Here is a 56426-nt window from a genome sequence, read left to right on the forward strand (position 1 = left end):
CGTACCCCCCCCCCCCCCCCCCCCCCCCCCCCCCCCCCCCCCCCCCCCCCCCCCCCCCACAAACCCCCCCCCCCCCCCCCCCCCCCCCCCCCCGCGGGCCCCCCCCCCCCCCCCCCGCGACCGGCCACGACGTGCCCGCAGTCGACCACCGACCCTCACCGACCCCAAGAGGCCCTACCCGCCTGCCACATCACCCTCCGGCGGCGCCATCCGCGAACCCGGTCCACGTACAACCCACCGTCAAGGTGATCGCACTCGTGCTGAAGGCACCGGGCGAACCACCCGGTGCCATGGATCCGCACGGGTTCGCCATCCACGGTGACCCCCTCCACCACGGCGTGGTCGTACCGCTCGGTCCCCGCCTCCAGACCCGGCAGCGACAGACACCCCTCGGGCCCCCGCAGCACCAGCCCGTCCGCCTCGACGAGCCGCGGGTTCACCACATGCCCCACATGCCGCCGTTCCTCGTCGTCGGGGCAGTCGTATACGAAGACCCGCAACGGTTCTCCGACCTGATTCGCGGCGAGTCCGACACCCTGCGCCGCATACATCGTCGAGAACATGTTCTCGACCAGCCGCGCCAGTTGGGGCCCGAACTCCGTGACTTCTTCACACCGTGTGTGCAACACGGGGTCGCCGAGCAAAGACAGGGGAAGGACGCGCCCTCGGGCGCCCGGGATCGAGCCGTGTCGCATGGCGGCAAGGGTACGGTCCTCAATGTCGCGCGGGTGCCGCGGTGGTGCCGCGATTCGGGCCGGTGAGTGGATCTCGATAGGCTGAGGGCCACACGTTGCCGGGGGCAGGGCGCGGCGCCGTACGCAAGGAGGATCGGGAACTGATGGCAGGCAACTCGGACCCGCTGTCGCCGCGGGCCAAGCTGGCCGTGACGGCGGGCAAGGCGGTCGCAGCGGCGTCACGCGCCGCGGGCCGTGGCAGCGGATCGGTGATCGGCGGCCGGGTGGCGCTCAAACTCGACCCCGACCTGCTGGCCAGTCTGGCCCAGCACCTGGACGTCATCCTGGTGTCGGCCACCAACGGCAAGACCACCACGACACGTCTGATCGCGGAGGCGCTGCGCGCGGCGGGCCCCGTCGTCTCGAACGCGCTGGGGGCGAACATGCCCGCCGGCATCACGTCCGCGCTGGCCGGCGGCTCGGAATCGCGGTACGCGGTCATCGAGGTGGACGAGAAGTACCTCTCCGGTGTGGCGCGGGACACGGATCCCAAGTGCATCGCCCTGCTCAACCTCTCCCGCGACCAGCTCGACCGCGCGGCCGAGACCCGCATGATGGCCGAGCACTGGCGTGAGGGCCTGGCGGGCTCGAAGGCCGTCGTCGTGGCCAACGCGGACGACCCGCTGGTCGTGTGGGCCGCGTCCTCCTCGCCGAACGTGGTGTGGGTGGCCGCAGGTCAGATGTGGAAGGACGACGCCTGGTCCTGCCCGTCCTGCGGCGGTGTGATGCAGCGCCCCGGCGACGACTGGTTCTGCGGCGACTGCGGTTTCCGCCGTCCCACGCCGAGTTGGGCGCTCTCCGGCGACCACGTCCTCGACCCGCACGGTTCGGCCTGGCCGATCCACCTCCAGCTGCCGGGCCGCGCCAACAAGGCGAACGCCGCGTCGTCTGCCGCCGTCGCCGCCGTCTTCGGCGTGCCTCCGCAGGTCGCCCTGGAACGCATGTACCAGGTGCAGGCGGTGGCCGGCCGCTACGACGTCGTCCAGTTCATGCAGCGCGACCTGCGCCTGCTGCTGGCCAAGAACCCGGCGGGCTGGCTGGAGACGTTCTCCCTGATCGACCCGCCGCCGACCCCCGTGATCCTTTCGGTGAACGCGCGCGGCGCCGACGGCACCGACACCTCCTGGCTGTGGGACGTCGACTACACACAGCTGACCGGTCACCCGATCTTCGTGCTCGGCGACCGCAAGCTGGACCTGGCCGTCCGTCTCGAGGTCGCGGGCCAGCAGTTCCAGGTCTGCGACAACCTCGACCAGGCCGTGCAGATGGCACCGCCCGGACGCATCGAGGTCGTCGCGAACTACACCGCTTTCCAGGACCTGCGGCGTCGTGTCGGCAACTGAACCCCGGAGGACCAAGAGAATGAGTGACAACAGCCTGCGGCTGGTGTGGATCTACCCGGACCTGCTGAGCACGTACGGCGACCAGGGCAACGCCCTCGTCGTCGAGCGCCGGGCCCGGCAGCGCGGTCTGGACGTGGCCCGTCTCGACGTACGCAGCGACCAGGCGATCCCCACCTCCGGTGACATCTATCTCATCGGCGGCGGCGAGGACCGGCCGCAGCGGCTCGCGGCCGAGCGGCTGCGCCGCGACGGCGGTCTGCACCGCGCGGTCGGCAACGGCGCGATCGTCTTCTCGGTCTGCGCCGGCTACCAGATCCTCGGCCACGAGTTCATCAACGACCTCGGTCAGCGCGAGCCGGGTCTCGGCCTGCTCGACGTGCACTCCACCCGCGGCGAGGGCGAGCGGTGCGTCGGTGACGTGCTGGGCGACATCGACGCCCGCCTGGGTCTGCCGCCGCTCACCGGCTTCGAGAACCACCAGGGCATCACGCACCTCGGCCCCACGGCCCGCCCGTTCGCGAACGTGCGGCTCGGCAAGGGCAACGGCACGGGCGACGGCACGGAGGGCGCGTACAACGACACGGTCTTCGGCACGTACATGCACGGGCCTGTCCTCGCCCGCAACCCGCTGATCGCGGACCTGCTGCTGAAGCTGGCCCTCGACGTCAACGCGCTGCCGCCGATCGACGACCGCTGGTACGAGGCGCTGCGCTCGGAGCGCATCGCGGCTGCTCAACAGCCCGCCTGACCTCACCGGCAGGGCCCGTCTGGCGGGGCGTCCGCTCACCTGTGCGGGGACGTCCAGCAGGCGGACGCACGATGCGGACCCGCCCCCTGCCGCCGGTAGGGTGGCGGCGTCCCGCCGGACAGCGTGGTCCGGTTCCCGGCCCACGTTGAGAAGGTATTTCGGGCTATGCGTATTGGTGTCCTCACGTCCGGCGGCGACTGCCCCGGCCTGAACGCCGTCATCCGGTCCGTCGTACACCGTGCCGTCGTCGACCACGGCGACGAGGTCATCGGCTTCCGCGACGGCTGGAAAGGCCTCCTGGAGTGCGACTACCTCAAGCTCGACCTCGACGCGGTGAGCGGCATCCTGGCTCGCGGCGGCACCATCCTCGGTTCCTCCCGCGTCCAGCCGGCGCATCTGCGTGACGGTGTGGAGCGGGCCAAGGGTCATGTCGAGGAGCTCGGGCTCGACGCGATCATCCCGATCGGCGGCGAGGGCACCCTCAAGGCGGCCCGCCTCCTGTCGGACGGCGGCCTGCCGATCGTCGGCGTGCCGAAGACCATCGACAACGACATCGCCGTCACGGACGTCACCTTCGGCTTCGACACGGCCGTCGGTGTCGCGACCGAGGCCCTGGACCGGCTGAAGACCACCGCCGAGTCCCACCAGCGCGTCCTGATCGTCGAGGTCATGGGCCGCCACACCGGCTGGATCGCCCTGCACTCGGGCATGGCCGCGGGCGCGCACGCGATCGTCGTGCCGGAACGGCCATTCGACATCGAGGAGTTGGCCGAGAAGGTCGGCGAGCGGTTCTCGGCCGGGAAGAGGTTCGCGATCGTCGTCGCCGCGGAGGGTGCGAAGCCTCGCGAGGGCACGATGAGCTACGACGAGGGCCGCAAGGACGCCTACGGGCACGAGCGCTTCGCGGGCATCGCCCGGCAGCTCTCCATCGAGCTGGAGGAGCGCCTCGGCAAGGAGGCCCGGCCGGTGATCCTCGGGCATGTGCAGCGCGGGGGGACGCCCACCGCGTACGACCGGGTGCTCGCGACCCGCTTCGGGTGGCATGCGGTGGAGGCCGTGCATCGGGGGGAGTTCGGGAAGATGACGGCGCTTCGGGGGACGGACATCGTGATGGTGTCTCTGGCGGAGGCCGTGGAGACGTTGAAGACGGTTCCGGACGAGCGGTACGCGGAAGCGGAGTGCGTCTTGTAGTGATTGGGCGGCTGCGGGTTCGTCGTGGCTGATCGCGCAGTTCCCCGCGCCCCTGAAATGGTGCCCCCGGTCCTCACAGTGACCGGGGGCAGTTCTAGTCTGGGTGCGGACAGACAGCGCAACTTGTACGAAACAGGAGCCGGCGGATGGATCACAGCGGGCACGGCACGATGATGGATCTGCCGCCGTTCACGCTGGGACGGGGGCTCGCGTGGTCGCCGGACCCGTTCTTCCTCGTGGCCTGCCTCCTGGGGCTCGCGCTGTACGGCTGGGGTGTGGTGCGGCTGGTCCGGCGCGGTGACGCCTGGCCGGTCGGGCGGACCGTGTCGTTCGTGGTCGGTGTCCTGAGCGTCATGCTCGTGCTGTGCACCGGGCTCAACGACTACGGCATGGTCATGTTCAGCGTGCACATGGTGCAGCACATGGTGATCAGCATGCTGTCGCCGATCCTCATCCTGCTCGGAGCGCCCATCACGCTCGCCCTGCGCGCGCTGCCCACGGCCGGCCGTGACCGCAAGGGGCCGCGCGAGCTGCTCCTGATGTTCCTGCACAGTCGGCTCATGAGGGTCGTCACGCATCCGGCGTTCACGATCCCGCTGTTCATCGCGAGCCTGTACGCGCTGTACTTCACGCCGATCTTCGACTTCCTGATGGACTCCAAGACCGGCCACGTCGCGATGATGTGCCACTTCCTCGCCGTCGGCCTGGTGTTCTTCTGGCCGATCATGGGCGTCGATCCCGGTCCGCACCGGCCCGGCTATCTGATGCGGATGCTGGAGCTGTTCGCGGGCATGCCGTTCCACGCGTTCTTCGGCATCGCCCTGATGATGGCGTCCGAACCGATGGTCCAGACGTACAAGAACCCACCCTCCTCGCTCGGCATCGACGCGCTCGCCGACCAGACCGCGGCCGGCGGTATCGCCTGGGCGTTCAGCGAGATCCCGTCCGTGCTTGTGCTGCTCGCGCTGCTCTTCCAGTGGCACCGCTCCGAGGAGCGGCAGGCACGGCGTTCGGACCGGGCCGCCGACCGTGACGGCGACAAGGAACTCGAGGCATACAACGCCTATCTGGCCTCACTCAACGCACGCGGTCGCTGAGCCCCTTTTCCCCTTTCGGTCACTCCGTACACACTGGAAATTCCCCTTGACTGAAAGGCTTTTCCATTCAGTAGCATGATGCGTGACGCCCTGCTTCCGCTCTGCAGGGTTACGGGGGATCCGCTGGGGGGAGCGGTCATGACAATTCACGCATGCTTGCTGAGGACCGGAAAAACCGTGGTCCGAAGGCTTGCCGTGCTGCTTGCCGCTGCGGTGATCCTCAGCGGATGCACGGAACAACGCCTGTTCGCGGTGAAGGCCGTCGCCGCCGGAGTGCCGTCACTCGCACCTTTTTTCGAAGAGGACGGCTCACTCGGCACCGACGAGACGAAGCTCAGGCCGGAGCAGGCGCACAGCGGCCTGCAACAGGGCAACACCCCTGGTCTGTACGGGGGTACGCAGAAACCCAAGGTCTGTGACGTCGACCGTCTCAAGGATTTCCTCACCGATCCCAGGAACCGTCAAAAGGCCCGGGAATGGGCCCGCATCGTGGGCATTACGCCAGATCGGATCGAGGGGTACATCGACGACCTCACACCCGTTCTGCTGCGTCACGACACTCTCGTGAAGAACCACGACTACAAAAAGGGCAAGGCTGTCGCCTTCGACGCATTGCTGGAGGCGGGGATCGCGGTATTGGTGAACGACCAGGGACTTCCGGCCGTGAAGTGCTCGTGCGGAAATCCGTTGCAGTCCTTCGACAAGGATCCCGAGAAGATCTCGGTCAAGTTCGAGGACGGCAACAAAAAGTGGGACGGCTACGAGAAGTCCGAGGTGGTGACCGTCAAGCCCTCGCCTCAGCCGCTGGAGCAGATCGCACTGATCGACGTGGACGACCCGGACCAGGGCCTCAACCGCCCCGTCGGCAGCTCGGGCGAGAACGACGAGCCGTTCGACGCGACGAAGCAGCACGCGGTGCCACGCGTCGCCGGAATGACCTTCGACCAGGCCAGTCAGCGGCTGTCCGAGCTGGGGCTGGCGGCGATGTCCTCCGACGGACTCCCCTCGGGGGACGCGGCGGTGACGGGCTCCGATCCGGGGCCCGGGACCGAGTTGCGGTTCGGGGAGGCGGTGACCCTGAGCGTCGCGGACGACGGCGAGGAGCCGGGTACGCCTCCGAAGTCGAACCCGTCCAACGGGCCGAGCACGGACGGCCCGACATCGGACGAGCCAACGTCAGGTGGGCCGACCACCGATGGACCGACCACGGATGGACCGACCACGGGCGGGCCCACGACGGACGGGCCCACGACAAGCGGTCCGACCACGGACGGACCGACGTCGAGCGGCCCCACCACGGACGGTCCGGACACGGGTGGCCCGACGTCGAGCGAGCCCACCATCGGCGAACCCACGTCGAGCGAACCCACGACGGCCATCCCGACCACCCCCACCACGTCGAGCACGCCGCCCACAGTCGAGCCGACCTCCGCGGAGCCCACGTCCGCGGAGCCGACCTCCGCCGATCCGACGTCCGTCGAGCCCACGCGGAGCAAGCCGGTGACCAGTGAACCCGCGTCGAGCGAACCCGGCTCGTCCGGTGCGCCGGCCTCGGCCGAGCCCGCTGCCGGCCCGGCCTAAGCCCACCCAGAGCCGAACCCGGGGAGTGACCGGATGGCATCAGGATCACCGCAGTCGGGCGTCGGCCGGGTCATCGCCGGCCGCTACCTTCTGCTGAACCAGCTGGGCAGCGGCGGCATGGGACATGTCTGGCTCGCCCACGACCAGCGGCTGGCGTGCGAGGTCGCGCTCAAGGAGATCGTGTTCCGCAACCCGGGCGAGGAGGGCGACCGCTCGGCCAGGGTCGCCCGGGCCCGTGCCGAGGCCCGGCACGCCGCGGGGCTGCGCGGCCACCCGCACGTGGTGACCGTGCACGACGTCCTGGAGCACGAGGGCCTGCCCTGGATCGTCATGGAGTACGTGCCGGGCGCGCTCGACCTGCACGCCCTGGTCACCCAGCGCGGCCCGCTGGCTCCCGCCGAGTGCGCCCGCGTCGGACTCGCCGTGCTGGACGCGCTGACCGCCGGGCACGAGCGGGGTGTGATGCACCGGGACGTGAAGCCCGCCAACATCCTGCTGGCCCCGGACCGCGCCGGATCGCCGTACGCCCGGGTGCTGCTCACGGACTACGGCATCTCCGTGCAGCCCGACGGCGGCGAGACGCGGTACACGCAGACCTCCGTACTGGTGGGCACCGCCGGGTATCTGGCGCCCGAGCGGGCCCAGGGCGGCCCGCCCACAGCCGCCGCCGACCTGTTCTCGCTGGGCTGCACGCTCTACTACGCCGTCGAGGGCTACGGCCCCTTCGACCGCGACTCGGGGCTCGCGGCGCTGACCGCCGTCGTACTGGAGGAGCCGCGTCCGACACTGCGCGCGGGCGCGCTGGAGTCGCTCCTGGCCGCCATGCTCACCAAGAACCCCGTCCACCGGATCACCGCGGAGGAGGCCGAGGGCGCGCTGTCCGAGATCCTGACACCTCAATCGCATCCCCGGACCCGGTTCGACCCCGGCTCGGAGCCGCCCTGGGCGGGCGGGCCCACCCATACGGCCGCACCCCGTGTCCCCGAGCCACCCGGGCCCTCGCAGAGCCACGCGAACGGCTCACAGTGGTACGCGCCGTCGGCCGCCCAGGAGTCCTCGGCGGCGCCCGGGCAGGAGACCCCCGCCACCTGGCCGCCGCCCGGGCAGGGCCCCTCCCCTTGGCCGACCGGGCAGGGTTACGGGTCTCCCCCGGCCACCACCAGCAGGCGCCGCCCGCGCCACCGCGTCCTCAAGGCCGTACTGGCGACCGCGCTGGGGCTGGCACTGGCGGGCGGCGGGGCCTGGTACGCGATGGCCTACCTGCCGGGCAAGGGTGCGGGGAAGCCGTACGGAGAGGCCGTCGGGCTCACCACGCCGCTCCAGGACGGCGACTGCGTGGACGCCGAATGGCCCGGCACGCCGTTCTCGGGCGAGCCCGCGCTCACGGTCGTGGGCTGCGACAGCAGGAACACCGAGGGGCAGGTCCTGGCGGTGTTCGAGACCGGCTCCGCCGAGGAGGCCCGCACCGGAGCAGCCGCCCAGTGCGAGCAGCGCACCGGGGAGACCCGTAAGAAGCTCGCGGACATCCGCCCCTTCGCCGCCGTCCCGACCGCCGACGGCTTCGATACCGCCGACCGTCGCGTCGCCTGTCTGCTGCTGGACGCACATGGCTTTCCCGTGTACGGGCCGCTCGGGGACAATCGCAAGCCGGGCACGCTCTTCAAGGACACCGCGACCATGCAGAGGCGGGACTGCCTCGACAAGGTGTCCGGCAACCGCGCCAAGCTGGTCTCCTGCGACGGTCCTCATGAGCAGGAGGTGCTCGACTTCTTCCGCATGCCTCCGGGTACCAGCCTCGACGACGCACACGACGAAGCACCCGAAACCTGCCAGAAGGAGATCCCGCCGCAGGACTACGGCTACGACCCCAGCGTCTACGAGGCCGCCGCCTGGGTGGGTAACAGCGGGTGGAACTCGGGGACGCGTTTCGTAGTGTGCACTGCAATTCGCCAGGACCGGGGCACCATGGAGAAAGACGAACCATGAGGAGGGTGTTGCGATGCCCGGTTCTACGAAGACCATGGGAGTACTCACCGTAGGCGGACTGGTGGTGGTCACGGCCTACACGGTGGCGCTCGGGAGCAGTGGCTGGCTGTGGTTCGGCTGGGTGGTGCTCGGTCTGATCACGCTGGCCATGGTGGTGTCGCGCCCCACCTGACGCATTCCGCAATCAGTCCCCCGGGCAGCTTCGGCGGTTCTTCGCCTGGGGGGCTCATTCGCGGGGCAGGCGTCCCGCCGAGTGCACGCCCGGCTGGTATTTCGGCAGCCGGGCGGTGATTTTCATGCCCGCGCCGAGTGCGGTCTCGATGACGAGGCCGTAGTCGTCGCCGTACACCTGCCGCAGCCGGTCGTCGACGTTCGACAGGCCGATGCCGCCCGAGGGGCTGACCTCGCCGGACAGGATGCGGCGCAGGCGGTCGGGGTCCATGCCGGGGCCGTCGTCCTCGATGACGACGAGTGCCTCGGCGCCCGCGTCCTGCGCGGTGATGCTGATGCGGCTCTTGTCGACCTTGCCGGTGCCGCCTTCGAGGCCGTGCTTCACGGCGTTCTCGACGAGCGGCTGGAGGCAGAGGAAGGGCAGGGTCACCGGGAGTACCTCGGGGGCGATCTGCAGGGTGACCGAGAGGCGGTCGCCGAAGCGGGCCCTGACCAGTGCCAAGTAGTGGTCGATGGCGTGCAGTTCGTCGGCGAGCGTGGTGAAGTCACCGTGTCTGCGGAACGAGTAGCGGGTGAAGTCGGCGAATTCCAGGAGGAGTTCGCGGGCCCGCTCGGGGTCGGTGCGGACGAACGAGGCGATCACCGCGAGCGAGTTGAAGATGAAGTGCGGGGATATCTGGGCCCGCAGCGCCTTGATCTCGGCCTCGATCAGCCGGGTGCGGGACTGGTCGAGGTCGGCGAGTTCCAGCTGGACCGAGACCCAGCGGGCGACCTCGCCGGTGGCCCGGACGAGCACGGCCGACTCGCGGGGCGCGCAGGCGACGAGCGCCCCGTGCACCCGGTCGTCGACGGTGAGCGGGGCGACGACGGCCCAGCGCAGGGGGCAGTACGGCTCGTCGCAGTCCAGGCGGAAGGCTTCGCCGCGGCCGGTCTCCAGGGGGCCGCCGAGCCGCTCCATGATCTGGTCGCGGTGGTGTTCGCCGACGCCCTCCCAGGCGAGGACCGTGTCCTGGTCGGTGAGGCAGAGCGCGTCGGTGCCGAGCAGGGTGCGCAGCCGCCGGGCCGATTTGCGGGCCGTCTCCCCGGTCAGCCCGGCCCGCAGCGGCGGGGCGGCGAGCGACGCGGTGTGCAGGGTTTCGAAGGTGGCGTGCTCGACGGGGGTGCCGAGGCCGCCGAGGGTCGACGGGCGGGAGGTGCGCCGGCCGAGCCAGAACCCGGCCGCCAGCAGCGGGAGTACGGCCACGCAGAGCCCGGCCAGGAAACCGCTCATGCCTTGACCTCCGCGCGTACCTGGCCGCCGGCCAGTTCCTCCGGCAGATGGAAGCGGGCGAGGATGGCGGCCGTTCCGACCGGCACCCGCCCGGGTGTCGCGAGGGACACCAGCACCATGGTGAGGAAGCCCAGGGGCACCGACCAGAGTGCGGGCCAGGCGAGGAGCGCGTGCAGCGAGCCCGTCCCCGGGAAGCCCGCCATGGTGGCGGCGACCGCGAGCAGTGCCGAGCCGCCGCCGACGATCATCCCGGCCGCCGCGCCCGGCGGGGTGAGCCGGTGCCACCAGATGCCGAGGACGAGCAGCGGGCAGAAGGACGAGGCGGACACCGCGAAGGCGAGCCCCACGGCGTCCGCGACCGGCAGTCCGCCGACGATCGAGCTGGCCGCGAGCGGCACGATCATCGAGAGGACCGTGCCGAGCCGGAAGTGCCGTACGCCGCGCGAGGGCAGTACGTCCTGGGTGAGCACGCCCGCCACCGCCATGGTCAGGCCGGACGCCGTGGACAGGAACGCGGCGAAGGCGCCGCCCGCGACCAGCGCGCCCAGCAGGTCTCCGCCGAGCCCGCCGATGACCCGGTCGGGCAGCAGCAGTACGGCGGCGTCCGCGTCCCCGGTGAGGGTCAGCTCGGGCGCGTACAGGCGCCCCAGCGCTCCGTAGACCGGGGGCAGCAGGTAGAAGGCGCCGATCAGGCCGAGCACGGCGACGGTGGTGCGGCGGGCGGCGACTCCGTGCGGGCTGGTGTAGAAGCGGACGACGACGTGCGGCAGTCCCATGGTGCCGAGAAAGGTGGCGAGGATCAGCCCGTACGTGGCGTACAGCGGGCGTTCCTCGCGGCCGGCGGCGAGGGAGGTGGACATGCCGCCGTTGCCGCCGCGGTCGGCTACGGGGACGGGGTCGCCCTTGGTGAAGGTGAGCCGGGTGCCCTGTTCGATGCGGTGGACTCCGGCCGGGAGCCGGACCCGATCGTCCTCGTACCGCTCGCCGTCGACCGTTCCCGTCGCGGTGACGCTCAGTGGTTCGCCGAGTTTGAGGTCCAGTCCGGCGTCGATGCGGACGACCCGGTGCTCGCGGAACGTGGCCGGTTCGTCGAAGGCCCGGTCCGGGGCGCCGTCGCCCTGCCAGGCGAGGACGAGGAAGAGCGCGGGGACGAGCAGGGCGGTGAGCTTGAGCCAGTACTGGAAGGCCTGCACGAAGGTGATGCTGCGCATGCCGCCCGCGGCGACGGTCGCGACCACGACGACGGCGACGATGATGCCGCCGAGTGGCTTGGACGCTCCGGTCAGGACGTTCAACGTCAGCCCCGCGCCCTGGAGTTGGGGCAGGAGGTAGAGCCAGCCGACGCCGACGACGAAGGCCCCGGCCAGCCGCCGTACGGACTGCGAGGCGAGCCGGGCCTCGGCGAAGTCCGGCAGCGTGTAGGCGCCGGAGCGGCGCAGCGGGGCCGCGACGAAGAGCAGCAGGACCAGATATCCGGCGGTGTAGCCGACCGGGTACCAGAGCATGTCGGGGCCCTGGACGAGGACGAGGCCCGCGATGCCGAGGAAGGAGGCGGCAGAGAGGTACTCGCCGCTGATGGCGGCCGCGTTCAGCCGGGGACCGACCGTACGCGAGGCCACGTAGAAATCCGAGGTGGTACGGGATATGCGCAGGCCGAAGGCGCCGACGAAGACGGTCGCGACGACCACGAGCGCGACCGCGGGGACGGCGTAGTTCTCGTTCACGGCTTGCTCTCGATCACAGGCTGTTCTCGCTCACGCGGTGCTCTCGTTCATGGGCTCAGCGGATCTCGGTCTGGGGCTGGTGCACGGGCTAGCGGTCCTCGACGAGGCGGACGAAGTCCTTCTCGTTGCGGTCGGCGCGGCGCACGTACCAGCGGGCGAGGAGCACCAGCGGCGGATAGACGCAGAACCCGAGCACGATCCACTCCAGGCTCGAACTGTCGCCCATCGACGCGAACACCAGCGGCAGCGGGCCCACGAGGAGGACGAGCACGGCGAACACGGTGAGCGCGGCGCGCAGTTGGGAGCGCATCAGCGAGCGGACGTAGGTGTGCCCGAGCGTGGTCTGCTCGTCGATCTCGGTGCGCGGCCGGGAGCGGCTCAGCGGGCGCGTACGGCGCGGCGGGCCGGTGACGACGACACGGCGGTCGGTGGAGTCCTGGGGCATCTCGGGCCTCCTCAGCTCGCGGTCCGGCGCATCAGCAGGTCACGCAGTTCGCGGGCGTGACGGCGGCTGACCTGCAGTTCGACCGAGTCGACCAGGACGCTGACGGTACCCGCGTCCAGGCGGAGTTCGCTGATGTGGCCGAGGGCGACGAGATGGCGGCGGTGGATGCGGACGAAGCCGCGCGAGCGCCAGCGTTCCTCGAGGGTGGAGAGGGGGATGCGGACGAGGTGGCTGCCCTGGGCGGTGTGCAGCCGCGCGTAGTCCCCGTGGGCCTCGACGTGGGTGATGTCCTCCACGGCGACGAAGCGGGTGACTCCCCCGAGCTCGACGGATATGTGGTCCGGGTCGGGTTCGTGCACGGGTATCAGCGGGGCCGCGTCCATCTGCTCGACGGCCCGGCGGACGGCCTCGGCCAGCCGTTCCCGGCGTACGGGCTTCAGGACGTAGTCGACGGCCTTGAGGTCGAAGGCCTGGACGGCGAAGCCCTCGTGGGCGGTGACGAAGACGACGAGCGGCGGTTTGGCGAACCCGGCGAGCAGCCGTGCCATGTCGAGGCCGTCGAGGCCCGGCATGTGGATGTCGAGGAAGACGACGTCGATGCCCTCGTCGCCGCCTGGGCCGCTCTCCAGGGCGCGGTTGATCCGGCGCAGGGCCGCGGTGGCATCGCTCGCGCCCTCGACGCTGCTCACCCGTGGATCGGCGTCCAGGAGATAGAGCAGCTCTTCGAGGGACGGCGGTTCGTCGTCGACGGCGAGGGCGCGCAGCATGAATCCGGAGTGTAGGAGCAATTCGCACGCCTGCACATGCGGCGGGCCGGGCCGTCGTCGCTGGATACAGTGCCCGCATGACACCCATGTCCGCCCCCTTCGACGATCTCGACCGCAAGATCGTCACGGCTCTGATGGCGAACGCGCGCACGAGCTTCGCCGAGATCGGTGCGGCGGTCGGTCTTTCCGCCACCGCGGTCAAGCGCCGGGTCGACCGGATGCGCGAGACCGGCGTGATCACCGGGTTCTCGGCGACGGTGGAGCCGGCCGCGCTGGGCTGGCGTACGGAGGCGTACGTGGAGGTGTACTGCGAGGGCGCCGCCCCGCCGCGGCGGCTCGCGGAGGTGATGCGCAACCACCCCGAGATCACCGCCGCCATGACGGTGACCGGCGGCGCCGACGCGTTGCTGCATGTGCGGGCCCGGGACGTGGAGCACTTCGAGGAGGTGCTGGAGCGGATCCGGGTGGAGCCGTTCATCCGCAAGACGATCAGCTACATGGTCCTGTCGCATCTGCTGCCGGAGAGCCCGGAGGCGGGGGCGAGCCAGCCCGCTCCGGAGGCGTGAGTCTTCCGCCGCCCGGACAGCGGGAGCATGGCCGTTCTCCGGTCCGGACAGCGGGAGCATGAGCGTTTCTCGGTCCGGACAGCGGGAGTGCGCCCCCTCCGGACCACTCACGCAGCGATCGTGCGTCGACCGGTCGGAACACGCAGCATTCCTGCGGTGACACGCAATCCCCGATTCTTGTCGAGACCGGCCTCCGCTTCCTACCGTTGAGGTATCCCACCCAACACGCAGGAAAGCGGAGGAACCCCTCTGTGCCCATGAGCCGTGTGCCGCGATCGAGGCGATTTCTGGTCTGCGAACCCAGACACTTCGCCGTGCAGTACGCCATCAATCCCTGGATGCATGAGGACACACAGGTCGACGTCGATCTGGCCCGAGGACAGTGGGCGGAGCTGGTCCGCGCCTACCGCGCCCACGGCCACACCGTCGACAGCGTGGAACCGGTCGCCGGTCTGCCCGACATGGTCTTCGCCGCGAACTCGGCGCTGGTCGTGGCCGGCCGGGTCTTCGGCTCGCTCTTCCACGCGCCGCAGCGCCGCCCCGAGTCGACCGCGTACGAGACGTGGTTCAAGAACGCGGGCTTCGACGTCTACCGCCCCGAGGCGGTGTGCGAGGGCGAGGGCGACCTGGTCTTCGCCGGCCGCGTTCTCCTGGCCGGCACCGGATTCCGTACCGAGCGGGCCGCCCACCACGAGGTGCAGGAGTTCTTCGGCGTCCCGACGGTCAGCCTCACGCTGGTGGACCCGCGCTTCTACCACCTGGACACCGCGCTGTTCGTGCTCGACGACGGCCCCGAGGCGAACATCGCGTACTACCCGGAGGCCTTCTCCGCGGGCAGCCGCGAGGTGCTCCGCCTGCTCTTCCCGGACGCGGTGATCGCCACCCGTGAGGACGCCATGGTGTTCGGTCTGAACTCCGTCTCGGACGGCCGCCACGTCTTCATCGCGCCGCGCGCCGAGGCCCTGGCGGGCGAACTCGACCGCCACGGCTATGTTCCCGTCCCCGTCGACCTGTCGGAGTTCCAGAAGGCAGGCGGGGGAATCAAGTGCTGCACCCAGGAGATCCGCTCATGACCATCGCGCCCAGCCGCTCCCTGCGTTCGTCCGCCGAGCTGATCCGCGCCGAGGAGCCCGTCCTCGCGCACAACTACCACCCGCTGCCCGTGGTCGTCGCGCGCGCCGAGGGCGCCTGGGTGGAGGACGTCGAGGGCCGCCGCTACCTCGACATGCTGGCCGGCTACTCGGCCCTCAACTTCGGACACCGCCACCCGGCGCTGATCGAGGCGGCCCACCGGCAGCTCGACCAGCTGACGCTCACCTCGCGAGCCTTCCACAACGACCGGCTCGCCCAGTTCGCCGAGTCCCTGGCCGAGTTGACGGGCCTGGACATGGTGCTGCCGATGAACACGGGCGCCGAGGCGGTGGAGAGCGCCATCAAGGTGGCCCGCAAGTGGGCGTACGAGGTGAAGGGCGTCCCCGCCGACCGGGCGACCATCGTCGTGGCCGCCGACAACTTCCACGGCCGTACGACGACCATCGTCAGCTTCTCCACCGACGAGACGGCCCGCGCGGGCTTCGGCCCCTTCACACCGGGCTTCCGCGTGGTCCCGTACAACGACCTCGCCGCGCTCGAAGCGGCGATCGACGAGACGACCGCGGCCGTCCTGATCGAGCCGATCCAGGGCGAGGCGGGTGTCGTCATCCCCGACGACGGCTATCTGCGCGGCGTCCGCGAACTGACCCGGCGCACCGGCTGCCTGTTCGTCGCGGACGAGATCCAGTCCGGCCTCGGCCGCACGGGACGCACGCTCGCCGTCGAGCACGAGGACGTCGTCCCGGACATGCTGCTGCTCGGCAAGGCGCTCGGCGGAGGCATCGTGCCCGTCTCCGCGGTGGTCGCGCGGCGCGACGTGCTCCAGGTACTGCGGCCGGGCGAGCACGGCTCGACGTTCGGCGGCAACCCGCTGGCCGCGGCCGTCGGCTCGGCCGTGGTGGAACTGCTGGAGACCGGCGAGTACCAGCGCAGGGCAGCGGAGTTGGGCATCGTGCTGAGGGGCGGCCTGGACGCCCTCGTCGGGAAGGGCGTCCAGGGCTTCCGGGCCCGCGGCCTGTGGGCGGGCGTCGACATCGACCCCGCCATCGGCACCGGCCGCGACATCAGCGAACGCCTCATGCGAGAGGGAGTCCTCGTAAAGGACACCCACGGCTCGACAATCCGCCTCGCCCCGCCCCTGACGATCACAGGAGAGGAACTCCAGACGGCCCTGGGTTCCCTGGAAAGGGTCCTGACGGAAGGGGCCTGAGGGCGAGGGGCGCGCCTCCGGGGATGCCGGGGGCGCGCCCCTCCAGGGACTCAGGGGGCGCCCCTCAACCGACTTGAGGGGCCGCCCCTTCGGACACTCGGCGGGAGGGGCGCGCCCCTTTAGGGGCGCGGGGAACTGCGCGACCAGCCCCCACCGGCCCGCGGCCAACGAACGACCGGGGCAGTGGGGCAGGGGGCGAAGCCCCAACGCCCCGGTCCGAGGCACGACGGCTCAGCGGAGAAGCCGGTCGAACCGAAACGGCGCGAGCGCTCCAGGCCTCCGCCCCGTACGGATGTACTCGGCGAGCCACCGCCCCCGCGACCGGCCCCAGCATGACCCCGAGCTGAGCCCGTCGCTCGCCCAGGAGATCGCCGGCCCGCCCGCAGCCCGCCTGCTCGAACCGACCGCCACGGATCTGCGCGCCCAGCAGGGCTGGCCGATGCTCCGCGACACGATCACCGCGTGGCGCGAGAACGGCTTCAACCTCGTGAAGGCGTCCGCGGCCCGGCGGGAGCACCGGGCCACCATGGCACTGCATCTCGCCTGCCTGGCCGACCAGTTGGGCGGCGGCAACGCGGCAGGATCGAGCCAGGTACTGCCCTGACGGGTGGTCCGGAAGAGGGCAGGGAGGCAGCATGAGTGCGTTCGGAGACGGTTACGGAGATCCGCCTCTGCACATACACTGGCGTCCCGCAGCACACCTGTTGACCAGCCAGAACGCGGCGGTTGAGCCGATCCTGTGAAGTGAGGAGCGACCCCTTGTTCTATTACGTTCTCAAGTACGTGATTCTGGGACCGCTGTTGCGGCTGGTCTTCCGCCCCCGGATCGAGGGTCTGGAGCATGTACCGGCGACGGGTGCGGCCATCGTCGCAGGCAATCACCTGTCGTTCTCGGACCACTTTCTGATGCCCGCGATCCTGAAGCGGCGCATCACGTTCCTCGCCAAGGCCGAGTACTTCACGGGCCCGGGCGTCAGAGGCCGGCTGACGGCGGCCTTCTTCCGCAGCGCCGGCCAGATCCCGGTGGACCGCTCCGGCAAGGACGCGGGCCAGGCGGCCATCCGCGAGGGCCTCGGGGTACTGAGCAAGGACGAGCTGCTCGGCATCTACCCGGAGGGCACGCGCTCGCACGACGGCCGCCTCTACAAGGGCAAGGTCGGCGTAGCGGTGATGGCGCTCAAGGCCGGGGTCCCGGTCATCCCGTGCGCGATGATCGGCACCTTCGAGGCCCAGCCCCCGGGCCGGAAGATCCCCAAGATCCACCCCGTGTCGATCCGCTTCGGCAAGCCCCTCGAGTTCTCCCGCTACGCCGGCATGGAGAACGAGAAGGCGATCCTGCGCGCCATCACCGACGAGATCATGTACGCGATCCTCACGCTCTCCGAGCAGGAGTACGTCGACCGGTACGCGGCCGTCGTCAAGGCGGAGGAGGCCGCCGAGAAGGCGGCCCAGGCGAAGCGCAAGTTCCCGCGTATGCCGCTGCGGTGACTGTCGCCGGACCGATGCCCGTCGAGCCGATGTCCACCGAGCCGGGACGATCTGCCCACAGCTAATGCACTGGGATCCCGGCGGCCGGGGCCCTACGGTCGCCCCATGGGACGAGCTGTGGTGATCGGAGCGACGGGACAGATCGGGCGGGTGGCCGTGGGGGCGCTCGCCAGGGACGGCTGGGAGGTGACGGCCCTCTCACGGGGCGGCGGACGGGACGAGTCCTGGCCCGACGGGGTACGGACGGCACGGGCGGACCGCGCGGACGACTCCGCCCTGGCCGCCACCGTCGGCGACGGCTGCGACGTACTGGTGGACATGGTGGCCTACGGACCGGAGCACGCACGGCAGTTGACGAATCTCGCCGGTCGCGTCGGATCGGCCGTGGTGGTCTCCAGCCTGTCGGTGTACGAGGACGACAAGGGCCGCAATTTCGATACGCAGGAGCAGCCCGACGGGTTCCCCGAGTACCCGGTGCCCCTGTCGGAGGACCAGCGGACCATCACGCCCGGCGAAACCTCCTACAGCACCCGCAAGGCGGGGCTCGAACGCGAACTGCTCGCCGCCGCCGACGAGTTGCCGACCACACTGTTGCGCGCGGGCGCGATCCACGGGCCGCACTGCCGTACCCCGCGCGAGCTGTACTTCGTCAAGCGCAACCTGGACGGCCGGCGTCGGCGCGTACTCGCGTACGGCGGGGAGAGCCGGTTCCATCCGGCGAGCGTCCACAACATCGCGGAGCTGGTCCGGCTGGCCGCGCGGCAGCCCGGCGCCCGGGTGCTGAACGCCGTCGATCCCGACGCGCCCACGGTGGCGGAGATCGCCGTCGCCATCGACGCGGTGATGGGTGTCGAGTCCGAGAGCGTCCTGGTCGACGGACCCGCGCCCGCCGATTCCGTGGGCGACACCCCGTGGTCCGTTCCGCACCCGGTGGTCTGCGACATGGCGGCCGCCGAACGGGAGTTGGGGTACCGGGCGGTGGCGCGGTACGCGGAGACGCTGCCGGACACGGTCGCCTGGATCGAGCGTCAACTGAGGGGGCAGGACTGGCGGGAGGCGTACCCGAAGATGTTCCAGAGCTACGGCGACCTCTTCGACTACGCGGCGGAGGACGCCTGGTTGCGGGCATGAACGAGGGGCGGCCGGATTCCCGGACGCCCCTCGTCCTTCCTCGTACTGCTATCGCTCGTGCTCCTGCTACCGCTACGGCTTGGGCGTGGCGTGCGGGGTGCACGTCACGTCGGCCGAGTCGACCTTGCCGGTGAGCAGGTAGGTGTCCACCCGGTCGTTGATGCAGGGGTTGGTCAGACCGGTCACACCGTGCGAGCCCGCGTCCTTCTCGGTGATCAGGCGGGAGCCCTTGAACCGCTTGTGCAGCTCGACGCCACCCTCGTACGGAGTGGCGGCGTCACGCGTGGCCTGCACGATCAGGACGGGCGGCAGACCCTTGCCGGACTTCACGTCGACCGGGGTCTGCTGCTTGGCGGGCCAGGTCGCGCACGGCAGGTTCAGCCAGGCGTTGGCCCACGTCATGAACGGGTAGTTCTTGTGCAGCTCGGTGTTGTCGCGGTCCCACTTCTTCCAGCTGGTGGGCCACTTGGCGTCGGTGCACTCGACGGCCGTGTAGACGGCGTTGCCGTTCTCCGAGGCGATGTTGCCCTCGGTGTCCGACAGGTCGGGGGCCGCGGCGTCGACGAGTGCCTGGGTGTCACCGGCGACGTACTTGCTGAACACGGTCGCGACCGGCACCCACGACGAGTCGTAGTACGGGGCGCTCTGGAAGAAGCCGATGAGTTCGGCCGGACCGACGACCCCGCCGATCGGGTTCTTCTTGGCGGTGGCACGCAGCTTCAGCCACTGCTCCTGGACCTTGGCCCGGGTGTCGCCGAGGTGGAAGGCCGCGTCGTTCTTGGCGACCCAGTCCTGCCAGTCCTTCCAGCGCATCTCGAAGGCGACGTCCTGGTCGAGGTTGGCCTCGTACCAGATCTTCTCGCGCGACGGGTTGACGACACTGTCCGCGATCATGCGGCGGACGTGGGTCGGGTACATCGTGCCGTACACGGCGGCGATGTACGTGCCGTACGAGACGCCCAGGAAGTTGAGCTTCTTCTCGCCGAGCGCGGCCCGGATGACATCCAGGTCACGGACGGTGTTGGGCGTCGTCATGTGCGGCAGCATCTCGCCGCTGCGCTCGGCACAGCCGGCCGCGTACTCGGCGGCGAGCTTGCGCTGGGCGCGCTTGTCGGCCTCGGAGTCCGGCACCGGGTCCATCTTCGGCGCCTTCACGAACTCCTGCGGGTCCGCGCAGGAGATGGGCGCCGAGTGGCCGACGCCGCGCGGGTCGAAGCCCACGAAGTCGTATGCCTTCGACGCCTTCACCCACAGCGGGTTCTTGTTGGTGACCCGGGTCGGGAAGCGCAGTCCGGAACCGCCGGGGCCGCCCGGGTTGTAGACGAGGGCACCCTGGCGCTCCGCCTTCGTGCCCGTGTTGCCGATGCGGTCCACGGCGAGCTTGATCTTCTTGCCGTTGGGCTTCGCGTAGTCGAGCGGGACGGTGACCCAGCCGCACTGGATGGGCTTCGCGATCCCCCAGTCGGCCGGACAGTCCGTCCAGTCGATGCCTGCCTTGGCCGCGCGAGCGGCGGCGATCGCGGCACCGCGCGTCTGGCTGTCCTGGCCGTGGCGGCTTTCCGCGCTGGCCGTCGGGGCCGCGACGGCGCCGGCTATCAGCGTCGCTGTGACGAGCGCTCCGGCCGAGCCGAACGCCGTCGCCCTTCTCAAACCCCTCAAGTGAGTCCTCCCCCTACTGTCTACTGTCGTTGTGGTCAGTAAGAGGGATCCTTTCGGCTGTGAGGTCCCTGAGAACAGAGGTGAAGTGGCTTTTTTGCCAATCCGATAACCGGAACTTCACTGCCCGTTGAGCGGTGCGGTTTGTTTCAGGCGAGTGCGCCGAGCGCCTCGTCGAGGATGCGCCGCAGACGCAGGGCATCGGGCGCGAGCGCGGTCACAAGGGCTCCGGGACCGGCGAGCGGGGTGAGCGCGGCGTACTCCCCCAGCAACCGCGCCTCGACCGGTTGCCGACCGAACTCCGGTCGTACGACGATGAGTTGCCCGAGCGCGCGATGCCCGGCGAGCACGGCGGGACCGTCCCATCCACCCGGCGCCCCGGGCCCGCAGGAGAGCTCCTGATCGAGCAGCGGCCGCCCGTCGAGCCGCACGGTGAGCCGACTGGCAAGCCGCCCGGACTCCTCGTTCGCCCGCCCGAGCACCTGCTCCTCGCGCAACACCAGCCGCGCACCGGCAGCAAGGTCCACACGCGTACTCACGCACAACTCACTGCCATTGGCGGAGATCAACTGCTCGGGCAGCCACCGCAGTTCGCCGCCTTCGGTCACTGTGAGCCGTACGTCGTAACGTGCCTCGCCCTTGGCCTGCCCCGGCAGCGCGATGGTGGCGGCGGCCGACCCCACGTGCAACCGCGCACCGTCACCGACCTCCGCCTCGACGGTGAAGTGGTCACCGCCCAGGGGCCCGCTCATCGCACCGACCAGCATGACCCGCGCCTCGGAACCACTGGCCCGCGTACGCCGCAGGGCGAGCGGCCCCTGCCCCTCCAACGTGGGCAGCGCGGTACCGCCCCGCCCGTCGGCTCGCGCCCCGATCCGCGCGAGGGCACGCACCCCGGCCACGCCTGCCTCTCCGGCCGTCATACCGTCCACGCGGCGAGCTGCACCCGCACCCAGGCGGCGACGTCCTTCACCCCGTCCTCGCCCCGCAACGACTGGAACACCACCGGCAGTTCGGCCCGCTGCGCCTTGGCGTCAGCGGCCATCCGCCCGAGGTCGGAGCCGACGTACGGAGCGAGGTCGGTCTTGTTGACGACGAGCAGGTCGGCGGTGGTGACCCCGGGCCCACCCTTACGCGGAATATCGTCCCCGCCGGCCACATCGATCACAAAAATCTGAGCGTCGACCAGCCCCTTGCTGAAGGTCGCGGTGAGGTTGTCGCCCCCCGACTCGACCAGGACGAGATCCAACGGCCCGACCTCATCCTCCAGATCCTCGACGGCTTCGAGATTCGCGGAGATGTCGTCCCGAATCGCCGTGTGCGGACAGGCCCCGGTCTCCACGGCGGTGATCCGCTCGGGCGGCAACACGGCCTCCCGCAACAGGAACTCGGCGTCCTCACGCGTATAGATGTCATTGGTGACAACCGCCAACGACAGCTCATCCCGCAGAACCCGGCAGAGCGCCGCCACGGTAGCGGTCTTCCCGGACCCGACGGGCCCCCCGAGCCCGATCCGCAGGGCCCGCCGCCGCCCGTCGGGCCGGTGGGCGTCGGCGCTGACGGCCGGGGGGCCGTCGTGGGTGTGAAGGTGATCGAGGTGCATGGTGGCGGCTCCATTTCTGTGGCTGGGGGAATTCTGTGGCTGGGGGAACTCTCTGAGCCCGGGCCGACAATTTCAGCCCGTCCGGCGTTTGAGGACGAGGCCGTTCAGGCCGACAGGGGGGTTTGGGGGCGCAGCCCCCAAAAGGGACGGGAACGGGTAGGGGCGGCGGGGGCGAAAGAAACCCCTACGAGGCAAACAACCGCACAGCCCAAGCAGCATGCACCTCCGCACTGATCTCCAACACCGGCGCGGAAGCCGCAGGCAACACCCCGACCCCGCCGCCCCCCAAAGCCCCCCGCGCCACCACAGCCGCCTCCCGCGCAACCAGATCAAGCTCAGGAGCCAACCGAGCCAACACCCCAGTCGCATCGAACGGATCAAGACTCAGCAACCGCACCGTCGCACTCGCCGGCCCACTCACACTCTCGTACACAGCGCAGTACGCGGCATCCTCCGCCCCGAGCCCCGCGGCCCGGGCAGCCAGCCCGAGAACGACCGGCTGATGGGCACCCTTGGGGAACTCCCGTGCCAGCGCGTCGAGTTCGGCGGACGGCCACGTCGCCCGAGCGGCCCGCATCAACTGCCGCCCGAGCTTCCGGGCGGCGACCCGCAGGGCGAGGGACGGCGTACGCGCGTCCGCGGCACCGTCCAGTTCCACCGGGTCGAGCCCGAGGGCGGCGGCCGCGGCGAGCGAGGCGGACACCAGCCCGGCCGTGTGCAACCGCCCCCGGCAGAACTCCTCCAGACTCTCCGCACCGGTGATCCGCCCGGCCTTGACCGCCGCCTCGGCGCCACCGGAGTGGGCATGCCCCCCGGCGGGAAACCGGCCGTCGGCCAGCACAAGCAACGCAGCACGCGACATGACGAGCCTCAGAACGCAGAGTCGAAGTCGAAGTTGACGTCGAAGTCGAAGTCGAGGTCAGAATCGAAGTCGAAGTCGGAAGGTCAGAACAGGAAATACCGCTGAGCCATGGGCAGTTCGGCAGCCGGAGTGGCCTCCACCAGCTCCCCGTCGATCGTGACGGCGAAGCTGTCGGGATCGACCTGCACCCGCGGCCGCGCGTCGTTCTCCCGCATGTCCGCCTTGGTCACCCCACGCGTCGACTCGATCGACACGAACCGCTTGCCGAGCCCGAGCCGCTCGGGCAGCCCGTCCTCGATCGCGATCGGCGCAACGAAGTTGAAGGAGTTGGAGGCGGGCGCCCGCCCGATCGCCCCGAACATCGGCCGGGGCAGAATCGGCTGCGGCGTGGGAATGGACGCGTTGGCGTCGCCCATCTGCGCGTACGCGATCTGCCCGCCCTTGACGACGAGATGCGGCTTGACGCCGAAGAACGCGGGCTCCCACAGCACGAGGTCGGCGAGCTTCCCGGTCTCCACGGAGCCGACCTCGCGAGCGAGCCCCTGCGCGAGGGCCGGATTGATTGTGTACTTGGCGACATAGCGACGTACACGGTGGTTGTCCGCACGTCCGTCCCCGGGCAGCGCACCCCTCCGCCGCTTCATGACATGGGCCGTCTGCCAGGTCCGCATGATGACCTCGCCCACGCGCCCCATGGCCTGCGCGTCGGAGGAGATGATCGAGATGGCGCCGAGGTCGTGCAGGATGTCCTCGGCCCCGATGGTGGTGGGCCGGATCCGGGACTCGGCGAAGGCGAGGTCCTCGGGCACGGCCGCGTTGAGGTGGTGGCAGACCATCAGCATGTCGAGGTGTTCCTCGGCGGTGTTGACGGTGTAGGGCCGGGTCGGGTTGGTCGAGCTGGGCAGCACGTGCCCCTCGGAGACGACGGTCATGATGTCCGGCGCGTGCCCGCCGCCGGCACCCTCCGTGTGGTACGCGTGGATGGTGCGCCCCGCGATCGCGGCGAGCGTGTCGGCCACGAACCCGGCCTCGTTGAGGGTGTCGGTGTGGATGGCGATCTGCGCGCCGGTCCGGTCCGCCACCGTGAGCGCCGCGTCGATGACGGCGGGCGTGGAGCCCCAGTCCTCGTGCAGCTTGAGGCCGAGCGCCCCGCCGCGCAGCTGGGAGAGCATCGCCTCGTGGGAGACGGTGTTGCCCTTGCCGAGGAGCCCGAAGTTGAGCGGGTACTCCTCCATCGCCTCCAGCATCCGGGCCAGGTGCCAGGGACCGGGCGTGACGGTGGTCGCCTTGGAACCCTCGGCCGGACCGGTGCCGCCGCCGATGAGCGTGGTGATCCCGGAGGCCAGCGCCTCGTCGGCGATCTGCGGACAGATCAGATGCACATGGGCGTCGATGGCACCGGCCGTCAGGATCCGCCCGTTGCCCGCGATGACCTCGGTCTCCGGGCCGATGACGAGATCCGGGTGCACCCCGTCCATGGTGTCCGGGTTGCCCGCCTTGCCGATCCCCGTGATCCGGCCGTCGCGAATACCGACGTCGGCCTTGATGATCCCCCAGTGGTCGATGATCACCGCACCCGTGATGACGGTGTCCGGGGTGCCGTCTGCGCGCGTAGCACGCGACTGGCCCATGGATTCGCGGATGACCTTGCCACCGCCGAACACGGCCTCGTCACCGGCGCGTCCGGGACCGCCGGAACGATCCTCCTCGATCTCGACGAGCAGATCGGTGTCGGCGAGCCGGATGCGGTCACCGGTGGTGGGGCCGAACAGGTCGGCGTACGCGGCACGCGAGATCTCAGGCATCGAGGGCACCTCCGGTCTCACCGCGCAGGCCGGGCACGACACGGGCGCCGGTGAGCGGAACGAGTTCGACGTCGACGGGGATCCCGGGTTCGAAGCGCACGGCGGTGCCGGCGGCGACGTTGAGCCGCTTCCCGCGCGCAGCGGCGCGGTCGAAGTCCAGACCGGGGTTGGCCTCGGCGAAGTGATAGTGGGAGCCGACCTGGACGGGCCGGTCGGCGGCGTTGAGGACGGTGAGCCGGGTGACCTCAAGGCCTTCGTTGAAGGCGACGGGTCCGTCGGCGAACAGGATCTCTCCGGGAATCATGGCTGCCGCTCCCCCGTCAGACGATCGGGTCGTGGACGGTGACGAGCTTGGTGCCGTCCGGGAAGGTGGCCTCCACCTGGACGTCGTGGATCATCTCGGGGATGCCCTCCATGACGTCCTCGCGGGTGAGGATCTTGCGCCCGGAGGCCATCAGCTCGGCGACGGTACGGCCGTCCCGGGCCCCTTCGAGGATGTGCGAGGTGATCAGGGCGACGGCCTCGGGGTGGTTGAGCTTCAGTCCCCGGGCCCGGCGCTTCTCGGCCACATCGGCGGCCACATGGATGAGCAGCCTCTCCTGCTCGTGCGGCGTCAGTTGCACGGCGTCCACCTCACAGTCCTCGCTCCGGACCGTGCGGGGTCCGGTTGCCGCAGCCACCACGAAGGATTCGGATGCAGTACGCGACTGCGGTACGCGGCCGGAATGCGCGACTCTGCGCGTCCCTGGCTGCGAAAACCCCTGGTGACGTGGTGGTGCAGGCTAGTTGTGCGGGATTTCAGGGACGTTAACCGCCGCGCGGGGATTCGTACGGGGATCACGGCGATCGAGCCGACCGGCCGACCGGATCGTCGGCCTGTGCCGCGCGCTCGGACCGGGTCGGCGTCAGCGGGGCGGCTCCATGCTCATCAGCGCCCGTAGCCCGTCCTGGATCACCTCGGCGGGCGCCGGGCCGAAGAGCGCCTGCTGGGCGGCGAACCCCTGCGCGGTGGCGATCATGGTCCTGGCGACATGGTCGGCGGGAATGTCCGCCCGCATCACGCCGGCCTCCTGATAGCCCTCGACGACCTTCACCCAGGCCGCGCGCACGGTGCCGAAGCCCTCGCGCAGCACCCGCGACAGCTCGCCGTCGCGGAGCGTCTCCGTCCAGACCTGGACCATCAGCCGGGGGAAGGATGCCTCTCCCTCCCAGCTCAGCCCGAGCTTTCCCGCTCCCCCCAGTCCGAGCACCTGGGTCATGACCCGGCCCACGAGCACATCGGGCGGTGGGGGCGGAGCCTGCCGGGCGGCCTCTTCGAAGGCGTCGCGAATACCTCCAAGGACCTCGGTGACGATGGCCGCGATCAGTTCGTCCTTGCCACTGAAGTAGCGGTAGACGGCGCCTGCCGACAGATCCACCTCCTTCAGCACGTCCTGCATCGACGTGGCATGGAACCCGTTGCGGGCGAAGCTGCGGGCCGCGCCGTCGAGGATCTGACGGCGGCGGGCGTCGAGGTGTGCCTGGGATACGCGGGCCATGATTGAACACTAAAACGAACATTCATTCTTGACAAGCGACGACACCAGCAGGACAGTGGCGGAACAAGCAAAACGAACGATCCTTCTCTTTAACGGGACCGCTCACCCCACCCCATCCACATCCACACACCTCAAGGGAGGAGACCATGTCCGCCAAATCCGCTACGCACACCGGGACCGCCGCACCGCGCTCACCGCAGGCGTCACGGCCGTCACAGCCACCGCAGCAGCCGACCTCGTCGTCGCACGGCCGCCATGTCGTGGCCGTCGTCGTACTGGTGCCCGTACTGGTGGCTCTGGCCCTGTGGGCCTTCGCGTGGCCCGCGGCCCGTACCGCGCCGCGCGATCTGCCGCTCGGCGTGGCGGGCCCGGCGACAGCGGCCACCCAGGTCGAGAAGCAGCTCACAGAGCACAAGGGCGCCTTCGAGATCCACCGCTACGCCGACGAGGCCGCCGCCCGGGACGCCATCGAGGACCGGACCGTATACGGCGCGGTCGTCGTCACCGGGCAGGGGCCGAAGCTGCTGACCGCCTCGGCCGCGAGCCCCTTCGTGGCCCAGCTGCTCCAGCAGTCGGTGACCCAGCAGGCGGGCGGCGCCCAGGTGCGGACCGTCGACGTCGTACCAGCCGCCGAGGACGACCCGCGCGGCTCGGCCCTGACGTCGAGCGTGCTGCCACTGACGCTGGCGGGCATCGCCGCCGGAGCCGTCGTGACCCTGCTCGGGCTGCGCGGGCGGCGTTCGGTCGTCGCCCTGGTCGGCGCGTCCGCACTCGTCGGCCTGGTGGCGGCCGCGCTCGCCGGCAGCTGGCTCGGCGTCCTCACCGGGAACTGGTGGGCCCAGGCGGCCGCCCTGAGCCTGGCCACGCTGGCGGTCGGCGCCGCCGTCGCGGGTCTTGCGGCCCTGCTGGGCACCCCGGGCATCGGAGTGGGCGGGCTCGTCGTGATGCTGCTCGGCAACCCGTTCTCCGGCGCCGCCACGGCCCCCGAGATGCTGCCCGACCCGGTAGGGACGATCGGCCAGTGGCTGCCGCCGGGCGCCGGCGTCTCACTGCTCCGCTCGATCTCCTTCTTCGACGGAGCCGCCGCGTCCGGCCCGGCCCTCACCCTGACCTGGTGGGCCGCACTGGGACTCGGCGCGGTCCTCCTCGGCAGCGCACTCAAGCGCCGCAAGGACACCACGCCACCGGCCCTCACCGAACACGAGCCCGCCCCGGCGAACTGACCCACAAAGCCGACCGTGCACCCCTGAAGTAGCGGACAGGGGTGCACGGTCTTACGTGTTTACGGTCCTGCGCGTTTTACGGTCACACGCGTCCGGGGCGCCCGATCTTGCGCATTGGCTTGCCGAGCCTGGCAAGCGCAGCTCAACCCAACCCGCCCAGGGGCGCGGGGAACTGCGCGACAAGCCCCCACCCACCCGCACCCGGCAACGAACCGCAACCACCCACCCCCATAACCCACCTAAGACGCCCCCGGCCCCCGATGCTCCGCCGCGATCCCGAACCGCTGCCGTTCGCGAGGAGCGGAACCCACCTCCCGGACACTCGACACCGAACTGATCACCGGCGACTCCGCCTCCGCCTCGATCGCCGCGTCGAGTTTCTCGAGTCGCTCCAGGTCAGCCGCGGACACGAGAGCGACAAGCGGCTTCCCGTGCCGCGTCACGACGACGCGCTCACCGCCGTACACCACCCGGTTGATCAGGTCGGCGAGCTCAGCCCTGGCTTGCGTCACCGGAATCTCGTAGGCCATGCTCCCCATCATAACGTCATGTACGTCCTGTACATTTTTTACAGGACCTCTCCCGGAGGAGCGTGTGTCATGACCCGACCGTCCGCCCGCTATGTCCTGCCCGAGTTCACCGAACGCACCAGTTCGGGGAGCCGGACCATGGACCCATACTCGAAGCTGCTGGAGGAGCGGATCGTGTTCCTCGGGACGCCGATCGACGATGTGTCGGCGAACGACGTGATGGCCCAGTTCATGCACCTCGAGTACCAGGCGCCCGACAGGGACATCTCGCTCTACATCAATTCGCCCGGTGGCTCGTTCAGCGCGATGACGGCCGTCTACGACACGATGCAGTTCGTCAGCTGCGAGGTGGAGACCATCTGCCTGGGGCAGGCGGCGTCGGCCGCGGCGGTGCTGCTCGCGGCCGGCACACCGGGCAAGCGGTACGCGCTGCCGGGCGCCCGCGTGCTGATCCACCAGCCGTCGTTCTCCGAGCCCGTCCAGGGACAGGCGTCCGACCTGGCCATTCAGGCCGACGAGTTGATGCGTACCCGTGAGCAGTTGGAGGAGATGCTCGCCCGTCATTCGGGCCAGAGCCGGGAGCGGATCGGTGCGGACATCGAGCGGGACAAGATCCTGGACGCGCAGGCGGCACTGGAGTACGGACTGGTCGACCGGATCGTCGCGAGCCGGAAGTCCACCCAGAGTGCACCCGGCGCGAGGTGAGCGGCCGATGCTCCCACCCGAGTTGCCGCCGCTGCCGGCCCTGACGCGTGCCGAGGCCGAGCTGATCGACCGTTACCTCGAAGTGGTGGACCTGCTCGGCCGGATCAACCCGGCCCACTCCGGGGACACCTACCGGGGGTTGCGGGCCGCCCAGGCCCTGGTCGGCAAGGCTGCCGCGCTGCGTGACGCGCTGGCCCTGATGCACCAACGCGGCGAGCACGAGGTGCACGCGCCGACCCTGGCGCGGGCGCTGCGCGTCCTCGACGGTGAGCGCCGAGCGGGCCGGATCGCGCTACCGCCGCGCTCCGACAGCTGACGTACCGCCACCGACCCGGCGTCACGCAGGCATCTGACGGAACGTCCGGTTCAGGGTTCAAACGGACCGAAAGGTGTACCACCGAACAGCGTAGTCAGGGCTGCTTTTACAGGCCCGTGGAGGTTGCGCAACACGCGTAGCCTCCGTACGGAATAAGACGTTCCGGTGCTGGTACGAGGGTCGTCGACCCCCTCGACGCCCTCCCGTGGGAATGGCTGTCCACCCGAACGGGTGAGTGGTGAGTAAGCCCACAAATCGCCGATTCCGCTCGGCTTTTGGGACATCCGTGCGTCAAGATCCCTTCCGACGACAAGCCCCCGCCACAAGCGGCGGGGCGATCCGGGCGGACGCCGAGTCCTGCCGCCGCCCGGATGACCGGTCGACAGAAGTGGATCGGCAGGAGTGGAGGACCCAGGCACGACGGGTCGCCGGAACGGTCACGCCATGACCGGGCCGAGCAGCCCTTGGGGTGAAGCCGCGTCAGCGGCCGGGCAACTTCGCCAGCCCGAATCCGACAGGTCATCCTTCACAGGCGGCTGACGAAGGGTTGCGCATGACTGCGCTCAATCGTGTCCCGTCGCTGTTCAGCAGGGCCGGTACCGCATCGGCTCTCACCATCGCCGCTGTCGGCGGCGGCATCGTGGCCCCCGGATTCACGTCCGGCGCGGAAGCGGCCACACCCGCGACGAAGGCACTCCAGGTAGCAGCCTCGAAGAAGGGCTCCCCGTACAAGTACGGAGCCGTGGGGCCCAAGCGCTTCGACTGCTCCGGCCTCACGCTCTACTCGTTCAAGAAGGCGGGCAAGTCCCTGCCGCGTACGGCCGCCGCGCAGTACAACAAGACGAACCATGTCTCCGCTTCGAACCGCAAGCAGGGAGACCTGGTCTTCTTCCACTCGGGCCGGAACGTGTACCACGTCGGCATCTACGCCGGGAAGGGACGGATCTGGCACTCCCCGAAGACCGGGGAAGTGGTGAAGCTCCAGAAGATCTGGACGAAGAGCGTCTGGTACGGCCGGGTCAGGTGACCCGCCCAGGAGGTGGCCGCGGTGATCGCCGCGGCCACCTTCCGGGGCCCGGTGCGTGATATTCGCCGCAGAGTGGTTACTCCTTCACTTATGGGCGACCTTCATCACCACGAGGAGCGCAACGAGACACGGCTTGAGCGCGCCGACCGCAACTTCAACGAACTGCTCCAGGAACTGCGGGTCACGCAGACCGGGGTGCAGATCCTCTTCGCCTTCCTGCTCACCCTCGCGTTCACCCCGCGCTTCCCCTCCCTGGACTTGTTCCAGCGCACCACGTACGTCGTCACGCTGCTGCTCTCCGTACTGACAGCCGCCCTCTTCACCGCCCCCGCCGCGCTGCATCGCCGGCTCTTCCAGCAGGGCGCCAAGCCTCAGGTCGTGAAGGCGTCCTCGCATCTGGCCGAGATCGGGCTCGGAGTGCTCGCGCTCGCCCTCTCCGGTTCGGTCCTGCTCGTCGTGGACGTGGCGACGAGCCGGGCGGGCGGCATCGCGGCCGGTGCGACCACCCTGGTCGTCTGCGCGGGGCTGTGGGCGCTCATCCCCCACCTGATGCAGGGCTCCGCCGACGAGGACTAGCGGGCACCTTCGCGCCACCGGTGGTACGAGGACGAGCCCGACGCCGAGCAGGGCGAGCGCGGCACCGACCTCGACGGCGCGGGTACGGCGCTCAGTCCGCCGTCACGGGCTGCACCGGCGCCGTCCAGGGCAACATGATCGAGACCGTCTTGCCGCCCTCTCTGGTGGGCCGGACCGTCAGCTTGCCGCCGCACTCGGCCGTCAGCCAGCGGACGATCACCATGCCCCGGCCGTTGTCCTGCTGGACGGCCGCGGGCAAACGTTTCGGGAAGCGCGGGTGGCTGTCGGTCACGCCGATGCGCAGTTGTTCGTCGCGGTCGAGTTCGATGTCCACCGTGAAGGTGGGCGACTGCCCGAACGTGTGCTGTACGGCGTTGGTGGCGAGCTCCGAGACGATGAGCCGGACCGTGTCGGCCGCCTCCGTGTCGGATGGAAGTCCCCATTCGGCCAGCACGTTCATGACGTATGTGCGGGCGGCGTAGACCGAGGCGGGATCGCTCGGCAGAGTGACGGATGCTTCCTGGTGGTCTGCCATGGCGAGGTCGTCCCTTTCCCACGGGACCGGAGTCCGACACGAAGCGGATGACTTCGAGTACGGTCCCGGACTGGTGCTTGCGCCAGAGTGCCACTACCTCGGCGTTCGCGGTGCCGATCCACCGAGATATGCATATATCTGTCGCTCGAAGCGGTGAACTCTGCGACGGCCGACCGTATTTGGGCGGGGGGCCGGTTTGTCCTCTACGGTCGGCGTGACGCCGGACGATATAGCGCCGGCGCGACGGTCGGAAGGAGACGGCCATGCAGTACGGTCCCGCTGTGCGCCGCCGGAAGCTCGGTGCCGAACTGCGTGCCCTGCGTGCCCGTGCGGGCCTCAAGAGTGGCGAGGCGGCCCGGCTCGTCGGCTGGCACCAGTCGAAGGTGAGCCGGATCGAGACCGGCCACAGCGGGGTGAAGCCGGCGGACGTGGAGCTGCTGCTCGACGCCTACGAGGTCCGGGACGCGGAGCTGCGCGAGTTGCTCGTGGTGCTGGCGGGCTCCGACGACAACGGCCGGCACCACTGGTGGCACGCCTACCGGGGCCTTCTGCCGTCCACCTACAGCGACTTCATCAGCCTGGAGTCGCAGGCCAGCGTGATGCGCACGCTGGAGAACTCCGTCGTGCCGGGGCTTCTGCAGACGCCGGAGTACGCCCGCGAGGTGACCCGGGCGGCTGTGGACGGGGCGCCGGACGGCAAGGTCGACGCGTTGGTGGAGGTGCGCCTCGCCCGCCAGGACGTACTGCGTTCGAATCCACCGCTCCGACTGAGTGCGGTTCTCGACGAGGCGGCCCTACGACGAACGGTCGGCGGACCGGGGGTCATGGCACGGCAGTTGGAGCACCTCGGAGAGGCCGCGCAACTCCCTCACGTGCGGATTCAGGTGCTGCCGTTCGGAGTTGGAGCTCATGTCGGCGTGACAGGGCCCTTTGTTATTTTTTCGTTTCCGAGCACATCTGATCTGGATGTGGTTGTTCTAGACCACTTGACGAGTAGCCTCTATCTCGAACGGAAAGAAGACCTCCAGGCCTACAGCGAGGCCTTCGACTCCCTTCAGGTCCACGCCCTTTCGCCCGAGGAAACGTTGGATTTCATCGCCGGTGTAGCTCACGGCGCATAAGGAGGCACCATGCCCGCCCCCCTGCCTCGGTCCGTACCTTCGAGCACCCGTCTGCACGGTGTGCGGTGGCAGCGCAGCAGCCGCAGCACGGGAATGAACAACTGCGTCGAGACGGCCCGTCCGGGCTCCGGCCCATGGGCCGGACTGCTCGCGGTGCGCGACTCGAAGAACACGTCCGGTCCCGCCCTGGCCTTCGCCCCCGCAGCCTGGGAGGGCTTTATCGCCGCGCTTCGATGATCACGCGTACGGCACGGTCGAGTTGCCCGTCGGTGAGGTCCGCGCGGGCGGTGAGCCGCAGCCGTGAGATGCCGTCCGGCACCGACGGGGGACGGAAGCAGCCGACGGCGAGACCGGCCTCGCGGCAGTCCGCGGCCCAGCGCACGGCCCGCTCCGGGGAGGGTGCGCGCACGGAGACGACGGCGGCGTCCGGTCGTACGGCTTCGAGGCCCTCGGCCGTCAGCCGTTCGTGCAGGGTGGTCGCCACGCCACGCGCGCGCGTGGCCCGTTCCGGTTCCCTGCGCAGCAGACGCAGGGCCGCGAGGGCCGCGCCCGCCGCCGCGGGGGCCAGACCGGTGTCGAAGATGAAGGTACGGGCCGCGTTGACCAGATGGTCGATCACGTGGGCCGGTCCGAGGACGGCGCCGCCCTGGCTGCCGAGCGACTTCGACAGCGTGACGGTGGTGACCACGTCCGGCGCGCCCGCGAGGCCCACCGCGTGCGGAGCGCCCCGGCCGCCGTCACCGAGTACGCCGAGACCGTGCGCGTCGTCCACGAGCAGGGCGGCGCCGTACTCCCGGCAGGCGGCGGCGAGTCCGGTGAGCGGGGCCGCGTCGCCGTCGACCGAGAAGACCGTGTCGGAGACGACGACGGCGGGTCCGGCATGCGTGCCCAGCGCCTTGCGGACGGCGTCGGGGTCGGCGTGCGCGACGACCTGGGTGGTGCCGCGCGCGAGACGGCAGCCGTCGATCAGCGAGGCGTGGTTGCCCGCATCGGAGACGACGAGGGAGCCGTGCGGCGCCAGCGCGGTGACCGCGGCGAGGTTGGCCGCGTACCCCGAGGAGAAGACCAGCGCGGACTCGAACCCGCAGAATTCGGCCAGCTCGCGTTCGAGTTCCGCGTGCAGTTCCGTGGAGCCGCTGACGAGCCGGGAGCCGGTCGCTCCGGCGCCCCAGGCCCGCACGGCGCTCGCGGCCGCCTCGGTGACCTCGGGGTGCCTCGCCAGGCCCAGATAGTCGTTGCCCGCGAGATCGAGGAGCGGGGAGTCGGCGGGGCGGGGACGCAGGGTGCGGACGAGTCCGGCCCGGCGGCGCGCCCGCGCCTGCTCGTCGATCCACTCGAAAGGCGATCCCGACATATGTCCTCCGGGCCATGAGGTGAGGGTGTTCCATGGGGCGCCGACACATGACATTTCGCCCGGCCCGTCCCCACCTGCCTTTTGTAGGCAACGCACAGACCCTAGCCGGACCACCAGCCGCCCATGATGTGGCAATACCCACACGTCGAACGGCCTCCGTTGTCCGGTCCCTCCTTGGCCCGGCGCGGTCGGATAGGCCAGGATCGGACCTCATGGACCTGCTGAACACGCTGGTGGACAAGGGGCTTCGGCGAGAGCTGCCGACCCGCGAAGAGGCGCTGGCCGTACTGGCGACCTCAGACGACGAACTCCTCGATGTGGTGGCCGCGGCCGGCAAGGTGCGCCGGCAGTGGTTCGGCCGACGGGTGAAACTCAACTACCTGGTCAACCTGAAGTCGGGCCTGTGCCCGGAGGACTGCTCGTACTGCTCGCAGCGGCTCGGCTCCAAGGCCGGGATCCTGAAGTACACGTGGCTGAAACCCGACCAGGCCTCCGAGGCCGCGGCGGCCGGGCTCGCGGGCGGCGCGAAGCGGGTCTGCCTGGTGGCGAGCGGACGCGGTCCCACCGACCGTGACGTCGACCGGGTCTCGGACACCATCAAGGCCATCAAGGACCAGAACGAGGGCGTCGAGGTGTGCGCCTGCCTCGGGCTGCTCTCCGACGGCCAGGCCGAGCGGCTGCGCGAGGCGGGCGCGGACGCCTACAACCACAACCTCAACACGTCCGAGTCGACGTACGGGGACATCACGACCACCCACACGTACGCCGACCGCGTCGACACGGTCCAGAAGGCGCACGCCGCGGGCCTGTCCGCCTGCTCGGGGCTGATCGCGGGCATGGGCGAGAGCGACGAGGACCTCGTCGACGTCGTCTACTCGCTGCGCGCGCTCGACCCGGACTCGGTGCCGGTCAACTTCCTGATCCCGGTCGAGGGCACCCCGCTCGCCAAGGAGTGGAACCTCACGCCGCAGCGCTGTCTGCGGATCCTCGCGATGGTCCGCTTCGTCTGCCCGGACGTCGAGGTGCGGATCGCGGGCGGCCGCGAGGTCCATCTGCGCACGATGCAGCCCCTCGCCCTGAACCTGGCCAACTCGATCTTCCTCGGCGACTACCTGACCACCGAGGGCCAGGCCGGCAAGGCCGACCTGGAGATGATCGCGGACGCCGGGTTCGAGGTGGAGGGCACGGGCCAGGTGACGCTTCCGGAGCACCGGGTCACCGCGGACACCGGCGCGGGCTGCGGTTCCCACGCCGAGGCCGGGTGCGGCTCCCACGAGGGCGGCGGCTGCGGCCCGTGCGGCTCGACCGCCGACGAGCAGGCGCCCGCGGCGGCACGGGTCCCGGAGGCGGCCCGAGCCTCCGAGGCGCGTACGGACCTGGTCGCGGTACGCCGCCGGGGTGCCGGAACGGACCTCGCGCCCAATGCCTGACCCGCACGTGTCCGGCCTCTCCGTGCCCGAACTGCTGGAGCTCGACCGGCGGCACGTGTGGCACCCGTACGGGCCGATGCCGGGCCGGCAGGAACCGCTCGTCGTGGAGTCGGCGAGCGGGGTGCGGTTGCGGCTGTCCGGCACGGACGGCGAACCGGGTGAACCGGGCGAACTGATCGACGGCATGTCGTCCTGGTGGTCGGCGATCCACGGCTACAACCACCCCGCGCTCAACGAGGCGGCCCGCGACCAGCTCGGGCGGATGAGCCATGTGATGTTCGGCGGGCTCACGCACGAGCCCGCCGTACGACTGGCGAAACGCCTTGTCGACATGTCACCCGAAGGGCTTGAGCATGTCTTCCTGGCCGACTCCGGCTCGGTGTCCGTCGAGGTCGCGGTCAAGATGTGCCTCCAGCACTGGCGTTCCCTCGGCCGCCCGGGCAAGCGGCGCCTGCTGACCTGGCGCGGCGGCTACCACGGCGACACCTGGCAGCCCATGTCCGTGTGCGACCCCGAGGGCGGGATGCACGAGCTGTGGCAGGGCGTACTCCCGCGCCAGGTGTTCGCGGACCCGCCGCCGGTCGCGTACGAGGAGTCGTACGCGGACCAGCTGCGCGAGCTGATCGAGCGGCATGCGGACGAACTGGCCGCGGTGATCGTGGAGCCGGTGGTGCAGGGCGCGGGCGGGATGCGGTTCCACTCCCCCGCGTATCTGCGGGTGCTGCGCGAGGCGTGCGACGCGCACGACGTGCTGCTCGTGTTCGACGAGATCGCGACGGGCTTCGGCCGCACCGGCGCCATGTTCGCGGCGGAGCACGCGGCGGTGACGCCGGACGTGATGTGCGTGGGCAAGGCTCTGACCGGCGGCTATCTGACGATGGCGGCCACGCTCTGCACCGCGCGGGTCGCCGACGGGATCTCGCGGGGCGAGGTGCCGGTCCTCGCCCACGGCCCGACCTTCATGGGCAACCCGCTCGCCGCCGCCGTGGCCTGCGCCTCGATCGACCTGCTCCTCGGCCAGGACTGGCAGACCGAGGTCAAGCGCGTCGAGACCGGGCTGCGGGAGGGACTGGCTCCGGCGGCCGGGCTGCCGGGGGTCCGGGACGTACGCGTGCTCGGTGCCATCGGGGTCGTGCAGCTCGACCACGAGATCGACATGGCCGCGGCGACCCGGGCCGCGGTCCGCGAGGGCGTGTGGCTGCGACCGTTCCGGGACCTCGTCTACACGATGCCGCCGTACGTCACCGGGGACGCGGATCTGGCACGCATCACGGCCGCGGTGTGCGCGGCGGCTCGGGAGGGCTGACATGTCTTCGGTACTGGTGATCACGGGGACGGGCACGGAGGTCGGCAAGACGGTGACGACCGCGGCCGTCGCCGCGGCCGCTCTCGCGGCCGGGCGGTCCGTGGCCGTGCTCAAGCCCGCGCAGACCGGTGTCCTGCCGGGCGAGCGCGGGGACGCCGACGAGGTGGCCCGGCTCGCGGGCCCGGTGACGTCCGTCGAACTCGCCCGCTACCCCGAGCCGTTGGCTCCCGCCACGGCGGCCCGGCGCTCCGGTCTCGCGCCGGTGCGCCCGGCCGAAGTGGCGGAGGCGGCAGGCAAGTTGGCCGCCGAGCACGACCTCGTACTGGTCGAGGGAGCGGGCGGCCTCCTCGTACGGTTCGACGACGAGGGCAGCACACTCGCGGACGCGGCACGACTGCTGGACGCCCCCGTCTTGGTGGTCGCCTCGGCCGGACTCGGCACGCTCAACACGACGGAACTCACCGCCCGAGAACTGCGGACCCGCCGCCTCGACCTGCTGGGCGTCGTACTGGGCATCTGGCCGAACGAGCCGGATCTCGCCTCCCGTTGCAATCTGGCAGACCTTCCGGCGGTCGCCGAGGCACCCCTGTTGGGCGCGCTCCCCGAGGGCTGCAGTGGGCTCCCGGTGGCCGACTTCCGGGCCAAAGCAAGCAGTTGGCTCGCGGCCAGGCTTGGGGGAACGTGGAACGCGGAGACCTTCAGCGCCCCGTAAGGGGCGCGGGGAACTGCGCGACCAGCCACAACCGGCCCGCAGACAAAAAACGACACCCAGCGGAGCTCACTCCTCCGACGAAGCCAACAACCTCACCAACTCGATCCGCGACCGAATACCCAGCCGGTTGAACACCCCGCGCAGATGGTGATCGATCGTGCGCGGGCTGAGCACCAGACGGGACGCGATCTCCCGATTGGTCGCCCCGTCGGCGGCCATCCGGGCAACCGTCAGCTGCTGGGCGGTGAGCAGAGCGGCCAAGTCACGGGCCCCGCCCGGCGGTTGGGCGGGTTCACCCAGGGCACGGAGTTCTCCCCGGGCCTGCGCGGCACACTGCGGCGCGCCGAAGTGCAAGAACGCTTCGAGCGCGCTGTGCAGCCGGTCACGCGCCTCCGTACGGTTCCGCAGCCGACGCAACGCACCGCCGAACAGCAGCTCCGTACGGGCGCGTTCGAAGTCGCGGGTACCGCCGGCGTGCAGGTCGAGGGCGGTCCGGTAGTGCTCGACGGCCTCGGGCCCGGTGGCCAGCAGGGCGCGGCAACGGGCGCTGAGGGCAAGGTCGTCGGGGCTGCGGACGGCGCTCGCCCAGCGGTCGTAGTCGGCGTGGGCGGCCCGCGCGACGCGGGTGTCGCCGGTGCGGACGGCGGCTTCCACATAGTGCGGGGTGGCGAGATGGCGTACGGCCCGGTGCCCGTGCCCCGGGCCGAATCCGGCGAGAGCGCGCAGCCGGGACGCGGACGCCGCGTAACGGCCGGTGCTGAGGTCGAGGAAGGCGAGCGCCCACAGGGCCAGGGCGGCGGCGAGGCCGAGACCGCGCGCCAGGGCGTAGGTACGGGCCGCCTCGGCGCGGGCCCGGCAGACGTCCTCGTCGCCGGTGACGGCGGCGAACATGGCGAGGGCGGCCTGGAGATGGCAGGCCCCGTTGTCCTGCCCGGTGGCATACGCCTGGCGCAGGGCGTCCAGGGTGGCGGCGCCCGCGGCCCGTGGGCGGCCCGTCCAGAACTCGGCGTAGGCCCGGAACTCCATGGCCTGCGGGACGGTCATGGACTCGCCCCTGGCACGGGCGGAGGCGGCGGCGCGTACGGCCGCGGAGGCGGCGAGGGTGTGGTCGCCGAGCATCAGAGCGGCGATCGCGGAGTGGATCAGCGAGGTGGGGTCGCCACCGGGTCCGCAGCGCCCGGCGGCCGCTTTGAGGAGGTCGCGGGCATCCTCGTACCGCCCTTCGAACGCGGCGGCCAGTCCCCCGAGCGTGCCGGGTGACACGATCCCGTACCGGTCGGCGACGGCCGCGGCCTCCAGGCATCGGCGCAGGTCACCGGTGTAGACGGCGGCTTCGGTGGCACGTGCCACCAGATGCGCGGCGACGTCGGGGGCGGCCGGCACGGCAGGGCGTACGCCTCGGACCGCGCCCGCGCCCTCGATGAGCGCGCCGCCGACCGTGCGGTCGCCGTCGGCGCCTCTGCCGGGCTCACCGGCGAGTGCCCGCTCCCCCGACTCCACTCCGCGTACGGCCTCCGCGAGCAGCGCGTCGAAGGACTCCGTGGCGTTCCCCGCGCGTAGAGCGAGCAGTCCGCTCAGCCCGTCGACGTCGCCGTGGGCGGCGAGGCGGCGGGCCCGGTCGGCGTCGCCGGAGCGCCAGGCGTCGGCGGCGGCCCGGGCCAGCAGGCGGGGGCGTTCCCGCGGGTCGGGGGTCAGCACGGCGGCCCGTTCGAGGAGGGCGCAGGCCAGCGCGTGTTCGCCCGCGGCCCGGGCCTCGTGCGCCGACGCGCGCAGTTCCCCCGCGAGCCGTCGGCTGGGCCCGAGTGTGGCGGCGGCGCGGTGCCAGGACCGACGGGGCGCCTCGCCCTCGCCGCGGAGGACGCGGGCGAGCAGCCGATGGGTCTCGCGCCGGTCCAGGGCGGACGCGGTCTCGTAGGCGGCCATACGGGTCCACGGGTCCCGGAACACGACTCCGGCGGACGTCGGATGGGCGAATCCCGCCGCCTCGGCCTCGTCGAGGGGCCCGGTGTCCAGCCGGGCCGCGGTCACCGCGCGCTGGAAGGCGTGGGTGGCGAGGGGGTATTGGTCGGCAGCGGCGATCAGCAGGAGCCGCCGGGTGTCCGGCGGAAGGGCCCTGATCTCGCGCCGCTGGGACCGCAGCAGTCCGGGGGCGATGGCGACGGGCTCGGCCGGAAGCGGTTCCAGACCGGCCAGTTGGTGCTCGCTGAGCACGGCGGCGAGTTCCGCCGCCGCGCGCGGATCGCCGTGCACGGCACGCAGCACCCGGACCCGGACGCCTTCGGACATCGGGGTTCGCGGGTGCGTTCGCGGCGCGCCGCCCGGTTGTTCCGGGGCGTTCATCAGGGGCGGTGGCGAATGCTGCGGGAGAGGCGGGGGGTTCACCGAGGTCACCACACCTCTCACGTTACTGGCGAGTTAAGTGGTGCGTAAAGACCGGCGATTTCACCGATGCGGCGCGCGTAGACCCCACCTGACACTCCTGACGAACCCACCCGCATCAGGAGGCACCATGACCCGCCGCACACGCACTGCCGGCACGGTCTTCGCAGCGGTCCTCGCGTCGCTGCTTCTGTCCCTGCCCGCGTCCCCCGCCCACGCCGCCGCCCGCAATCCCGTCGTCTTCGTGCACGGTCTGAGCAGTTCGTCGAGCAGCTGGGACGACTGGACCGCCGACTTCAAGGCCGACGGCTACGCCGGCTCCGAGCTGTTCGCCTGGTCCTACGACTGGGGCAAGTCGAACGTCACGACCGCCCAGCAGCTGTCCACCAAGATCCAGAGCGTGCTCTCCCAGACCGGCGCGTCCAAGGTCGACCTGGTCGTGCACTCGATGGGCGCCCTCAACTCCCGCTACTACCTCAAGAACCTCGGCGGGACCGCGTACGTCGACGACTTCGTCTCCACGGCCGGGACGAACCACGGGACCACGACCGCCGGCTGGTGCGGCTGGATCTACACGTCCTGTGCGGAGATGTACACCGGCAGTTCGTTCCTGTCCTCGCTCAACTCGGGCGACGAGACACCGGGCAGCGTCTCCTACGCCAGCTACTGGTCGAACTGCGACGAGGCCCTGACCCCCGACACCACCGCGATCCTCAGCGGTGCCACGAACGTCGAGGTCGGGTGCGTCTCGCACACCGACATGAACAACGACCACGGCGTCTACGAGCAGGTGCGCGACTTCATCGCCTGACCCGCCGCCCCCGCCCCCCACCGGCTCGCCCTGTGGTCCCCGCAAGGCCGGGGCCACGGGGCGAGACCGTGCCCGCCGAACGGGACGACGACGTGCCCGCCGAACAGGACGACCCGCGAACGGGTGAGCGAGCCCGTCCCGGGGGACAATCGCGGTAGGCCCCGACCTTCAGGGGAGGTCCCCCATGCGACCGCGTGGCTCCAGCACCGCCAGGACGGGTCAGCCGGCCCCGGCCCAGGTTCACCACCCGCTGTTCGCCCGTTTCTACGCCAAGTGCAGCGTGGCGGCGGAGCCGACGATCGGCGTCCACCGCGAGGAGCTGCTCGCAGGGCTCTCCGGCCGGGTCATCGAGATCGGCGCGGGCAACGGACTGAACTTCGCCCACTACCCGAGCACGGTCTCGGAGGTCGTGGCCATCGAACCGGAGCGCCGCCTGCGGACGTTGGCGGTGACCGCTGCCCTGCGCTCCGACGTGCCGGTCGACGTGGTCCCGGGCGTCGCGGAGGCGCTCCCGGTCAAGAGCGAGGCCTTCGACGCGGCCGTGGTGTCGCTGGTCCTGTGCAGCGTACGAGACCTGCCGCGGGCCCTCACCGAGATCCGCCGTGTCCTGCGCCCGGGCGGTGAGCTGCGGTTCTTCGAGCACGGGAGGGGCGGCGGCCGTGCGATGAACGCCGGTCAGCGCGCCCTGGACCGCACGGTGTGGCCGCTGCTCTTCGGCGGCTGTCATGTAAGCCGTGATCCCGTGGACGCGATCAGGGACGCGGGGTACGAACTGGGCCCGTACCGACGGCTGTTGGTGCCCGCGAAGGGGCCGCGGATGCCGACTTCGTACTGCGTGCTGGGGACCGCGCGCCGGCCCGCGGCCGAGAGCCCGCCCGATTCCTGAGGCCGGGAGCCTGCCCGGCCCCTGAGGCCGGGACCGTCCGGCCTCAGGAGCCGACTCGGGAAGCCGCACCGGGATTCCGGCCCGGGTTCCCGCTCAGGCGTCCGAGGGGCTCACAGACTCCACTGGCGCAGTTCGCGCGCGATGTCGTCCACCGTGGCCTCGCCAGACTTGACCAGACGGGCCAGTTCACGGACCTGCTCGGGCGAGGTGACGACCTTCAGGCCGCTGGCGACCAGGTAGGCGTACGCGACGGCCATGGCGAACATCGCGTTGGAGCGTTCGAGTGCCGGGACGTGCAGCAGGAGCTGGAGCAGTGCAGCGGCACGGGTGTGCGGGGTGTCGTAGACGGGGACGCCGAAGATCTCGGCCTCGTGGCGGCCGACGGCGGCGACAAGGGCGCCGAAGTCGGTGACCTGGGGGTCGCCCGGCGTCTTGTGTTCGGCGACCATGAGGAGCCAGGCGAGGTCGACTCTGATGTTCAGGGGTTCGTTCAAGGGCTCAGCGACGGCCTTCTCGCTCCGCGCCGAACTCCTCGACGAAGACGGACTCGTACTGCTTCATGAAGTCGGCGGCGGCCTCGACGAAGGTGTGGCCGGCTTCCCCGGTGTCCTGTCTGACCAGTTCCTCGATGTAGCGGTTGACGCTCATCCCGCGGGCCAGGGCGCGTTCGCGCGCGGCGCGGGCGGTGTCCTCGTCCACGCGCACGTTCAGCTGGGTCTTAGCCATACCTTCGAAGCTAGCGCCGATGTGCTAGCAGAGGCAAGAGGACCCGAATCACCCCCTCCCCTAAGGGTGCCCCTTACACGGATCCCGGGGGCACCGACCTGCGGCGGAGAGCGACCGGCACTTCGGGGGGATACCAAGTGTGCCGCGCATCACACTAGGCTCGCCCGCGGACACCGGAGTCCCACCTAGGAGGCGGCCTTGTCCACAGCAGCTGCGGAGCACGCCCTCGGGCGCACGGACGCCGAGGGGATCGCGGCCCGCGCCCGCGGCCTCACGAAGGCGTACGGATCGGGTGAGACGACCGTGCTCGCCCTCGACTCGGTCGACGTGGACATCGCGCGCGGCCGCTTCACCGCGGTCATGGGCCCCTCGGGCTCCGGGAAGTCCACGCTGATGCACTGCCTGGCTGGTCTTGACACCGTTTCGGCCGGACAGGTGTGGCTGGGAGACACCGAAATCACGGGATTGAAGGAGCGCGAGCTGACCCAGCTGCGCCGCGACCGGATCGGCTTCATGTTCCAGTCGTTCAACCTGATCCCGACCCTGAACGCGGCCGAGAACATCACGCTGCCCATGGACATCGCGGGCAAGAGGGCCGACGAGAAGTGGCTGAACCAGGTCATCGACCAGCTCGGCCTGCGTGACCGGCTCAAGCACCGGCCGGCGCAGCTCTCCGGCGGGCAGCAGCAGCGCGTCGCCTGCGCCCGCGCCCTCGCCTCGCGCCCCGAGCTGATCTTCGCGGACGAGCCGACGGGCAACCTCGACTCGCGGGCCGGACTCGAAGTGCTCGGCTTCCTGCGGGACGCGGTCGACGAGTTGGGCCAGACCGTCGTCATGGTCACGCACGATCCGGGCGCCGCCGCCCACGCCGACCTGGTGCTCTTCCTCGGGGACGGGCGGATCGTGGACGAGATGGCGCGGCCCACGGCGGAGGCGGTGCTGGAGCGCATGAAGAGGTTCGACACGATTCGCGGGTCGTTCGAGGGCGACGGCGCCGCAGGCCAGGGCACCGCTCCCGGCCAGGACATCGCTCCCGACCAGGGCATCGCCCTCGACAAGGACTGAGGAAGGCTGTCGTGCTGAAGGCGACACTCCGGAGTTTCCTCGCGCACAAGGGCAGACTGCTGCTCTCGGCGCTGGCCGTCGTCCTGTCCGTGGCGTTCGTCGCGGGCAGCCTGATCTTCTCGGACACGGTCACCCGCACCTTCGACCGGCTGTTCGCGTCCACGTCGGCCGACGTGACCGTGACGCCGAAGGAGGATCTCGACTCGCAGATCCCCTCCGGGGCGATCGCGACCGTGCCCACGAGCCTCGTGGCCCGCATCGGCGAGGTCGACGGGGTCACTCGCGCGCGTCCGGACGTGTCCGTCGAGAACATCACCGTCGTCGACAGCGACAACAAGTCGGTCGGCCCGACCACGGGCGCGCCCACCATCGCCGCCGACTGGTACGTCACCGAGCGCAGCCCCGTGGAGCTGACCTCGGGGCACGCCCCGCGCGGCGCCGACGAGGCGCTGCTCGACGCGGACACCGCCGACAAGAAGCACGTCGACATCGGTGACACGCTGACCGTCATCGCGCAGCCCGGGTCGTTCAAGGTGAAGGTCGTCGGGATCGCGACCTTCAAGACCACCAATCCGGGTGCCGCACTGGTCTTCCTCGACCCGGCGGTCGCGCCGGCCGAACTGCTCGGCCGGACGGGCGTCGCCACCAGCATCCAGGTGGACGCGGCGGAAGGCGTGAGCGACGCACAGCTCAAGCAGCGCATCGCCGCCGAGATCGGCTCGGGCGCCTACGAGTTGGAGACCGCCGACGAGCAGGCAGAGACGGCCGCCGCCCAACTGGGCGGATTCCTCGACGTGATCAAGTACGTGATGCTCGGCTTCGCCGGGATCGCGGTACTGGTCGGGGTCTTCCTGATCGTCAACACCTTCTCCATGCTGATCGCCCAACGCACCCGTGAACTGGGCCTGTTGCGCGCCCTCGGGGCCGACCGGCGGCAGGTGCGCCGGTCCGTGCTCCTGGAGGCGACGCTGCTGGGCCTGGTCGGCTCGACGCTCGGCCTGGCCGCGGGCATCGGGCTCGCGATCGGGCTGATCGAGCTCATGGGCCTGTTCGGCATGAACCTGAAGACCGCCGAGATGGTCATCGGATGGGCCACACCCGTCGCGGCATACGTCGTCGGGGTGGGCGTCACCTTCGTCGCGGCGTATCTGCCGGCCCGCCGCGCGGCCGGTGTGTCACCGATGGCCGCACTCGCGGACGCCGAAATCGCCGGCGTGGGACGGCCGTTGCGGGTGCGGGCCGTGGTGGGACTGATCGTCGGTGCGCTGGGCGCCGCCGCGCTCGTGGGGTGCGTGACGTCCACGGAGACCGGATCCGCCGCATCCCTGCTGGGCCTCGGCGTCGTCCTCACCCTCATCGCGACGGTCATCGCCGGGCCGTTGCTCGTCCGGCCGGTGATCCGCGTCCTCGGCGGTTTCTTCCCCGCCGTGTTCGGCCCGGTCGGCCGGATGAGCCAGCGCAACGCACTGCGCAATCCGCGCCGCACCGGCGCCACCGCGGCCGCCCTGATGGTGGGCCTCGCGCTGGTCGGCGGGATGTCCGTGGCGAGCGCGTCCATGTCCAAGTCCTTCGACGACCAGATCGACAAGACGCTGGGCGCCGACTTCGTGGTGCAGAACGCCAACTTCCTGCCGTTCCCGCAGGAGATCACCGAGAAGGTGCAGGACACGGAGGGCGCGGGACTCGTCGTACGGCAGCGGTTCGCGCCGGTCGCCGTCCGGCTGCCGGACGGCAAGCGCGTCGAGACGACCGCGGCGGGCTACGAGTCGCAGCTCGACGAGGTCGCCCGCATCACGTACGCCGAGGGTGACACGGCCGACGCGCTCGCGGACGGGAACATCGCCATGGACGCGGGCTTCGCCAAGGACCACGACGTACGCCTCGGCAGCACGATCCCCGTCGAGTTCGCCGGTGGGCGGAAGACCGAACTGAAGGTGGGGGCGCTGACCGACCAGGACGCCGCCGAGGGCTTCGGCACACAGGGCGGGCTGTTCTTCGGCTTCGGCACGATCGAGAAGTACGTGCCCGGCGGGCAGGACTCCGCGCTGTACGTGAACGCGGCCTCCGGCACCTCCGCCGACACCCTGCGCGCGAACCTCGACAAGACACTCGACCCGTATCCGCAGGTGCAGGTGCGCGACCTGGCCGACTACAAGAAGCTGATCCACGATCAGATCGCTGTGCTCCTCTACCTCGTGTACGCGCTGCTCGGCCTCGCGATCGTCATCGCGGTGCTCGGCGTGGTCAACACCCTTGCCCTGTCGGTCGTCGAGCGCACCCGGGAGATCGGGCTGCTGCGCGCCATCGGGCTCGCCCGGCGGCAGTTGCGGCGGATGATCCGGCTGGAGTCGGTGGTGATCGCCGTGTTCGGCGCGGTCCTCGGGCTCGCGCTCGGACTCGTGTGGGGCGTGTGCGTGCAGCAGGTCCTCGCTCTGCAGGGGATGAAGGCTCTCGCGATCCCGTGGACGACTCTCGTCGCGGTCGTCGTGGGATCGGCCGTCGTGGGCATCGTGGCGGCGTTGCTGCCGGCGTTGCGCGCATCGCGCATGAATGTGCTGGCGGCCATCGCGCACGAGTGATCGACGCGTGGAGTGTGCTCCACGCGCACGGCACGCTCCACGTACCGGCGAGGTCCACGTACGCGGGGCGACGCACACGGCGTACTCAAGTCCCCTTCCGGTGAGGAGAGTTCATGGCCCGCCCGTTCCGTTTCGGTGTCAATCTGATGAGTCCCGCTCCAGCCGACGAATGGCGCGCGAAGTGCCGTCGGGCCGAGGAACTCGGCTACGACGTGATCCTGGCCCCGGACCACCTCGGTATGCCCGCTCCCTTCCCGGCGCTGGTCGCAGCCGCCGAGGCGACCGAGCGTCCACGTCTGGGCACGTTCGTGCTCAACGCCGGGTTCTGGAACCCGGCGTTGCTGGCCCGCGAGGTGGCCACGACGGACGCGCTGACGGGCGGCCGTCTGGAACTCGGGCTGGGCACCGGTTACGTACAGGCGGAGCACGAGACGGCGGGCCTGCCCTGGGGTTCGCCGGGTGAGCGCGTGGACCATCTCCGGCGTACGGTCGAGGAGTTGGAGCGGCTGCTCGAATCCGAGGGCTTTCAGCCACAGCCCGTGCAGCAACGCGTGCCGCTGTTGATCGGCGGCAACGGCGACCGGATGCTGCGGCTGACCGCCGAGCACGCTGACATCGCGGCGTTCACCGCGGCGCGCACCCGGGACGGCGGTTCACCGGAGGCGCTCGCGGCGGAGGAGCTCGACGAACGGGTCGCCCTGTACCGGAAGTTGGCCGCCGGGCGGGCGGAGCCGGCCGAGCTGAACCTGCTGATCCAGATCATCGCCGTCACCGATGATCCCGGTGCCGCGATCCAGCCGTGGCTGTCCCACATCCCCCAACTGACCGAGCAGCAGGTCCTGGAGCTGCCGATCGTCCTCGTGGGGACCCTGGACGACATCGTCGAGCGGGTGCGGGCGCAGCGGGACCGGTTCGGGTTCTCGTATCTGACGGTTCTGGAGCCGAACATGGAGGCGTTCGCTCCCGTGATCGCGCGGCTGCGCGAGGCCTAGACCGAGCGGATCCGGTAGGAACTGGCGGGCAGGACACGGCAGTTCAGGATAGTTCAGGATGCTCGATCGCCGGAAACTGTCAGTGGGTGCCTCTAATCTTTCGCGGACAGTCACAGTGGGGTGGGTCGATTCGGACCGCCGGCCGCGCTGTGCCGGTTTCCGAACGGCGAAAGAGGCAGAGAAGACCCATGGGTTGGCTGGCAGCGGGCGGCACGTATGAGATCGCTCTGGTGGAAGGCCGGGTAGTGGCCCGGTCTTCGTCGGAGACATCCCCGGCAGGGCAGCTGAGAACGCTGCCGGGAGAGTTACGGAACCGTCCCGAAGTGATCGAGCTGCAGCGGTTCGCCGAATGGCTCGACCGGCACGCGGCCCAGTGCGCGGCGCAGGTCGACAACTGGATGGTGTCCTCGCTGCCGGTGCCGACCGGCCTGCTGGCCCGGGTCTGGCCCGACGAGGCGTGGCGGTCGGCACTGCATGACCTGGTCGTCGTCGGCGAGCGCCCCGACGAGGTCGGATTTCTGCGGGACGCCGACGACTCGGGTGAGCTTCGGGTGGTGAACCTGGACGGCGAGACCGTCCGTCTCTCTCCCCGTACGGTGACCATGCCCCACCCGGTCCTGCTCCCGGATCTCGACGAACTCCGCGTGTTCGCGGCCGAGTTGGGCGTGGTGCAGGGCGTCGAACAGATCCACCGCGCCACCTGGCACAAGCCGGATGACCTCGACGGTGACGCCGAGACGGTCGCCGAGTTCTCGGGCGCCGAGTACAGCTCGTGGTTCCACCTCTCCGCCCGCGCCGATTCGCTCGGCTACAAGGTCGCCGACGGCCGCGTCACCAGCCGGATCCGGGACGCCGGGCGGGTCTTCACCGCCTCGGTCGACATCGGCAACCCGTACTACGACGAAGAGGGCCGGACCGGCGATCTGAGCTGGCGCCATGGAGGGGACCCCCGGCTCCGGCTGTCGGAGGTCGGACCCGTGGCGTGGTCCGAGGGCATGCGCATGGCCGCGGCCCTGCATGCCGGCCGCACCGTGGCCGCGGACCACACCGCGTGAGCGACACGGCGGCACGGACGACAGCTCGGACGACGACACGCATCGGGGGCACGGCCGTGGCCGGGGCACCTCAGACGACAGAGACCGACGGGCGCACACGGATGAGCGATGCCCCGGGGACCGGCCGCACGGCGGCGAAAGGCACGGAATCATGAGCGACACGGTGGCCAAGGACGCGGTGGCCCGGGGCGAGACGACGGCGGACGCGGAGGAACTCCTGCGAGCCGGCGCGGTACTGCCCCCGGGGACGACCGGGGGCGGCGACCGGGCCGTGCCCATGTTCACGCAGGCCTACCGGCATCCGGGCCTGGACGACCGGATCGTCGTACGGCTGGTCGCGGCCGAACAGGGAGAGGGCTTAGGCACCGGCTTCCTCGGCCTCGAACCCGAGGGCGGGCCGACGGAGGTCGGTCTGGGACAGCCGCGGGCGCTGGGCTTCCCGGAATGGGTGCTGGTTCATCACCCCTCGGACGGGCACCTGGCCATGTCCCTGGTCGAGGAGATGAACAAGGTGGCGCGGACGGCGAAATCCAGACCGAAGAAGGCGCGGGCCACCTACGAGTCGATCGGCGAACGGCTCGCGGGTTCCGTGCCGCATTTCCTGCCGACCTTCTACGAGCAGGCGGGCCGGGTGTTCCTGGCCGCCGACGAGACGGCGTACGCGTCCCAGATGTTCGTCAACGCGCGCAGGGCCGAGACGGCGCACGCGCTGCCGTTCGACGAGGAGCGCATGGACGCGGTCTTCCTAGAGTTCGCCCTCGCCGAGGCAGTGCCGACGAAGATGCTCTCCAGCTACGCCAAGGGGTTGTCCTCCCGGGTTCCGGCCGCCACGGCGTTCCGGCACCTTCGCGGACTCTTCGTGCGCCTGGCCGCGCACGGGCTGCCTCCGTCGAGTCCGGGCGCGGGTGATCTGCGCAGACTCGCGAAGGCGGCCGCGGGCAGGAACGCGCTCGTGGAGGAGGTCTCCTATCTGCGCGAGATGCTGACGCTGCCCGGCACCGTCAAGGCACCGCCCGGCTGGTGGAAGGCCCATCGGCCGGCCCTGCTGGAGCTGACCCGGCAGGAACCCGCCTTCCGCGGCACCCTGCTGGAGCTGATGCCCTCGACGTGGGAGCGCGAAGAACTCCCCCAGTGGCTGGACCTGTTGGAGAAGTCCGGTGCCACCGCCGGGCTCTGCGACGCCACCCTGCCCGCCGAAGTGCGCCCCGCCGACGGCACCGCCGGATGGACCCACAGATTCCTGGAACTGTGGCGGGCCGACCACCACCTCGCTCCGGCAGAGCTTTATCCACTCGTCGACCGCATGGCCGGCACACTGCGCACCGAACTGGAGGCCTCCGGCCGCCTGTTGACACCCCCTGTCGGCGATGTGAACCTCCTCGACCAGCTGCTGGCCCTGGGCGTACCGGTGGCGGAGCCCGAGGAGCGTCACCGCCTCAACCTGGTGTCGTGGGCAGCCTGTGAACACCGGCGCGATCTCGTCGCCCTGGAAGCCGATCACCGCTTCCACCGGGCGTTCCGGCGCGGCTGCCCCGAGGACGCCCGGACGCAGCATCTGCAGACCGTCGTCACCTTGGCCGGGTCCCCCGGTGGCCGGTCGATGCTCGCCGAATGGGTGGGCGAGATCAGCCGGAAGTACGTCACGGCGGAGCTGCCCGCGTTCGACGGCTACCGCGGCGTTCTCCAGACGCTGAGCTGGCTGCCGGGAGAGGTACTCGCGATTGCCGAGTCGGCGGTTCGAGAAGCGCTGAGCACCGGCATCGCACCGGCCCTCGCCCGCGCCCTGCGGTCCGGACTCCTCGACGAACTGGGCTGGCCCGCCTGGGAAGAGGCGCTCGAAGGGCACGAATCGGGGAATCTGCAGCGGGAGGTCCTCGTCACCGATGCCTGGCCGCACCTGATCGTCCTGGCCGGCCCGCACCTCCGGGTGATCGGTTCGGAGGGCACGATACTCGCGCACGAGCTGTCCGTCCCCGACCAGGCGGCCCGCTACCGCAGGTATGTCGACTATCACTATGTGGACGGCGAGTTGTTCGTCTGGTGGCGTTCGGTCGATGCGAACGGCAGCCAGGGTTACTGGCACCACACCCCCTCCCACTGGGTGACGATCGACGGGTCCGGCTACTCCCGCACCAGCACTGTGGACGGGCGCGACGGGCTGGGCGGGAACATGGCCCCCGTCTCGCTCCCGCTTCCCGGCGGCGGCCGGACCACCGGTCACGGGGTACTGCGCCGCGGGGACACGGTGGTTCCAGGGTCGCGGCAGGTGATCAGCGACGGCACGTCGTACTGGGTGTGGTCGATGGTGGGCACCGACTACAAGCACAAGACCTGGCACGCGTACGACCCGGTCGGCGACACGCTCGGCGAACCCGGACAGCCGGACTGGTTCGACGAGGGCTTGCGCACCGCCCCGGAGGGAAGCACGTTCGAGGCGGGCTGGCTGCTGCCCGCTCCCTCCGTCGCGCCGGGTCCGATGTGCGCCCCGGTGGACGGACTGCTCGGCTGGCGGGTGGTGACACTGCCCGACGGCTCACGGCGGGGTGAGGACCTGGCCGGGCGCTCGGTCGTCGTACCGCCCGGCAGAGGCCGCAGCCGCAGCCCGCGATGGGTGCTGGAGTTCCCCGGCGCCGACCGGCCACTGGCCGTGATCCAGGAGTACGACGGGATCAGGCTGCTCGACGGGAACGGCACGGTGATGGCCGAGATCCCCCGGGACCACACGGCCGGAACCTTCACCGCGGGAACGCGGCTCCTGCCGCCCCTGCGCTACTGGCACCTGCTCCGGCCCCGCGACCCGCAGGGCTCGGCGGCGCTCCGGGAGGTCGACGAGGACACCGCGGCAGCACTTGTGGCGGACCCTGTGACGGAGCGGCCCGAGGACACCGCGGGCCAGGACGGACCGGTGAGGGAGCAGGCCGGAACGGACGGCCGGGACCGGCTGCCCGGGCTGATCCGCGCCCTCCTGCCGGAGGTCGGCCACAAGGCGCTGCTCACAGGCATCACCTCGGTGGTGCGGTACGCCGCCACCCAGCAGCGCGTCCTGGACGCGGCACGCACCCGGCTCGACACGGCGCTCACGGGCGGCGTCCGGAGGGAGCAGCGGCCCGAGCTCAGCGACGGCGCGCTCACCGCGGCACTGCAAGGACTCGGCCTCAACGGCCGCAAGTACCTGGTGCAGGGCAGGGCGTACTACTACCACGGATCGTCCGGCAAGATCGTCCGGCTGCTGCGGGTGCTCGGGAAGGCGCGGCGGGGCCTCAACGAACCGGCCCCGGTGGGCAGTCCGCACCCCGCCCTGCCCGAGCAGAGTGCCTTGAGCGACATGGACTGGCTGACCCTGCCCACACTGCCGTCCCTGCTGGCTCTGCGGTCCGGCTCGACGGCCACCACCGAAGATCACAGGAAGGTGCTGGACACGTTCCTCGCCGAACTGGACGCCCAGGAACTCGCGGTGCTGGACCCCGGTCACTGGCGCCTTGTCCGGCTGCGTCTGGACCGGAGCCTGTTCCAGGGGCCGGGCTCCCTGAGCAGCAATGTGGCGACGGTGCTGCAGTTGGCCGGCGGCGCGTTCCTCGTCTTTCTCAACGAATGGAGCCGAAGCGACGCCGACGGCCAGTTGTTCAGGGCGGTCTTCCACGATCCGGCCGGCCGGTTCGAGGCACCCGCTCCGTACACGCTGTTGTCCGCCGAGCCCTTCGCCCCGGAGCCGGCACGTGCGCCCGGCTGGTTCACGGCCTTCCGCTCCGAGCTCGCGGCGCGTGGTCCGGCGCCATGGTTCCCGGCGGCGGCCGAGGAGTTCGCCCGGCTCACCGGAGTCGCCCCGACCATGGCCCGGCTGATGGTCGCCGGAGTGCCGTTGACCGACGACGCGCGGAGGCCCGTGCCCGCCGAGACGCTGAAGGCCATAGGAGTGAAGTCGGCGGACGTTGCCGTGGCCAGAGAGGCCGTGGGGTGCAAGGACGCCGGCGTCTGGCAGGCCGTCATGGCGGCGCTGCTGCCCGCCGAGCCGTCCGGGCTGTGGACGGACGGGCCGGACGTGGTCGCGGCGGCGGAGGTCTGGAACCGGCGGGTGGGCCGGCGGACGCCCCTCTCCGAAGAGGTGCTCCACGACGCGGTCCGCACCGTGCGGACCACGTCGTGGTGGGCACCGTCCGACGCGCTGCGCGGGTTCGTCGACGGGGCGGCCGAACCGCGGTTGAACCACGACCTGACCTGGACGACCAGAGGCCACTACCTGGGCAGCGTCGAGAACACGCCCGGTTTCGGCACGGGCACCCTGAACGGTGCGGTGGCCCTGGCCGCATGGCTCGCCCACCGCCTCCCGTCCGGCGACCCGATCCGCGCTCTCCTCCCGGGGGTGCTGACGGCAGTACGCGCCCGGCTGGCCCACCCCGACCTGCTGATAAACCTTGGCAGGCGGGTCGATCTGGAGGCCTTCCGCCGGGGTGCCGGGGACCCCTCGGAGACGGGTGACGGCTTCGTCCGCTACGGCGCGGTCGTGCTGAGCACCACGGTCCCCGACCCCGTCGCCGCCGTCCGCCCCGCGCTGCTGGACGCTGCCGGGAACGACCCCCACCTGGCGGCGGTGGTCCCCGGTGCACGGCCGACCGCCGAGGACATCGCCCTCCGGCTGGTCCACGACCGGCGGTTCGCTGAGCTGCTTGCCGATCCCGGGGAACCGGTGGCGGGCGAGCGCGACGCGGACGGTCTGTGGTGGCCGCAGGATCCCGCCCGGTCCGTGCCCGACCTCGTAGGTGAGGTGGCCAAGCGGTACGGCATCGGTGAGGACGCCGCCGTCATCTATCTGATGCTGCTCGCCATGCCGGATCCCACCGACCAGCACACCGCCCGCTGGACCGGCTGGGCGAAACAGCGGGGCGGTACGGCCCGGCTCCGCGCCGCCCGCGCCGAGCTAGCCGCCACCGACCTCGTAATCGAAGGCAGCCGCACCCGGGCGGGACGCTCACTGTTCCTGCCCGGCGGCTGGACCCAGCTCGCGAAGCCGTACGTTCCGCTGGAGCGGTGGAAGGTGCCGATGTACGACCTCCTCCACGGCGAAGAGGCCATCCTGGGCGTCGTCGTGCCGACCGGGCCGGTCGCCGATCTCTATCGGGCGGCCTGGCGGCGGGTGCTGGACGGGGACGAGCCCCGGCTGGAGGAACTTGAGGTACCGGGGCCTCGGAAGGGGCGCCGCTGATCCGTTGGTACGGAGGCGGGGGCGGGGCGGGGCGGGGCGGGGCGGGCTGGGGATCTGGCCCTGGGGCCGGCGCAGGGGCGGTCGTGGCACTGGGCACGACCGTCTCCGCCGGCCGCGTACGGCTTCGGTTGGGGGGCGGCTCCGGTCGGGAACGGCTCCCGGCCGGTTCTCCGGTCGGGGCAGCTCCGATCGGCTCGCTCGGCGGGTACGGGTCCGGCCAGCTCGCTGGGCGGATACGGGTCCGGCCGGTTCGACCGGCGGGTACGACTCCGACCGGTGCGCCGGGCGGGTACGACTCCGGCCGGTTCGCCCGGCGGACCCTGTGTGCGTACGCCGTTCGCCTGCCTGGCCGCTCATGACGGCGGTCCGAGCCGTAACCACTGTCCCGCGCCGCGTCCTTCGGCCCCCTCTTCCCCGCCCGTCGGGCGGGCGCCCTCGTGGAGCACCCCGTTGACTCAGTCCGGCACGATCAACCCACTCCCACCGGTCGCACCTGAGGTGTTCGCCTCCGCGGTGGAGAGTCTGACCACTCGGCTCCGCCGCAGACTGGACGCGGCCGTCGAGGCCCTGGCGGCCGCACCCGTCACCGTCGAGGGCGGGACGTTCGGCATCCGCTGTGGCGAGGACGCCCTGGTGACCCTGGCACCGGATCCGTCCGGCGCGGTCACCGACGCCGAACAGGCTTCTTGCACCTGCCTGTTGGCACCGCGCTGTCTACATCGGGCGGCGGTACTGGGTGCCTGTCCGGTCGCCGTCACGGAACCCGCCCGGCCCGTGGACATCGCCCCGTCCGCGCTCTCCGGGCCCGGCGCAGCCGCTGAACCCGCCGGTGCTGTTCCGCACGCCCGACCGGACCGTACCGGCGGACCGGACGGTACCGGCGGACCGGACGGTACCGGCGGACCGGACGGTTCCGGCGGACCGGACCGTATCGCTGCCCCGGACCGGCCCACCGACGGGATCTGCCCCACCGAGCAGGTCAGTCCCACCGAGCCGGTAGGCCCCTGCGCGCAGGCCGGCCCCACCGAGCGGGTCAGCCCGGCCGGGCGAATCCGGCTCGCGGACCCCGTTCCCGAGCCCGCCCTCGCCGGCCCGGGCGCCCCGGCCGACGCCCCCACGGGACCCACCGCCGCCCAGATCCAAGCGGCCGCCGGCCTCTGGACGGTCGCCGCAGCCGTACTCGCGGCCGGAACGGCCGGTACAGGAGCCGTCCTTCAGGCCGAGCTGCTCCGCGCCGCCCACACGGCACGTCTGACAGGCCTCCATCGCGCCGAGACCGCGGCCCTGAGGGTGGTGCGCTGTCTGCGCACGGCCCGCGACCCGTACAGCCCCGGCCGACTCACCGAGTTGGTGACCGCGCTGCGTGAACTCCTCCTCGTAACTCACCTGTTGAAGGCCGGAGCCCCCGAGCCCGCGCTGATCGGTGCCGTCCGACGCAACCACCGCCCCCACGGGTCCCTGCGGCTCTACGGCATCTGTCGCGAACCGGTGATCGGCGCCGACGACCTCGGCGGGGTGGTCACGCATCTCCTCGACGACGACGGCCGCTGGTACACGCTCCGCGACGTCCAGCCCGGTGGCCCGGCGCGGGCCCGACGGGCCGGTACCGCCCTGGTCGCCATCCGGAGCTTCCTGAGCGACCACTTCCGGGTGTCCCGCGGCGGCCTGATCATGTCGGGAGCGACCGTCTCCCCGGAGGGCCGCCTGCTTGCGGAAAGAGGTGTCCGCGCCACCTTCGCCGCCGGACGGCCCTGGACCGAGGCCGCACCCTCGACGGTGTTCACCCGCCCGCTCGCCGAGTCCGCCGCCGTGCGGTTCGCGGCGTCGCTCGTGTGCGACCCCGCAGGGACCGGTGATCCCGAAGGGGCCGGCGACCCCGGAGCGGCCGGGTACGCCCGTCCCCTGATCGGCTGCGATGTGGAGATCGCGGCGACAGACGGCGAGGATCTGCTGGTCCGTGAACTGCCTTGTGGCGGCGATGCGTTCGCGGACGGTCCGCCCGTCCCCGGTCCCCCGGTCCGGCTGGCCCCCGCCCATGGCCATCCCGCTCTCGCCCACACCGCCAATCTCCGGCAGCTGGGCGCACATCCCGGGCTGCGGATCCGGGTCCTCGGCCGCCTCGACCCCGACCGGGTCACGACCCTCCGCGCGCTCGCCGTCGGTCCCGTACCCGGCACGGAGGCAACTCTGCGCCTCCCGGGCGACTGGCAAGGTCGCGCTGATCTCGGCTACGACCTGCTCCTCAGCGACCACTTCCCGCCGGACGTCCCCTCTCCTTCCCCTCCCACCCCTCCCCCCTCTGCCTCCGTCGACTCGCCGCTCTGGCGCGTCCGGCGTCTCGTCGAACTGGCCGTCACGGGAGGACGCCGGATCGCCGCCGAGTCGACACGCGGCAACGATCACGACGGCCATGCGGCCGTCCTGCGCCGCAGTGGGCTCGTCACCGGCTCGGCCCTGATCACCGCGCTCGGCGCGGTGGCCGGGCGCCGCTCTCTCGACGTCTTCGGACGCCACAGCGGAGCCGACCCGGACCAGTACGCGACCCAGTGGCTTGCGACGGCCGTCTATCTGGCCGCCGCCGAAACGGACCTGAAGCACGGGACATGGCCCGGGCACGAGCCCGCCGCCACCGGCACCAACGCCACCACCGGCGATTCATGATCCGTGGACTTGATCACTCGGTGTGGAAACCGTTCGCCAGGCACGTCGGCGCTCTGCTTGGCTCGCCCCATGAGTGATCTCCACATCCGCTGTGCCACCCTCGCCGACATCGACACCGTGTTGCGTTTCTGGCGCGAAGCCGCGGAAGGAACCAGCATCAGCGACGACCACGCCGGAGTGGCGGCCCTCGTCGAGCGAGACCCCGAAGCCCTGCTCCTCGCGGAGCGCGACGGCACCCTGGCGGGAACCGTGATAGCCGGCTTCGACGGATGGCGATGCTCCGCCTACCGACTGGCCGTGCACCCGGACCACCGTCGGCAGGGCATCGCGAGCGCTCTGCTGGAAGCGGCCGAACAGCGTTTCGCCGCCCTGGGCGGGCGCCGCGTCGACGCCATGGTCCTGGAGGCCAACGAACAGGCACACCACACCTGGGCCGCCACTGGCTACCATCGCGAGGACCACTGGCGACGCTGGGTCAAGCCGCTGGCCGACTGACCGAAGCGCGGGACGTGCTTGATCCTTTGTCCGCGGGGGACCCGGTCGTCCCCAGGAAAGTCGTCTCCCCAGGAAAGGTGTGAGCCTCCGCCCATGGGCGAGCCTCCCGGTACCCGACGGCACGGTGTACGGCACGGCGTTCCGCTGTGCCGTCATCGCCGTCATCGCGCGATTCCCCTGCCCTTGGCCGATCATGGGACGGAGGTGACCCGATGACCGAAGTGCTCCTCCTCGCCGTGGCGGTGCTGCTCTCGCTCGCCTGCGGTGCCTTCGTCGCGGCGGAGTTCTCACTGACCACGGTCGAGCGCAGCGAACTGGAGCGGGCCGTCGAGCGCGGGGAGGTCGGTGCGGCGGGCGCCCTCAAGGCCGTACGGAACCTCACCTTCCAGCTCTCCGGCGCCCAGCTCGGCATCACGGTCACGAACCTGGTCGTCGGCATGCTGGCCGAGCCGTCCGTCGCCAAGCTCATCGCGGGTCCGCTGGAGGCCGCCGGTGTCCCGGAGTCCGCGTCCTCGTCCGTGGCCCTGATCATCGGTACGGCCCTGTCGACGGTCTTCCTGATGGTGGTCGGCGAGCTGGTGCCCAAGAACTGGGCGATCTCCTCACCGCTCGCCGTGGCCAAGCGGGTGGCGACACCGCAGCGCTGGTTCAGCTCGCTGTTCCGGCCGTTCATCAGCCATCTCAACAACACGGCCAACCGTGTCGTGCGCCGCTTCGGTGTCGAGCCCGCCGAG

General features: G+C 71.0%; 52 protein-coding genes and 1 riboswitch (1 of these 53 only partly in view). Of the genes, 33 read left to right on the plus strand and 19 right to left on the minus strand.

The annotated features are described in order from the left end of the window. Positions 1–155: 155 nt before the first annotated feature. Positions 156–695: a peptide deformylase gene (gene def / locus ACIBEI_RS10300; RefSeq protein WP_398887049.1), complete on the minus strand. Its 540-nt coding sequence runs from the start codon at positions 693–695 to the stop codon at positions 156–158. Positions 696–838: 143 nt separating this feature from the next. Between def and ACIBEI_RS10305 the strand changes: the two genes are divergently transcribed. The 7 genes from ACIBEI_RS10305 to ACIBEI_RS10335 all read left to right on the plus strand — a co-directional run bounded on the left by ACIBEI_RS10305 (position 839) and on the right by ACIBEI_RS10335 (position 8852). After that, positions 839–2077: a MurT ligase domain-containing protein gene (locus ACIBEI_RS10305; protein ID WP_398887051.1), complete on the plus strand. Its 1239-nt coding sequence runs from the start codon at positions 839–841 to the stop codon at positions 2075–2077. Positions 2078–2096: 19 nt separating this feature from the next. Continuing rightward, positions 2097–2825 (plus strand): type 1 glutamine amidotransferase, encoded by a 729-nt coding sequence (locus tag ACIBEI_RS10310; RefSeq protein WP_200399773.1) that lies wholly within the window; start codon positions 2097–2099, stop codon positions 2823–2825. 165 nt (positions 2826–2990) lie between these two features. After that, positions 2991–4016 carry a 6-phosphofructokinase gene (locus tag ACIBEI_RS10315; protein ID WP_362068081.1) on the plus strand — a complete coding sequence of 342 codons (1026 nt, stop codon included), beginning with the start codon at positions 2991–2993 and terminating at the stop codon, positions 4014–4016. 146 nt (positions 4017–4162) lie between these two features. Then, the gene (locus ACIBEI_RS10320; protein WP_398887053.1) at positions 4163–5113 is read left to right on the plus strand and encodes a cytochrome c oxidase assembly protein; all 951 of its coding nucleotides are present in this window, start codon (positions 4163–4165) and stop codon (positions 5111–5113) included. A 177-nt stretch (positions 5114–5290) separates the two neighbouring features. Continuing rightward, a complete protein-coding gene (locus ACIBEI_RS10325) occupies positions 5291–6694 on the plus strand; it encodes a DUF6777 domain-containing protein (protein WP_398887055.1) in 1404 nt (467 codons plus the stop codon). A 33-nt stretch (positions 6695–6727) separates the two neighbouring features. Next, the gene (locus ACIBEI_RS10330) at positions 6728–8680 is read left to right on the plus strand and encodes a protein kinase (RefSeq protein ID WP_398887057.1); all 1953 of its coding nucleotides are present in this window, start codon (positions 6728–6730) and stop codon (positions 8678–8680) included. Between the two features lie 13 nt (positions 8681–8693). Next, positions 8694–8852: a hypothetical protein gene (locus ACIBEI_RS10335; RefSeq protein ID WP_107102596.1), complete on the plus strand. Its 159-nt coding sequence runs from the start codon at positions 8694–8696 to the stop codon at positions 8850–8852. 54 nt (positions 8853–8906) lie between these two features. Here ACIBEI_RS10335 and ACIBEI_RS10340 read toward each other — a convergent pair whose 3' ends face one another. The 4 genes from ACIBEI_RS10340 to ACIBEI_RS10355 form a co-directional block, all read right to left on the minus strand. Next, positions 8907–10121 carry a sensor histidine kinase gene (locus tag ACIBEI_RS10340; protein ID WP_269655218.1) on the minus strand — a complete coding sequence of 405 codons (1215 nt, stop codon included), beginning with the start codon at positions 10119–10121 and terminating at the stop codon, positions 8907–8909. Continuing rightward, on the minus strand, positions 10118–11845 hold the full coding sequence (locus ACIBEI_RS10345) for a cation acetate symporter (protein WP_398887060.1): 1728 nt from the start codon (positions 11843–11845) through the stop codon (positions 10118–10120). Before ACIBEI_RS10345 ends, ACIBEI_RS10340 begins: the two co-directional genes overlap by 4 nt. An 88-nt stretch (positions 11846–11933) precedes the next feature. Further along, positions 11934–12290, minus strand: coding sequence for a hypothetical protein (locus ACIBEI_RS10350; RefSeq protein ID WP_398887062.1), 357 nt, complete (start codon positions 12288–12290; stop codon positions 11934–11936). Between the two features lie 11 nt (positions 12291–12301). Next, entirely contained in the window at positions 12302–13057 is a 756-nt protein-coding gene (locus ACIBEI_RS10355) for a LytTR family DNA-binding domain-containing protein (RefSeq protein WP_307527831.1), read from the minus strand. Between the two features lie 77 nt (positions 13058–13134). On the opposite strand from ACIBEI_RS10355, the gene ACIBEI_RS10360 reads away from it, so the two are divergent. The 6 genes from ACIBEI_RS10360 to ACIBEI_RS10385 all read left to right on the plus strand — a co-directional run bounded on the left by ACIBEI_RS10360 (position 13135) and on the right by ACIBEI_RS10385 (position 18544). Next, entirely contained in the window at positions 13135–13623 is a 489-nt protein-coding gene (locus tag ACIBEI_RS10360) for an Lrp/AsnC family transcriptional regulator (RefSeq protein WP_359713010.1), read from the plus strand. Between the two features lie 251 nt (positions 13624–13874). Then, positions 13875–14696, plus strand: a complete 822-nt coding sequence (gene ddaH / locus ACIBEI_RS10365) for a dimethylargininase (protein WP_398887065.1) — start codon at positions 13875–13877, stop codon at positions 14694–14696. Continuing rightward, positions 14693–15925, plus strand: a complete 1233-nt coding sequence (gene rocD, locus ACIBEI_RS10370) for an ornithine--oxo-acid transaminase (RefSeq protein ID WP_398887067.1) — start codon at positions 14693–14695, stop codon at positions 15923–15925. Before ddaH ends, rocD begins: the two co-directional genes overlap by 4 nt. 292 nt (positions 15926–16217) lie before the next feature. Beyond that, a complete protein-coding gene (locus ACIBEI_RS10375; protein WP_398887069.1) occupies positions 16218–16529 on the plus strand; it encodes a hypothetical protein in 312 nt (103 codons plus the stop codon). 155 nt (positions 16530–16684) lie between these two features. Then, positions 16685–17413: a lysophospholipid acyltransferase family protein gene (locus tag ACIBEI_RS10380; RefSeq protein WP_398887071.1), complete on the plus strand. Its 729-nt coding sequence runs from the start codon at positions 16685–16687 to the stop codon at positions 17411–17413. Between the two features lie 105 nt (positions 17414–17518). After that, the gene (locus ACIBEI_RS10385) at positions 17519–18544 is read left to right on the plus strand and encodes an NAD-dependent epimerase/dehydratase family protein (RefSeq protein WP_398887073.1); all 1026 of its coding nucleotides are present in this window, start codon (positions 17519–17521) and stop codon (positions 18542–18544) included. Positions 18545–18616: 72 nt separating this feature from the next. On the opposite strand, the gene ACIBEI_RS10390 is transcribed toward ACIBEI_RS10385, so the two are convergent. From ACIBEI_RS10390 to ACIBEI_RS10425, 8 genes are all read right to left on the minus strand, one after another. Continuing rightward, a complete protein-coding gene (locus ACIBEI_RS10390; protein ID WP_398887075.1) occupies positions 18617–20203 on the minus strand; it encodes an alpha/beta hydrolase in 1587 nt (528 codons plus the stop codon). 146 nt (positions 20204–20349) lie between these two features. After that, a complete protein-coding gene (locus tag ACIBEI_RS10395) occupies positions 20350–21123 on the minus strand; it encodes an urease accessory protein UreD (RefSeq protein ID WP_398887398.1) in 774 nt (257 codons plus the stop codon). Next, positions 21120–21803, minus strand: coding sequence for an urease accessory protein UreG (gene ureG / locus ACIBEI_RS10400; RefSeq protein ID WP_398887077.1), 684 nt, complete (start codon positions 21801–21803; stop codon positions 21120–21122). Before ureG ends, ACIBEI_RS10395 begins: the two co-directional genes overlap by 4 nt. Before the next feature lie 184 nt (positions 21804–21987). After that, a complete protein-coding gene (locus ACIBEI_RS10405; protein ID WP_398887079.1) occupies positions 21988–22665 on the minus strand; it encodes an urease accessory protein UreF in 678 nt (225 codons plus the stop codon). A gap of 83 nt (positions 22666–22748) precedes the next feature. Then, entirely contained in the window at positions 22749–24470 is a 1722-nt protein-coding gene (locus tag ACIBEI_RS10410) for an urease subunit alpha (RefSeq protein ID WP_398887081.1), read from the minus strand. Further along, positions 24463–24774 carry an urease subunit beta gene (locus ACIBEI_RS10415; protein ID WP_143642976.1) on the minus strand — a complete coding sequence of 104 codons (312 nt, stop codon included), beginning with the start codon at positions 24772–24774 and terminating at the stop codon, positions 24463–24465. Before ACIBEI_RS10415 ends, ACIBEI_RS10410 begins: the two co-directional genes overlap by 8 nt. Before the next feature lie 16 nt (positions 24775–24790). Continuing rightward, entirely contained in the window at positions 24791–25093 is a 303-nt protein-coding gene (locus ACIBEI_RS10420; RefSeq protein ID WP_055614092.1) for an urease subunit gamma, read from the minus strand. Between the two features lie 282 nt (positions 25094–25375). Further along, positions 25376–26008: a TetR/AcrR family transcriptional regulator gene (locus tag ACIBEI_RS10425; RefSeq protein ID WP_398887083.1), complete on the minus strand. Its 633-nt coding sequence runs from the start codon at positions 26006–26008 to the stop codon at positions 25376–25378. Positions 26009–26154: 146 nt separating this feature from the next. On the opposite strand from ACIBEI_RS10425, the gene ACIBEI_RS10430 reads away from it, so the two are divergent. Further along, the gene (locus tag ACIBEI_RS10430) at positions 26155–27231 is read left to right on the plus strand and encodes an ABC transporter permease (RefSeq protein WP_398887085.1); all 1077 of its coding nucleotides are present in this window, start codon (positions 26155–26157) and stop codon (positions 27229–27231) included. A gap of 239 nt (positions 27232–27470) precedes the next feature. Here ACIBEI_RS10430 and ACIBEI_RS10435 read toward each other — a convergent pair whose 3' ends face one another. Beyond that, positions 27471–27761, minus strand: a complete 291-nt coding sequence (locus ACIBEI_RS10435) for a type II toxin-antitoxin system Phd/YefM family antitoxin (protein ID WP_398887087.1) — start codon at positions 27759–27761, stop codon at positions 27471–27473. 69 nt (positions 27762–27830) lie between these two features. Here ACIBEI_RS10435 and ACIBEI_RS10440 point away from each other — a divergent pair, with 69 nt between their 5' ends. From ACIBEI_RS10440 to ACIBEI_RS10455, 4 genes are all read left to right on the plus strand, one after another. Continuing rightward, positions 27831–28466 (plus strand): ATP-dependent Clp protease proteolytic subunit, encoded by a 636-nt coding sequence (locus tag ACIBEI_RS10440; RefSeq protein ID WP_398887089.1) that lies wholly within the window; start codon positions 27831–27833, stop codon positions 28464–28466. 7 nt (positions 28467–28473) lie between these two features. Continuing rightward, entirely contained in the window at positions 28474–28782 is a 309-nt protein-coding gene (locus tag ACIBEI_RS10445; protein ID WP_189843834.1) for a hypothetical protein, read from the plus strand. Positions 28783–29120: 338 nt separating this feature from the next. Next, a riboswitch (cyclic di-AMP (ydaO/yuaA leader) is annotated at positions 29121–29332 on the plus strand. A 3-nt stretch (positions 29333–29335) separates the two neighbouring features. Further along, complete coding sequence (locus ACIBEI_RS10450; RefSeq protein ID WP_143643028.1) at positions 29336–29809, plus strand: C40 family peptidase; 474 nt, start codon at positions 29336–29338, stop codon at positions 29807–29809. Positions 29810–29899: 90 nt separating this feature from the next. Beyond that, positions 29900–30385, plus strand: a complete 486-nt coding sequence (locus ACIBEI_RS10455; protein ID WP_398887091.1) for a DUF6328 family protein — start codon at positions 29900–29902, stop codon at positions 30383–30385. 91 nt (positions 30386–30476) lie between these two features. Here the strand turns inward: ACIBEI_RS10455 and ACIBEI_RS10460 are convergent, their stop codons facing one another. After that, positions 30477–30920, minus strand: a complete 444-nt coding sequence (locus ACIBEI_RS10460; RefSeq protein ID WP_359840593.1) for an ATP-binding protein — start codon at positions 30918–30920, stop codon at positions 30477–30479. Between the two features lie 263 nt (positions 30921–31183). On the opposite strand from ACIBEI_RS10460, the gene ACIBEI_RS10465 reads away from it, so the two are divergent. After that, a complete protein-coding gene (locus ACIBEI_RS10465; RefSeq protein ID WP_398887093.1) occupies positions 31184–32041 on the plus strand; it encodes a helix-turn-helix domain-containing protein in 858 nt (285 codons plus the stop codon). A 9-nt stretch (positions 32042–32050) separates the two neighbouring features. Then, the gene (locus ACIBEI_RS10470; RefSeq protein WP_398887095.1) at positions 32051–32278 is read left to right on the plus strand and encodes a DUF397 domain-containing protein; all 228 of its coding nucleotides are present in this window, start codon (positions 32051–32053) and stop codon (positions 32276–32278) included. On the opposite strand, the gene ACIBEI_RS10475 is transcribed toward ACIBEI_RS10470, so the two are convergent. Beyond that, entirely contained in the window at positions 32259–33395 is a 1137-nt protein-coding gene (locus ACIBEI_RS10475; RefSeq protein WP_398887097.1) for an 8-amino-7-oxononanoate synthase, read from the minus strand. The two genes, ACIBEI_RS10470 and ACIBEI_RS10475, sit on opposite strands and share 20 nt — an antisense overlap. 212 nt (positions 33396–33607) lie before the next feature. Here ACIBEI_RS10475 and bioB point away from each other — a divergent pair, with 212 nt between their 5' ends. From bioB to bioD, 3 genes are read left to right on the plus strand one after another with little or no spacing between them, the layout of a single operon-like run. Next, on the plus strand, positions 33608–34825 hold the full coding sequence (bioB, locus tag ACIBEI_RS10480; protein ID WP_398887099.1) for a biotin synthase BioB: 1218 nt from the start codon (positions 33608–33610) through the stop codon (positions 34823–34825). After that, positions 34818–36131, plus strand: a complete 1314-nt coding sequence (locus tag ACIBEI_RS10485; RefSeq protein ID WP_398887101.1) for an adenosylmethionine--8-amino-7-oxononanoate transaminase — start codon at positions 34818–34820, stop codon at positions 36129–36131. Before bioB ends, ACIBEI_RS10485 begins: the two co-directional genes overlap by 8 nt. Position 36132: 1 nt before the next feature. Beyond that, a complete protein-coding gene (bioD, locus tag ACIBEI_RS10490; protein ID WP_398887103.1) occupies positions 36133–36843 on the plus strand; it encodes a dethiobiotin synthase in 711 nt (236 codons plus the stop codon). A gap of 66 nt (positions 36844–36909) precedes the next feature. On the opposite strand, the gene ACIBEI_RS10495 is transcribed toward bioD, so the two are convergent. Further along, positions 36910–39129, minus strand: coding sequence for a LuxR C-terminal-related transcriptional regulator (locus ACIBEI_RS10495; RefSeq protein WP_398887105.1), 2220 nt, complete (start codon positions 39127–39129; stop codon positions 36910–36912). A gap of 223 nt (positions 39130–39352) precedes the next feature. Between ACIBEI_RS10495 and ACIBEI_RS10500 the strand changes: the two genes are divergently transcribed. Together ACIBEI_RS10500 and ACIBEI_RS10505 are read left to right on the plus strand one after the other, a co-directional pair. Then, positions 39353–40033 (plus strand): esterase/lipase family protein, encoded by a 681-nt coding sequence (locus ACIBEI_RS10500; RefSeq protein ID WP_398887107.1) that lies wholly within the window; start codon positions 39353–39355, stop codon positions 40031–40033. Positions 40034–40217: 184 nt separating this feature from the next. Next, positions 40218–40919, plus strand: a complete 702-nt coding sequence (locus ACIBEI_RS10505) for a class I SAM-dependent methyltransferase (RefSeq protein WP_398887109.1) — start codon at positions 40218–40220, stop codon at positions 40917–40919. A gap of 110 nt (positions 40920–41029) precedes the next feature. Here the strand turns inward: ACIBEI_RS10505 and ACIBEI_RS10510 are convergent, their stop codons facing one another. Continuing rightward, on the minus strand, positions 41030–41368 hold the full coding sequence (locus ACIBEI_RS10510; RefSeq protein ID WP_398887400.1) for a fic family toxin-antitoxin system, toxin component: 339 nt from the start codon (positions 41366–41368) through the stop codon (positions 41030–41032). 49 nt (positions 41369–41417) lie between these two features. Next, positions 41418–41645, minus strand: coding sequence for an antitoxin (locus ACIBEI_RS10515; RefSeq protein ID WP_189843846.1), 228 nt, complete (start codon positions 41643–41645; stop codon positions 41418–41420). Between the two features lie 198 nt (positions 41646–41843). Between ACIBEI_RS10515 and ACIBEI_RS10520 the strand changes: the two genes are divergently transcribed. From ACIBEI_RS10520 to ACIBEI_RS10555, 8 genes are all read left to right on the plus strand, one after another. After that, a complete protein-coding gene (locus ACIBEI_RS10520; protein ID WP_398887112.1) occupies positions 41844–42710 on the plus strand; it encodes an ABC transporter ATP-binding protein in 867 nt (288 codons plus the stop codon). Positions 42711–42721: 11 nt separating this feature from the next. After that, entirely contained in the window at positions 42722–45289 is a 2568-nt protein-coding gene (locus ACIBEI_RS10525; RefSeq protein ID WP_398887114.1) for an ABC transporter permease, read from the plus strand. 113 nt (positions 45290–45402) lie between these two features. Beyond that, positions 45403–46281, plus strand: coding sequence for an LLM class F420-dependent oxidoreductase (locus ACIBEI_RS10530; protein WP_398887116.1), 879 nt, complete (start codon positions 45403–45405; stop codon positions 46279–46281). 188 nt (positions 46282–46469) lie between these two features. Continuing rightward, entirely contained in the window at positions 46470–47336 is an 867-nt protein-coding gene (locus ACIBEI_RS10535) for a DUF4132 domain-containing protein (RefSeq protein ID WP_398887118.1), read from the plus strand. A gap of 151 nt (positions 47337–47487) precedes the next feature. Further along, positions 47488–52536, plus strand: coding sequence for a DNA-binding protein (locus ACIBEI_RS10540; RefSeq protein ID WP_398887120.1), 5049 nt, complete (start codon positions 47488–47490; stop codon positions 52534–52536). Between the two features lie 450 nt (positions 52537–52986). Further along, the gene (locus ACIBEI_RS10545; RefSeq protein ID WP_398887122.1) at positions 52987–55197 is read left to right on the plus strand and encodes an SWIM zinc finger family protein; all 2211 of its coding nucleotides are present in this window, start codon (positions 52987–52989) and stop codon (positions 55195–55197) included. Positions 55198–55266: 69 nt separating this feature from the next. Beyond that, the gene (locus tag ACIBEI_RS10550) at positions 55267–55692 is read left to right on the plus strand and encodes a GNAT family N-acetyltransferase (protein ID WP_398887124.1); all 426 of its coding nucleotides are present in this window, start codon (positions 55267–55269) and stop codon (positions 55690–55692) included. Positions 55693–55904: 212 nt separating this feature from the next. Then, positions 55905–56426 carry the start of a hemolysin family protein gene (locus ACIBEI_RS10555; RefSeq protein ID WP_398887126.1) on the plus strand. The gene runs 837 nt beyond the window's last position, so 522 of the gene's 1359 nt are visible here — the first part of the coding sequence; the start codon lies at positions 55905–55907; its stop codon lies beyond the right edge, outside the window.

Source organism: Streptomyces sp. NPDC050988 (assembly GCF_044456225.1).
GTDB lineage: Bacteria > Actinomycetota > Actinomycetes > Streptomycetales > Streptomycetaceae > Streptomyces.

Excerpts from the sequence above, each read along its gene's own strand:
- ACIBEI_RS10405 (WP_398887079.1), bottom strand. The coding sequence starts at position 22,665 with ATGTCGCGTGCTGCGTTGCTTGTGCTGGCCGACGGCCGGTTTCCCGCC.
- ACIBEI_RS10320 (WP_398887053.1), top strand. The coding sequence starts at position 4,163 with ATGGATCACAGCGGGCACGGCACGATGATGGATCTGCCGCCGTTCACG.
- ACIBEI_RS10535 (WP_398887118.1), top strand. The coding sequence starts at position 46,470 with ATGGGTTGGCTGGCAGCGGGCGGCACGTATGAGATCGCTCTGGTGGAA.
- ACIBEI_RS10335 (WP_107102596.1), top strand. The coding sequence starts at position 8,694 with ATGCCCGGTTCTACGAAGACCATGGGAGTACTCACCGTAGGCGGACTG.
- ACIBEI_RS10430 (WP_398887085.1), top strand. The coding sequence starts at position 26,155 with ATGTCCGCCAAATCCGCTACGCACACCGGGACCGCCGCACCGCGCTCA.
- ACIBEI_RS10505 (WP_398887109.1), top strand. The coding sequence starts at position 40,218 with ATGCGACCGCGTGGCTCCAGCACCGCCAGGACGGGTCAGCCGGCCCCG.
- ACIBEI_RS10415 (WP_143642976.1), bottom strand. The coding sequence starts at position 24,774 with ATGATTCCCGGAGAGATCCTGTTCGCCGACGGACCCGTCGCCTTCAAC.
- ACIBEI_RS10350 (WP_398887062.1), bottom strand. The coding sequence starts at position 12,290 with ATGCCCCAGGACTCCACCGACCGCCGTGTCGTCGTCACCGGCCCGCCG.
- ACIBEI_RS10305 (WP_398887051.1), top strand. The coding sequence starts at position 839 with ATGGCAGGCAACTCGGACCCGCTGTCGCCGCGGGCCAAGCTGGCCGTG.
- ACIBEI_RS10310 (WP_200399773.1), top strand. The coding sequence starts at position 2,097 with ATGAGTGACAACAGCCTGCGGCTGGTGTGGATCTACCCGGACCTGCTG.
- ureG (WP_398887077.1), bottom strand. The coding sequence starts at position 21,803 with ATGCACCTCGATCACCTTCACACCCACGACGGCCCCCCGGCCGTCAGC.
- ACIBEI_RS10440 (WP_398887089.1), top strand. The coding sequence starts at position 27,831 with ATGACCCGACCGTCCGCCCGCTATGTCCTGCCCGAGTTCACCGAACGC.
- ACIBEI_RS10485 (WP_398887101.1), top strand. The coding sequence starts at position 34,818 with ATGCCTGACCCGCACGTGTCCGGCCTCTCCGTGCCCGAACTGCTGGAG.
- ACIBEI_RS10460 (WP_359840593.1), bottom strand. The coding sequence starts at position 30,920 with ATGGCAGACCACCAGGAAGCATCCGTCACTCTGCCGAGCGATCCCGCC.
- ACIBEI_RS10375 (WP_398887069.1), top strand. The coding sequence starts at position 16,218 with ATGTACTCGGCGAGCCACCGCCCCCGCGACCGGCCCCAGCATGACCCC.
- ACIBEI_RS10500 (WP_398887107.1), top strand. The coding sequence starts at position 39,353 with ATGACCCGCCGCACACGCACTGCCGGCACGGTCTTCGCAGCGGTCCTC.
- ACIBEI_RS10315 (WP_362068081.1), top strand. The coding sequence starts at position 2,991 with ATGCGTATTGGTGTCCTCACGTCCGGCGGCGACTGCCCCGGCCTGAAC.
- ACIBEI_RS10550 (WP_398887124.1), top strand. The coding sequence starts at position 55,267 with ATGAGTGATCTCCACATCCGCTGTGCCACCCTCGCCGACATCGACACC.
- ACIBEI_RS10540 (WP_398887120.1), top strand. The coding sequence starts at position 47,488 with ATGAGCGACACGGTGGCCAAGGACGCGGTGGCCCGGGGCGAGACGACG.
- ACIBEI_RS10515 (WP_189843846.1), bottom strand. The coding sequence starts at position 41,645 with ATGGCTAAGACCCAGCTGAACGTGCGCGTGGACGAGGACACCGCCCGC.
- ACIBEI_RS10470 (WP_398887095.1), top strand. The coding sequence starts at position 32,051 with ATGCCCGCCCCCCTGCCTCGGTCCGTACCTTCGAGCACCCGTCTGCAC.
- ACIBEI_RS10445 (WP_189843834.1), top strand. The coding sequence starts at position 28,474 with ATGCTCCCACCCGAGTTGCCGCCGCTGCCGGCCCTGACGCGTGCCGAG.
- ACIBEI_RS10355 (WP_307527831.1), bottom strand. The coding sequence starts at position 13,057 with ATGCTGCGCGCCCTCGCCGTCGACGACGAACCGCCGTCCCTCGAAGAG.
- ACIBEI_RS10425 (WP_398887083.1), bottom strand. The coding sequence starts at position 26,008 with ATGGCCCGCGTATCCCAGGCACACCTCGACGCCCGCCGCCGTCAGATC.
- ACIBEI_RS10510 (WP_398887400.1), bottom strand. The coding sequence starts at position 41,368 with ATGGTCGCCGAACACAAGACGCCGGGCGACCCCCAGGTCACCGACTTC.
- bioB (WP_398887099.1), top strand. The coding sequence starts at position 33,608 with ATGGACCTGCTGAACACGCTGGTGGACAAGGGGCTTCGGCGAGAGCTG.
- ACIBEI_RS10340 (WP_269655218.1), bottom strand. The coding sequence starts at position 10,121 with ATGAGCGGTTTCCTGGCCGGGCTCTGCGTGGCCGTACTCCCGCTGCTG.
- ACIBEI_RS10475 (WP_398887097.1), bottom strand. The coding sequence starts at position 33,395 with ATGTCGGGATCGCCTTTCGAGTGGATCGACGAGCAGGCGCGGGCGCGC.
- rocD (WP_398887067.1), top strand. The coding sequence starts at position 14,693 with ATGACCATCGCGCCCAGCCGCTCCCTGCGTTCGTCCGCCGAGCTGATC.
- ACIBEI_RS10530 (WP_398887116.1), top strand. The coding sequence starts at position 45,403 with ATGGCCCGCCCGTTCCGTTTCGGTGTCAATCTGATGAGTCCCGCTCCA.
- ACIBEI_RS10465 (WP_398887093.1), top strand. The coding sequence starts at position 31,184 with ATGCAGTACGGTCCCGCTGTGCGCCGCCGGAAGCTCGGTGCCGAACTG.
- ACIBEI_RS10410 (WP_398887081.1), bottom strand. The coding sequence starts at position 24,470 with ATGCCTGAGATCTCGCGTGCCGCGTACGCCGACCTGTTCGGCCCCACC.
- def (WP_398887049.1), bottom strand. The coding sequence starts at position 695 with ATGCGACACGGCTCGATCCCGGGCGCCCGAGGGCGCGTCCTTCCCCTG.
- ACIBEI_RS10385 (WP_398887073.1), top strand. The coding sequence starts at position 17,519 with ATGGGACGAGCTGTGGTGATCGGAGCGACGGGACAGATCGGGCGGGTG.
- ACIBEI_RS10455 (WP_398887091.1), top strand. The coding sequence starts at position 29,900 with ATGGGCGACCTTCATCACCACGAGGAGCGCAACGAGACACGGCTTGAG.
- ACIBEI_RS10395 (WP_398887398.1), bottom strand. The coding sequence starts at position 21,123 with ATGACGGCCGGAGAGGCAGGCGTGGCCGGGGTGCGTGCCCTCGCGCGG.
- ACIBEI_RS10450 (WP_143643028.1), top strand. The coding sequence starts at position 29,336 with ATGACTGCGCTCAATCGTGTCCCGTCGCTGTTCAGCAGGGCCGGTACC.
- ACIBEI_RS10330 (WP_398887057.1), top strand. The coding sequence starts at position 6,728 with ATGGCATCAGGATCACCGCAGTCGGGCGTCGGCCGGGTCATCGCCGGC.
- ACIBEI_RS10435 (WP_398887087.1), bottom strand. The coding sequence starts at position 27,761 with ATGGCCTACGAGATTCCGGTGACGCAAGCCAGGGCTGAGCTCGCCGAC.
- ACIBEI_RS10360 (WP_359713010.1), top strand. The coding sequence starts at position 13,135 with ATGACACCCATGTCCGCCCCCTTCGACGATCTCGACCGCAAGATCGTC.
- bioD (WP_398887103.1), top strand. The coding sequence starts at position 36,133 with ATGTCTTCGGTACTGGTGATCACGGGGACGGGCACGGAGGTCGGCAAG.
- ACIBEI_RS10495 (WP_398887105.1), bottom strand. The coding sequence starts at position 39,129 with ATGTCCGAAGGCGTCCGGGTCCGGGTGCTGCGTGCCGTGCACGGCGAT.